This window comes from Mycobacterium sp. 2YAF39 (genome assembly GCF_052114565.1).
Taxonomy (GTDB): domain Bacteria; phylum Actinomycetota; class Actinomycetes; order Mycobacteriales; family Mycobacteriaceae; genus Mycobacterium.
The window spans coordinates 56,864-111,990 of the sequence record NZ_JBFREZ010000010.1; the positions used below are offsets into that span (position 1 = coordinate 56,864).

Consider the following 55,127-nt stretch of genomic DNA (forward strand, 5'->3'; position numbering starts at 1 on the left):
CCGAATCGCCGACGCTGAGAGTGGCTGCGCCGCTGTCCCTGACCGGATATACGGTTGGCGTCATGGAACAGCCAGGGGAGTTGGTGGGCCGCGCACTGGTCGTCGTCGTCGACGACCGCACCGCACATGGTGACGAGGAGGACCACAGTGGTCCGCTGGTCACCGAACTGCTCGGTGAGACGGGTTTTGTCGTGGACGGCGTAGTCGTCGTGTCCGCCGACGAGGTCGAGATCCGCAATGCGCTGAACACCGCCGTGATCGGCGGCGTCGACCTGGTCGTATCGGTCGGCGGGACGGGTGTCACCCCACGTGACGTCACCCCCGAAGCGACCGTTGATCTGCTTGATCGCGAACTGCTCGGCATCTCAGAAGCCCTGCGGGCATCGGGATTGAACGCCGGCATCGTCGACGCAGGCGTTTCGCGCGGCCTGGCCGGAATCTCCGGCAGCACGCTGGTCGTGAACCTCGCTGGCTCCCGCGCCGCGGTGCGCGACGGTATGGCGACGCTAAGTCCGCTCGCTATTCAGGTCATCGGGCAGCTTTCGAGCCTCGACATTTAAGACGAAGCTGTGAGGCCTCAAACCGAGAATGTGATCTTCGTCACGTTTAGGGGGAGAGATGGTCGAACGGCCGAACCATTCGCGCGAAACAGTTAACGAGATTTTCGGCGACGCACTGTTGCCGAGGTCTCCGGACGACCGCGACGATTCGCTTCCAGATGACTCCGAGCGCGACCGCTGGCTACAGGAGAACACCCCACCGCACCATCAGTGAGCTGCGGTTTTGTCCCTGGTACGGGTAGCCTTGTGTCCTGCGTTGTAACCGGCCCCAAGCGCTGGCGCGGCTGCGTGAAACCTACGACCGGATGTGCTGTGCGGTGGTGTCTGAGCACTCATCAGCCGCGTGACGGGAGTGAGCAAAGTTGCAGGTCTGGTAACGCTTCAGTGACCAATTGCGATTCTCGCGTTGCCGGGGTGATGCCCGACCGTTATGTTCCTCGTGTCAACGATGAGTGAGACGTAAGAGCCGCATGTGAGGTCTCTCATTTGCATCACATGAGACTCCTCCGTCGTGTTGCAGTAGCGCTGTAGTGCCAGGCACGAACAACAGAACACAGTGAGCCCCCCTCGGCTCGCTGTCGACATAGCTAGGGAGAACATGAAGGTATTCAGTCGGGTGCTGATTGCGATGGTCGCCGCCATCGCGTCACTGTTCGTGAGCACTGGCACCTCTCACGCAGGGCTGGATAACGAGCTGAGCCTCGTTGACGGCCAAGACCGGACGCTGACCATCCAGCAGTGGGACACCTTCCTGAACGGTGTGTTCCCCTTGGACCGCAACCGGCTGACTCGCGAATGGTTCCACAGCGGCCGCGCCAAGTTCATCGTGGCCGGACCGGGTGCCGATGAGTTCGAGGGCACCTTGGAGCTGGGCTACCAGATCGGCTTCCCGTGGTCGCTGGGTGTTGGCATCAACTTCAGTTACACCACCCCCAACATCCTGCTCGACGACGCGTCGATCTTCCCGGACCTGAGTGTGGGCACAGCGACGGCCGGTTTGGTCGGTTCCGGCTTCGCTCCGCTGGGCTCGATCATTACCCCGAACCTGTTCCCCGGTGTGTCGATTTCGGCGGACCTCGGTAATGGTCCCGGTATCCAGGAAGTCGCCACCTTCTCGGTGGACGTCGCCGGCGCTGCCGGTGGTGTGGCGGTGTCGAACGCTCACGGCACGGTGACCGGCGCTGCCGGTGGCGTGTTGCTGCGCCCGTTCGCTCGGCTCATCTCGTCGGCTGGTGACAGCGTCACCACCTACGGCGAGCCCTGGAACATGAACTAACGCCTCTCCCAGGCAAAAAGCGGGTCCCCCGGAAATATCCGGGGGACCCCTTTTTGCGTGTGCTCAGGTCTTGTCGTTGCTTGTGGTCTCCGCGGTGTCGGTGTCGCGCCCCGGTGTATCGGCCAGGAGGTTGCGGATCTCGGTGAGTAACGTCAGCTCGGTGTCCTGGGCCTGCTCGACTTCACCCTTCTTGCGCAATCTGTTGTAGGGCACCACGACCAGGAAGTAGACGACTGCGGCGACGAGGGCGAAATTGATGGCCGCCGAGAGCAGTACGTTCAGATCGATGGTCTGGTCACCGCCGATCCCGATCCGCAGGATGCCGTAGTCGGAGCCGCTGCCCGCGCCCACCCGATTGATGAGCGGCTGGATGATGGTGTCGGTGAACTTGGTGACCAGAGCCGTGAACGCGGTGCCGATGACCACCGCGATCGAGAGGTCGACGATATTGCCCCGGGCGAGAAACTCCTTGAAACCCTTCAACATGCGCGCACATTCCTTCCTGCGGGTCCGCAATCTGACAGACATCCGACGTTAGTCGCGGCGGCGCTGCAGCACGCGAAGGTCGGTGCTAGCTTGCGTGGAGATGCCAGTTCGCTGTGCACCAAGCAACTTTGGGAGGGATCGCTATGCGGTGGCTGTTCGCGGTGGCAGTCGGAGTGCTCATCGGCATTTCGGCGGTCTCGACGAGTTCGGCCCACGCTCAACCGGTTCCGCCGCCTCCACCGGGACCCGCCCAGCCCGGGTCGACCACAGAGGAGTTGGCCGACATGGTCCTGGACGCGATCGAGCACGATTCACCGCTGGCCCCGGCCACAACGCCGTCGCCCGCACCCCACCCCTGATCCGTTCAGTGAAAGGTGAGGGTGACGCTCTGCACCAGCGCCGCGCCTGCCACCTCGTTGGCCTCGTAAGCGGGCAGGGCAACGAGCACCACCCGGTCGCCTCCGCTGCCCGCTCCGGTCGGCTTCTGCGACACCAGAACCACCACCGCATCGGTCGCCACGACTCGAGGCTCCGCGTCGGAACCCACGCCCGCGCCGGCGCCGGAGCCGAGCACGTCGACCACATCGCCCGGTCGGATCAGATCCAGTAGCGCCGTGTCGTCGAGGTGTAGCGGAACGATGCGCGCATTGGGCCCCGCCGCCGAACCGGCAAGTCTGGGGCTGAGTAGCCGGACATCGGTCAGGGTCTCGCCGCGACGGGCCGGACCAGCCAGCGTCGCGCCGACCACTTTTGTGAGATCTGTCTGTGCGCCGTCGGGAACCGTTGTTGCCGTGTGGGTTTCGACGCGGACATCGTCGGATCCGAGCTCGATGCCCGGCGCCAGATCCCGTGCGGCGACGATGACGTCGGTCCGTTCGTATGCGGGGTCGGGACGTAGCGCCGCGACCGCGGCCAGAACGACGAGGGCACCGGCGGCGACCCGTCGCGCGGCCACCGTGCGCGACCAGTCGGGGCGCAGACGGTCAACGATCCGGTTCAACGCCGACGGATTGAGCGATTCCCCCATACCGCCAAACTAGGCAGCACACGAGTGCGATGGCGTGGGCCGAGCCCGCGCCTGTGGATAACTACTTCGAGGCGGCGGCGGTGGATGTCGAACTGGACGAGCTGGAGCTCGAGTCGCTCGACGAACTCGAGGATGGCTTCTCTGATGTGGAGGCGGACTTGTCGGACTTGTCCGATGACGAGCTCGAGGACTCCGAGCCGCCGGAGGAACCGTTCGACGACGCCGACGACGATGCCGACGATGAACTCTTGGCCGCCTCTCGGCTGTCGTTGCGATAGAAGCCGCTGCCCTTGAAGACCACTCCCACGTTGCCGAACAGCTTGCGCAGCCGACCGCTGCACTTGGGGCAGGTCGTCAGCGCATCGTCGCTGAACGACTGCACCTCATCGAACCGATTGCCGCATTCGGTGCACGCATAGGAATACGTGGGCACGAAAACCTCCGAGATCGTCAAACTTCCTTAGCACTCTACCGGCTCAAGTGCTAGAACCGCTACGTGGGCCGCGTCATTCCCGGTCATTTCTCCAGTGCATTCGAGGGCTGAGCCGATGCGGTCCTTGAGTTATTGTTTGTTGGATTTTCCGCCCCGGGATGACAGGTTGGGTAGTGACTGATCGTGACGGTCGTGACGACGAGAAGCGCAGTCTCCGTCTGCGTGGTGGACAGTTTTCAACACTGCAGCAGCGATTCGAGGAGTCCCGACTCGGCGAGGTTGTGATCAGTGCGCTGGTCATTCTGATGATGGTTGTCGGGGTCGCCTGGAACCTGCCTGATTCGCCGATCAAGCGCACCCTCACACCGATCGTGGGCCCGGTTGGGTCGGCGGCGCATATCAACCAGATTTGGGCGCTGTTCGCGCCGGCTGTCTCCAAGAGAACCGAAACCGTCGAGGTGCACGTCACGATGGCCGACGGCGCCGTACGCGTGTGGAGCGTGGAGCCGAATGACCGCGCCATCGGCGGATTCGCCTCGACTCACTGGATGAGGCTGCTGAACCTTGCGGTGAAGAAGCCCGAGATAAGGCCGGGGATCGCGCGTTGGGCCGCACGTGAGGCCACCGGGCCGTCCGAACGTGCCGTTGCCGTCGCGATGGTGCTGCGCGTGCAGAATCTGCCGCCGCCCGGCGAGGAAGGTGGGGAAGCCACCGCCACCAAAATCCTTTACCAGGAAGATCTGACAGGACAGCAATGACGGAGTCCGACCACCCGCAACGATCGCGATTCGCTGCGTACATCGACGGTTGGCGTGGGTTCTGGTTCACCCCTCAACCCGCCTACACGCTGGGTCTTGTCAGGATGGTGTCCGGTGCGCTGGCGGTGGCGTGGACCCTGTCGTTGCAGCCCGACCTGTACGACTTCTTCGGCGAGGACGGTGTGGCTCCGCAGCCCACCCACTGGGCCTATGAATGGGGCTTCTTCGAATTCTGGACAAGCGATAATGCACTGCTGATCGGGTGGGTCGTGTTGCTGCTGGCGGCGATCGCGCTGACCGTCGGATGGCACAGCAGGCTGGCCGCGGTCGTGGTCTTCGTGCTGATTCAGTCGTTCATGCAGCGCAGCCGCTGGGTCTTCAACGGCGGGGATGCGTTGGTCAGCATCGAGGTCATGGTCTTGGCGCTGTGCTCCTGCGGCGCAGCGCTGTCCCTCGATCAGCGGCGACGGACCGGATCGTTTTGGTCGGCGCAGACCCGCGCGACGTGGCCGATCCGGCTGATGCAGGTTCAGCTGTCCCTGATTTATCTGGTGAATGTTCAAGCGAAGCTGTCCGGTGAAACATGGGTGGACGGCTCTGCGGCCTCCTATGCGTGGCGAACATGGGCGCTTTTCTCTGTGCCGGAGTGGCTGACGGGCAACGCGATACTGGTCAACGTGGCGACGTGGGGCACGATATTGATCGAGCTCGCGATTGCGATTCTCGTATGGAACCGGCGGTGGCGGCCCTGGGTGCTGAGCATCGGCGTCCTACTGCACCTGTCGATCATGGTCACGCTCAGCGTGGGCTTCCACAGCCTTGCGATACTCGTGCTGTATCTCGCGTTCGTCCCATGGGAAACGGTGCGGCGCCTGCCGGACACCGTCGGTCGCCGTCTCAGACGATCGCCCCGTCAGCCGCCCGTCAGCCAGTCGGCCGCCGAGCCAGTCGAGGTCCCTGACTCCTAGCCGAGCGCCACGAGGCCGTCGCGCGGGGTCAGGGCGTGGGTCATTCGCACATCGTGCGGTTCTGCGGGCAGATGGTCGACGAGTTCGTCGTCGCGCACGACGGCGACCAGGCGCGCCGTCGCATCGGCCAGTGCAAGTGAGCGGTCGTAGAAGCCCGCTCCCCGGCCCAGCCGGACGCCGGTGCGATCGACCGCGAGTGCGGGCACCAGGATCAGCGACGCATCGGCGATGGCGTCTGTCTCCAGCCACGGTGGAGCTGGCTCGCGCAGACCGTAGGGCGCCTCGACGAGTTCACCCGGGCGGTATTCGCCCCACTGCAACGGCTGCGGGACGCCCGCCGTGTCACTTCGAGCGATCGGCAGCAGCACCCGAACCCCGCGGCGATGGAGTGCGTCGACCAACTCGAGAGAGCCGGGCTCCGACCCGACCGGCACGTGCGCGCAGACGGTTTGGGCATCGGTGACCAGCGCCAAGAGGTGGTCGACGAGCGCCTGCGCGTCACGATCGTGTGCTTCCTGCGTCAGCCCTCGGCGGGCAGAGAGCATCTCAGCGCGAAGTTGAGCTTTCGATCGCGGCACCACACCCCCTCCAAACTCCGGACCTTGGCAGGTTTAACCGACTCAAGGACATTAATGTGTGAACGATGACACGGCTCCAGGTACCGATTCCGCGCACCGCCGTCGTCCCCGCCGCAGGTTTGGGAACGCGATTCCTGCCCGCCACCAAGACCGTGCCGAAGGAACTGTTGCCCGTCGTGGACACACCGGGCATCGAACTGGTGGCCGCGGAGGCCGCGGAGGCCGGTGCCGAACGGCTCGTCATCATCACCTCCGAGGGCAAGGACGGTGTGGTCGCCCACTTCGTCGAGGATCTCGTCCTCGAGGGCACGCTGGAAGCACGTGGCAAGCACGTGATGCTGGAGAAAGTGCGCCGCGCGACGGCGCTCATCAAGGTCGAATCGGTGGTCCAGGCGCAACCGCTGGGTCTCGGCCACGCCGTCGGTTGTGTGGAACCCGTGCTGACGGACGAGGACGACGCCATCGCGGTGCTGTTGCCCGACGACCTCGTGCTCCCCACCGGTGTGCTGGAGACGATGTCGAAAGTCCGTGCCAAGCGCGGTGGTTCGGTGCTGTGCGCGTTCGAGGTACCCCCCGACGAGATCAGCGCGTACGGCGTTTTCGACGTCGAACCCGTCACTGACAGCAACAACCCGAACGTGATGCGCGTCAAGGGCATGTTCGAGAAGCCCAAGCCCGAGGACGCTCCGTCGCCTTATGCCGCCGCCGGCCGCTACGTGCTGGACCGCGCGATCTTCGGCGCGCTCAAACGGGTTCCCCGGGGCGCGGGCGGTGAGATCCAGTTGACCGACGCGATCGCTCTGCTCATCAACGAGGGGCATCCCGTCCACGTCGTCGTGCATCGCGGTTCTCGACACGACCTCGGAAATCCCGGAGGCTACCTCAAGGCTGCGGTTGACTTTGCGTTGGAGCGCGACGACTACGGGCCGGAATTGCGGCGGTGGTTGGTGGAGCGCTTGGGGCTGATCGATTGCTGACTCGCAGCGATCACCCTGACACCTAGAAAGGCGTGTAGTGCGGTCGGTTGAGGAGCAGCAGGCTCGGGTCGCCGCCGCCGCGGTGGCCCCAAGACCGGTCCGGGTGGCGATCGCCGAGGCGCAGGGCCTGATGTGCGCCGAGGAGGTGGTCACCGAACGCCCGCTGCCGGGATTCGACCAGGCCGCCATCGACGGATACGCGGTCCGCAGCGTCGACGTGCTCGGCGTGGGTACCGGTGACGAGGACGGGTCCGACGAAGGCGGTTCAGGCTCCGACGGCGAGGTGAGCCTGCCGGTGATCGGCTCGATCGAGGCGGGCGCGCGCACTCCGAGCAGGCTGCAACCGCGCCAGGCCGCGCGGGTCCAGACGGGCGCGCCGATGCCGACGCTCGCGGACGCGGTGCTTCCCCTGCGATGGACAGATGGCGGCGATGCTCGGGTGACCGTGCTGCGCGGTGTGCGCTCCGGCGCCTATGTGCGCCGAACGGGTGACGATGTTCAACCCGGTGATGTGGCGGTGCGCGCGGGCGCGATCATCGGTCCCGCACAGGTGGGGCTGCTGGCCGCGGTCGGACGAGACCGTGTGCTCGTGCATCCGAAGCCGCGGCTGTCGGTGCTGTGCGTGGGCGGCGAACTCGTCGACATCTCGCGTTCCCCGGGCAATGGGCAGGTCTACGACGTCAACTCCTATGCGCTGGCCGCTGCGGGTCGCGACGCCGGCGCGGAGGTGAACCGTGTCGGCATCGTCGACACGGACCCCAAGACGCTGCGCGACGTCGTCGAAGGTCAGCTCAATCGTGCCGAGGCGGTGGTGATCGCAGGCGCGGTCGGCGGGGCGGCTGCCGAGGCGGTCCGCGGTGTGCTTGCGGAGCTCGGCGAGATGGAAGTGGCGCGCATCGCGATGCATCCCGGGTCCGTCCAGGGCTTCGGGCAGCTGGGCCGCGACGGGGTGCCGGTGTTTTTGCTGCCGGCGAATCCGGTCAGCGCGCTGGTTGTTTTCGAGGTGATGGTGCGTCCGCTGATCCGGCTGTCGCTGGGTAAGCGGCAGGCGCACCGACGAATCGTGCAAGCGCGCACCCTCTCGCCGATCACCTCGGTGGCCGGCCGCAAGGGTTTCCTGCGCGGACAGTTGATGCGCGATCAGGACACCGGTGAGTACCTCGTTCAGGCCCTCGGGGGTGTCCCCGGCGCGCCGTCGCATCTGCTCGCGACACTGGCCGAGGCAAACTGTTTGGTGGTCGTTCCCAGCGAGGCCGAACAGATCCGCACGGGCGAGATCGTCGACGTCGCATTCCTTGCCCAGCGCGGCTGAGCGACGCCGGGCATGCCGTCGTGAACCTGTTCCGTGACAGTTCCCTACATCCGGGATGGCCACTGGCTGCCGGAGCGTTGCGGGTGCCCGCCGGCGTCGTGAAGCTGCGCCCGGTGCGGCTGCGCGACGGGGCGCAGTGGAGTCGCATCAGGCTGGCCGATCAGGCTCACCTGGAGCCGTGGGAACCGTCCAACGGGGTGGATTGGGAAGCGCGGCATGCCATTACGTCGTGGCCAGCGGTGTGCTCCGGGCTGCGATCGGAGGCGCGCAAGGGACGGATGCTGCCGTACGTGATTGACCTTGATGGCCAGTTCGCAGGGCAGTTGACGATCGGGAACGTGACGCACGGCGCGCTGCGATCCGCGTGGATCGGGTACTGGGTGGCCAGTGATGTGATCGGGCGCGGTGTCGCGACGGCGGCGTTGGCGTTGGGGCTGGATCACTGTTTCGGTCCCGTGCGGCTGCATCGAGTCGAGGCGACGGTTCGTCCGGAGAACGCCGCGAGCCGAGCGGTGCTGGCAAAGGCCGGCTTCCGCGAGGAGGGGTTGCTGCGGCGCTACCTCGAGGTGGACGGCGCCTGGCGCGACCATCTGCTGGTGGCCATCACCATCGAGGAGCTCAACGGCTCGGTGTCGTCCTCTTTGGTGCGTCGGGGGCACGCGACCTGGTCGTGACCCGCAAGGTCAAATAAAGGCCGAACTGTTACAAAAGTGACACATGTGACTGTTGGTGCTTGTAAGAAGCGAATTACAGGTGTGTAATTGTCTCGGCGCGCCGTCCGGGGATGCGCAGGTCACAGACCTAGCCTTAACGGGGAAAGGAGCCGGCGACATGCCAAGCATCCCCCAATCCCTCCTGTGGATCTCTCTCGTCGTTCTCTGGCTGTTCGTGCTCGTCCCAATGCTGATCAGCAAACGAGACGCAGTGCGCCGCACCAGTGACGTCGCATTGGCGACCCGGGTTCTCAACGACGGCAGAGCACGACTGCTGCGGCGCAAGGCGCCCGCGGCCGGTCATGCCAGCGATCCCGACTGGCGGCCGTCCGCCGAAGACCTCGAGGACGACCTCGACGACGATGTCGAGGAGCAACCGGCACGGCGATCGATGGTGCGGGTCGCCGCGGTCGCGGTCGAGCAGGACGACGATCCCGGGTACCTCGATGTGGACGTGATCGAGGAGCCCTCCGGAGCGCTGCCTGTCGGCAAGTCCGCGCGCATCGACAGTCAAACCGACGAGCTGGCACTGGATTTCGGTGAAGGCGAAGCCGCCGAGCAGGAGGCCGTCGCTGAAGGGGCCGATGAACCGCCGGTGGAGGACGAAGCCGAACTCGATGAGGCCGACGACGACGAGTACGAGTACGTGGCCGATTCGTCCGGCCTTGAGGCGCCGTCGGATTCCGAACTCGAGCTCGCCGACTCCCTGAGTGCCGCGCGCAAGCGCCGCTACGAGTCGAAGACCGCCGCGGCGGTCGGCGTCCGCAAGTACAAGTTCCGCAAGCGGATGTTGATGGTCATGTCCGTGCTGGTGATCGCCTCGCTCGCCGCGGCGTACACGCTGAGCCCGATCATGTGGTGGGTCAGCGCCGCGGTCAGCGCGATGACGCTGCTCTACCTGGGCTATCTACGGCGTCAGACCCGTATCGAGGAGCGCCTGCGGCGCCGGCGGGCACAGCGCATCGCCCGGTCCCGGCTCGGGGTCGAGAACACCGACGACAGGGAGTTCGACGTGGTGCCCTCGCGGCTGCGGCGTCCCGGGGCAGCGGTGCTGGAGATCGACGACGAGGATCCGATCTTCGAGCACCTGGACTACGCCCCGTTCGCGCGTCAGTTCGACCTTCCGCACGCCGCGGGTCAGTAGCCTCGCCGGTTTTCGACCGGCAGGCCGCGGCTGGTAGCGTGTGCTACCGGTATCCGGGGCTATGGCGCAGTTGGTAGCGCGTCTCGTTCGCATCGAGAAGGTCAGGGGTTCGAATCCCCTTAGCTCCACAATCTATTGAGAGTCTCTAGATTCGTTCGGCCAGCACAGGCTGACCCGCTCCCGTGAGTTCGTCGATCGCATCTCGTCGGCCACTCATCGCCATCAAGAGCGCTTCGCCGGTCCCATGCACCTCGGGTCCGTCTCCGTGTTGCCATGAGACGTCGGTCGCTTGGAGTCGTAACCCCTTGATGCGCCGTCCTGCGCCCAATCGTGGGTTCCCGGGCACGAGCGGCAGAATTTGCTCCAGGCGATCTGTCGGCACGGCGCGAGAAGGGCCGAGCGAGCGGCGAATGTCTTGGTGATGGATCGTTCCGTCGACCAGCGCGATCATTCCTCCGAAGCCGGAGGTGAGTCCTTGCGGCCACAGATGCCGGTCGAGGAAGTCCATCAACTCATCGGGGGTCACGATGCGAACTCTTGGACGCCAACCTCGTTGGCGCGCACGACAAGGCCCTTCGCGAACCGCTTCATCAAGCCAAGAGCGCCCAGTTCTTCGTAGCTGACGACGTGTGCGACCACGTCCTTCACCGACCAGCCCTCACAGAGGCTCGCTGCGTTCCACTGCTGCGGTGTCAACGTTCGGAGGAATGCGGCGAGATCACAACGTTCGTCGTACGCCATCTTCATCAACGGCTTCGGCTCGGTGGTCATCACGACGCAACCGCCAGATCGACGTAGCGGCGTAGGTACAGCGGCCAGCCGGCTTCGCCATCGACTCCATCGGCCACAGAGCGCCAGCCCTCGCCGTGGCGGCCGAGACCTCGATGCTCCAACTCGACGCGGGTCCTGTCGCTGGACTCGGCGATGAAGAGCACTTCGACCTCGCTTGTCTTCGCGGGATCGGCTTCCACTTGCCAGGTCGGACCGATGTCCCAGGAGAAGACCACACGCGATGGCGGCTCGTATACAAGGACGCGGGCCCATTCGCATCGGCTGCCATCGGTGCCAACGTCGTAAATGTGTCCACCCACATGCGGCTCGAAAACACTCTCGGCGATGGGCACTGAGAGCAGGTTGTGCTCACGCGGCTTGATGGCGTTGAACTTCTGGACGAAAAGCGCAAACGCTTGCTCGAGGCCAACATTCACGACGACGGTCTTGCGTATCGGTTCAACGTCAGATGTCACTGTTCTGTCCTCCTTCATCGGCGAGCTGTTTGTACGCGTTGAACGCCTTGTCCCAGAAGTCGTCCAGTTCCGCCCTGAGTGCCGCTACACCCTTCGGGTCCAACTGATAGAGGCGTCGCGTTCCCGCTGCACGGTCGTGGACCAGTCCGGCGCGTTTCAAGACCTTGAGATGTTGTGACACAGCGGGCCGGCTGACCGGGAGCTCATGCGCGAGCTCTCCCACCGCCATCGGGCCGCCGGCGAGGCGTTTGAAGATCGCCCGTCGCGTGCCATCCGCGAGAGCTGCCCACGGATCCGTATCTACGTAAGTGGCCACTAACGGTAAGCATAGACTTACGCTTAACGCCGCGCCAGCGCGACTTTCTCAGATCGATCCGTGCGCTAGCCGGCCGGCGCGAGCATTTCCTTCCAACTCTCGTCCGCGGACACGGTCGAATTATGGACGGTGTAGTGCATTCCGTCAGGCCCGAGCACCGTCCCGCGTTGCGAACTGTCCACAGGCAGGGGCAGCGCACTCGGGGTGTAGGTGCACGGATTGGGCTGTTGCCCATTGCATTGCACGGTGCCTGACCCCGGTGGCGAGAGCGGATCACTCACGGGTGGCACTGGGCCGGGCAGCCGGTCGGCAGGCAGGGGATTGATCCCGTTGTTGACCGACGGTGCGGGTATCACCCGGCCGGGCTGTACCGATTGGTCACAACGTGCGGCCGGGGCGGGACAACTGACGATTTGGTTCGGGTCGCCGTACCACGGGTTGGTGCCGAGCGGCACGTACGGTTCGGTGCTGCGGCACTCCTGCGGGGTGGCCGCTCGCTTACCGGGTACGTCGACACACGGGTAGTTGCGTGCGCCGCGAACGACGTTGGCCGGGGTATCCATGGGAATCTTGCAGTAGGTGTTCTCGGGCAGGGGCGCGGTGCTGGTATCGGCGGGGGATCGCCATTCGGAGGCGGGCAGGAAGCCGGTCATACATGGCGGAGGCTGGTTGATGGACAGGCTGAAGTCGAGCGCCCCAGCACCGGGGAAGGGTGCGGCGACGGTTTGCGCGATAGCCGAACCTTGTTGCAGTGCAACCAATCCCTGTTCGACGCCTTTGTGGTAGCGCTTGAGCATGTCGAGCACGATCTCTACATTGGCGAGCGTTTGGGGCAATGGCTCGCGAACCTGGTTCAGCTGAGAGTCGACCTGGTCGACGGTGGGCCCTGCCTGGTTCAGGATGCTGCGCAACGCGCCGTCGCGTTCGGCGCTCTGCGCGGCGAGGGTCCGCACGTCCGCGGCCCAGAGGGCGATGTTGTCGCCGGAGTTGACCTGGCTGTCGATGATGGGGGCGGACCGGTCGATGATGGCGTTGAGGTCGTCGATGTTGGCGTTGAAGTCGCCGACGACCGACTGGGTGGAGTCGACCAGTCGCTGCAGCGACGGCCCGAGCCCGCCGACCGCTTGTGATGTCTCGGTCAACAGCGAGTCGATCTTCTCCTTCGGCAGCGCCGAGAGCATGGCCTGGGTCGCGTCGAGTGCGGGACCGATTTCGGCGGGAACCGTTGTGTCGGTGATGGTTTGGCCATCGGCGAGATATTTCGCGCTACCGGTGGCCGACACGAGGTCGAGATACTGCTCGCCGACCGCCGAAACGGAATGCACGTTCGCACTGGCATCGGCGGGAATCTTGTAACTGTCATCGATTTCCATCGTCGCCCGCACGCCGGTTCTGGTGGTCTGGATGGCGGTGACCCTGCCGATGGTGGCGCCTCGGTAGGTGACGTTGGCGGTCGGGTACAACCCACCCGACGCGGGAAGTTCGGCGTGCAACGTGTATTGCCCGAAACCGAGCAGCGTCGGGATCCGCAGGTAGTACCAACCCAAAGCGATCAGAGAGATGACCGTCAGGATGGTGAACAGCACCAACTGAATGCGTATGAAACGGGTCAGCATCGGTCATTCGCCCCGCTCGGGCGGGACATCGGCGGGGTTCGGCGTGAACCTGACGTCAGGGAGCATGGTCGACGGATCGCGGCCCCACGACTGTTCCAGGGCGCGCAACGCACCGGAGAACGGAGTACCCGTCAGCAATGCGTTGTCGAGCGAACTGAGGGTCAGGTCCAGGACCGCTGAGATGTTCGCGTAGTCACCGCGGACCAACTTCGGGACCTCGTCGATGGTGAAAGGCAGTGACACTATCAATCGGAGCGCACCGGCCAAATACGGTGCGGCACGGCCGAGTTGTCTGAGCGGGCGCTGCAGCGCAGCGAGATTGTGGTCGATGTTCTGACGCGACTGTGTCAGCGCCTCATCGACCAGAGCGCCGAACTCGCCCAGCGCCTGCACCGCGTCGCCACCGAGGTCGCGGGTGTCATTGAAATGCTCCACCAGCGGCGGGATGTCAGTGAGCACGGCATCCAGGGTGTCGGTGCGGTCGGCGACGATCGACACCAGCTCATTGATGGAGTCGACCGCGCGTTTGATGTCGCCGCGTTGCGCATTGGCTTCGGCGGTGAACGTGTCGAGTTTGTCGAGGAATTGCCGGATCTGGTCGCCCCGGCCATCGAGCAGTGCGTCGACTTCATTGCTGATCACCTCGAGGCTGGAGATGCCTCCGCCGCGAAGTACGGTGGCCACGCTGGCCAGAGTCCGTTCTGTGGTGGGGAACGCCGACGTGTTCGCCAGCGTGATGGTGTCGCCGTCGCGCAGCCTCTGCGGTGCGGGGTCAGGCGGCGACTCCAGCTCCACGTGCTGGCTTCCCAACAGGCTGGTCTGCCCGATCTTGGCGGTGGCGTTCGCGGGGAGTTCGACACTCTTGTCGAGGTCGATGGTCAGAGTGCCGATCCAGTTCTTCAACCCGATGGCCCGCACCCTGCCGACGAAGACGTCGGCCACTCGTACTCTGCTGTTGACGTTGAGCGCCAACGTGTCTGGCACCTGAACGTAGATCCGGTAGGACCGCCCGTCGCTGCCGGGTCCGCCCGGCATCGGAACATTGCTGATGCCTCGCCAGGATCCACACGCCGTCAGTAGTACCGCCGCGGCCAGCAATGCGGCGGTGGCCCGGACGGCTCGCCGTACCGCGGTCATCGGCCTGCCCCTGCTTCGGCGGGTAGTGGCGATCCAGCAGGCACCGGCGCGCTGGGCGTGGGCAGTGGTTGCGGATACCAGGGTGGCGGTAGCGGATTGTTCTGGTCGTAGGCGTTCGGCGGGGCTCCGCCGCGAGGGCCAGCAGGCGGCGGAGGTCCTGGGTCGGGCCCGCCCAGCAACGCGGCCAGCGAATCAGGTGTCAGCATGTTGGCGGTCATCGGTTGCACCTGTATTCCCTGCATTCCGGGCGCGGCGATCCAGCCCGGTTCGTGGTTTCCGTGTGAGAACAACGTGTCTCGCGACCAGATGCCCGGCACGGTGGTGTCCTTGTAGCCCGGCGGCGGTCGCAGCCGTTCCTCGGAATAGGCGACATGTTTGGGTAGCAGGTCCGCAGTGGCCAACGGGACGGTTCCGAACGGGGGGAAGTTGAATTTGATGGCATCGAGAATCGGAGCGAGGTACTGCGCGCAGAGTTCGGCGGATTCCTGGTAGCCCAGCCGGCTGCCCGCTTGGATTGAGCTGCAGATCAACTGCATTGGGTTTGAGAAGTTGCTGACGACCGGTATCGCGGTCAGCGCCCCGTGGGCGGGGTCGTAGATGTTGGTGAAGTTGGTGCCCATGGTGGGCAGCACGTGCAGGGCGGTCTCCAATCCGTTGCGCGGCTGTGGCTGAAGAATCGTGTTGGTGACGTCGGCGAGGTTTTGAATGTCCTTGGTCAGTGCGGGACCGTTGTCCTCCACGAACTTTCGGGTTGTCGCCAGCAGCTGGTCGACCTGATCGATCGCATTGGCCAGTTCGCGATCGTCGTTGGTGAGCGATCCGGTGAAGGTGGCCAGATCGCTGTTGAGCGCGACGAATTGCTGGTCGCTGTCGTGCAGAGCGTTGACAAACACCGCCAGACTCTTGAGGACCGCGAAGAAATCACCACGGCCCTCGTTCACCGCGGTGAGCGCCTCGGACAGGTTGGTCAGTGTGGTGTTGATCTGCTGTCCCCTGCCGGCCAGACCGTCGGCGAAGGATTCGATGGCTTCGCCGAAGGGGCCCTTGGGCGCTCCTGCGGTAGGTGCGAGTTGAGTGACGACGTTGGTGAGCTGCCCGCGTAGTTCATCCCACTCGACAGGCACCTGGGTGCGGTCCAGCGGGATGACTGCGTTGTTCTCCAGTTGCGGTCCGCCGGTATAGCGCGGTGAGAGATCGATGGCGCGGGAGGCGACCAGGCTGGGGTTGAGAATTGAGGCGGTGGCGTCGGCCGGAACCTTGTATTCGCGGTCGTAGTGGAACCTGACCTTCATCTTGTCGCCCGCGGGTTCTATTGCGTCGATCGTGCCGACGCGCACTCCCTGGATCTGCACTTCGTCTCCGGCGTACAGCGAGAGCGTGTCGGTGAAGTAGGCCACGGCGCTGATCGTGGTGAGTTTGTCGTAGAGCTGATAGCCGCCGATCGCCGCGGCGATGCCCAACACCGCTACAGCGGCCGCGGCGATGAGCGTGCGCCGCCGAATTTTCGGGGCCTTCAACCCGCGGATATTGAAGATCGTGGACACGGGTCAGCCCCCCGTTCCGGGCGCATCGGGCGGCGCCAGTGGGTCCAGCGGTACGGTGCGTGCGCCTGGCGGCCCGGGCGCGATGGGCACCGGCTGACCCGGAGCAGTCGGCGGGAGTTGGCCCGGGATGGCGGCGCTCGGTATCCCCGGGGCCGCCGCGGGTGCCTGCGGGTCGGGCATCGAGTGCGGTACGAGTGGCGGCGCGAAGCCGCCGGGGACCGCGCCGAACGGCCCCTGATCGAGCGCGGCGCATGGCAGGGGATTGCCGGGCGACGGGATCCCGTCTGCGGGCGGCGTATACGAGCACGGCGAGCCGGCTGGCACGGCGGGTCCGGGATGTTCTGGCGTGCCTTCCAGCGGTGTGGGCGCCGGTGGCGGCGCGCCGTTGGGGAATCGTTGGCCGTTGGGATCGGGAAAACGAAATGCGGGCAGTCCGGCGTTGCGCCAGAACTCTTCCGGGTCGATGCCTCGCTTCTTGAACGCCGAATCGACGAAGGGCTGCAGGATTTGGTAGGGCAGCAGGTTGGCGATCATGACCTTGAAGTACGGCCCGGAACCGACCGCTTCGGCCAGCGAGGCGGTGAACTTGCTCAGTGTTGTGAGCACGTCGGCCAGGTCGTCCTTGTGCGCGACGAGCAGACCACTGATGGTGCGCAGTTGATCAAGTGCCGGCTTGAGGTTGGGGGTGTCGGCGATGAAGCCCTGCACTTGCGTCGACAGCTCGGAAACCCGTTGCAGCAGAGCGTCAATCGCTTGCCCGCGGCCGTTGATCGCGGCCAGGAGTGTTTGGGCGCCGACCAGCAATTCGTTGACCTGCCCGCTGCGATCACGCAGGACACCGGCGACCCTGTTGGCGTCTGCGAGCAGAGACTTGATGTCTTCGTCACGCTTGCCGATGGTGTCGGAGAAGCGGGCCACGCCGTCCAGCGCGGCCGATAGGTGCGGGGCGGTCTGATCCAGCGTCTCCGACAGGACCCTCAGCGACTGTTTGACCGTGTCGAAGTCCCAGCCCGCCGCGGTCTTGGTGACGTCGGAGAAGGCGTCATAGATCTGGTACGGGGTGGTGCTCTGCCCGATCGGCAGCACCCCGTTGGGTCGTAGGGGTTCGGTGCCGTGCGGTTCGATCTCGAGCGTCTTCTTGCCGAGGATGGTGTCGGTGCGGATGGCCAGCCGGCTGCCGGTGCCGATCGTGGTGGAGTCCACGGAGAAGCCGATCGTGACATATTCGGGGTCCAGTGCGATCGAGCGGACCGTACCGATCCTCATGCCGAAGATGCGGACTTCGTCGCCGGTGTGCAGCCCGGCCGAGTTACTGAACTGGCCGTAGTAGACCGGCTGCGCGAACAGCATGGGGATGCTGGCGAAGCTTTGTCCGACTCCGATCACGAGCGCGACGATGATGACGCCCAGCAGGCCGGTGCGGCCGCGATTGCCCTCCTCGAGAATCCTCATTTGGGCGTGCACCTACCCGTGGGTTGCGACAGGACCTTGACGGTGCGCACCGGCCCACCGGGCTGCAGGCCATTGATTTTGAGCGCCACGTCGCACAGGTAGAAGTTGAAGAAGTCGCCGTAGATACCGCCGATGCGACCGATGATCCGTAGCGCATTGGGCAGTTTGGTGAGTAGGTCGTCGAGCTGGTCCTGCTTCTCGATGAGCGGACCCTGGATGTTCTGCAGGTGCGTCACGGTGTCCGCGAGCACGGGGCGATTGTCGGCGAGCAGATCTGCGACCGAGCCTGCTGCGTCGCTGATGTGGGCCAGGCCGTCGGCAATCGGGTCGGCACGATCCCTGAGGCCACTGATCAGCTGCTGGAGATTGTCGATGGTCTGGTCGAACTGGCGTTGGTGGGTGACGGTGGTCCGAAGCACGGTGTTCAGGTTGTCGATGACCTCGCCGACGGCTTGGTCGCTGTCGGCCAGAGCCGATGTCAATTGCGCCGTCTGATCGAGGATGTCGTTGATGGTTCCGCCCTTGCCCTGGAAGACCGTGATCAGTGAGGTCGCGATGTTGTTGACCTTCTGCGGGTCCAGAGCACGGAACAGCGGCTTGAATCCCCCGATGAGCGCATCGAGGTCCAGCGCAGGCTGGGTTTGGGTGATCGGAATGCTGCCGCCGGGCGGCAGAATTCGGGCAGCGTCTTGGCCGCGCTGCAATTCGAGATAGCGGTTGCCGACCAGGTCGGCGTAGCGGATGTACGCGGTGGTCGACTCGAACAGCGGCAACGAGCGGTCGACGTCGAAGTCCACGATGATGTGTCCACCGTCCGGGGCCAGCCGCACCTTCGATACCTTGCCCACCTCGACGCCCGAAGCGCGCACGAACTGGCCGGCCTTCAGGCCGCTGACACTGCTGAATGCCGCTGAGTATGTGGCGGTGCGATCGAATCGCAGCTGACCGAAGACCACGATGATGAATCCAGTCAGGGCCAACAGCACCGCGGAGAAAGCGCCGAGTTTGATTGCCGTGCCGGAGATTCTCATGGGTTGATCGTGTTCTCTCCGACCTGACGGCCCCAGACGTATTCGTTCAGGATGGGTTGGCCGAGTTCCATGTGGTTGTACGGGGCGATGGAGGCGCCGGTGTCGGTGACAAGGTAGGGAGCAGGCCACAGATCCCGGGTGATGGGCTGCCAGCATCCTGGCTTTCCGCCCGGGCCGCCGCTGGCATTGGTGCGAGGCAGGTTGTCGGGGTAGACATATGGGTTTTCAGCCCCGAGAACGGCGGAGTTGGTCACCGCCGAATACCCGTTGCCCCCCGAAGCCGCCGCGACCTTTGGTGCCACATCGTGGTAATTGCGGAACATGCACAGCAGTTGTGGGCTGTATTCATCGAGAAGATCAGCGGTCGGGACGAGATCGGCCATGCCGCGGACGAGAAATGGGTTGCCGCGGCGAAGGATATCTGCGCCGGTATTGCCGAATCCGACCGATGCCATCAACGCGGCGTCGAGTTCGTCGCGCTGGCCGTTGAGAGTTTTGACGGTGGTCACTGCGTCGCGCAGTGCGTCCCACAGGTCCGGTGAGGCGTCGGCGTAGATGTCGGCCAGGTCGGCGAGACGCTGAATGTCATAGCGCACCTGCGGCATTCGTGGATTGACCTGATCGAGGATCGCGTTGCCGTCGACCAGTGAACGACCGAACTTATCTCCGAGCCCGGTGAGTGCCTCCGCGGTGGCGCTCAGGGTGGCGTTGAGCTTGATCGGGTCCACCTTCTCCGCGATGGACATGATGGTCTCGAACAGTGTGTCGAACTCCGTGGTCACGGACGACACGTCGATCGGCTGGCTCGGCGAAAGAGACTCAGGTGACGGGTTTTTCGGTGAGGAGAAGGCCACATATTTGTTGCCGAACACGGTGCTGGCCTTGATGGTGGCGGTGGCGTTCGCCGGGATCGAGGCCAGCGAGTCGGGGGTGACCTCGAGGGTGATCTTCGCCCTGGTGGTTTTGTCCAACGAGTCCGGTTCCACCGCGGTGACACGGCCGATCACGACACCGTTGTACGTGACCTTCGACCCATGGTCCATGGACAGGCCCGAGCGACTCGCCAGCAGTGTGAGCTTTGTGGTCGGGGCCAGTCCGCCGCGGAATTGCACCCACACGAAAGCCAGCACGCCGACCATGGCCAGCACCGTGATCACACCGGCGACCTTGATGACCGCATTTCGGGGTGATGCCCACGAAGCGCTCACGTCAGCGAGCCGACGTCGCATCCACGAGTGCCACGCGGCGGACGCTACCATACCTTTTTGTATGTGAATAGGTCGTGACGACTTCAGCGCCAGCTCAGCGTTTGACCATGAAGTCCACGAATTGCTCCCACTCGCGCACCGTCGCGCGGTCGGGCCGCGGATCAGATAGGTGCAGTAGGCCGACACCGGTGGCAAAGAACACCTTCGCGCGTGTATCGGCTTCCTCCGGTGGAAACCCCAGATCGCGGAACGTGTCGCGTGCGGCGTTCAACACCCGCTTGTCGGCGGCCCGCACGCTCGAAGCCACCGCTCGATCGGTGCGGCCCCATTCGCGCATCACCCGTTCCAGCGTCCAGTGACGTGGAGTGATGAATGACTCCACCATCGCCGACAATCGCTCCCGCGGGGGCATCTCACGTAGGCGGGCGAACACCTGACGGTCGGTGTCGCGCAATTCGCCCCACGAGGACACCAACGCTGCGCGATAGCTCGCCATGTCGTCGAAGTGCCAATAGAAGCTTCCCCTGGTCACGCCGAGGTACGCGCAAACCCGTTCAAGCTTGAGAGCCCGGATTCCCTCCTCGGCGACGATGGCGAAGCCGGCCTGTATCCAGTCGTCGACCGAAAGGCGGCCACCACCCGATGTCGCGCGCCTCGCCATATCGGCAGCCTAGTGAGGAATTGCGCCAACGCAGGTGCTGGATTCCTGCGTCGACGCCAATCTTGGGATCGGTAGGCGACACGTCCATGTGTACTTGGCGCAACGACCCGTCCATTGAGGCTGGGCATGAAGACAAGGACCCTGGTATGCGCAGAGCCCTCATCGGAGCGTTGGCGACCGCCACATTCGCGTCCGTAGGTTTCAACATCGCGCTCGTGGTGGCGCCCTCCGGCACGGCCAACGCCGCGCCGTTCTGCTCACCATCGAATGCGAATACACCGCCGTGCGCTCCGCCCGAGGGACCTCCGGGTACCTGCGATGCGAATGGTGTCTGCGGTCAGATCTGGTGCCCGGGTTCGGGGATGTCTCCGATTCCGGAGTGGGATATGAACGTCTGCCACACCTTCTACTTCGATCCCGCCGCGCCGCTGACCAAGCCGGTGATGATCCCGGGCCAGCCTCCCGGCCCGCCGCCGCCTCCGCCCCCGCCGTGCATTCCATTCATAAACTGTCTGCCCGGTCTCTGATCGTCCTGTTTGGCTCCACAATTCTTGAGCGGACCGCATCGCGATAGATTGCGATGCGTGAGCGAAGACAGAGTTCGTGTGCAGGTCGGCGACAACGGTGTGGCGACGGCGACGATGGTGCGGGCCGATAAGCACAACGCACTCGACCAGGCCATGTTCCAAGGCCTGGTGGATGCCGCAGAACAGCTGGCAGCCGATACGGCCGTTCGCGCGGTCGTGCTCCACGGCGAGGGTAAGAGCTTCTGCTCGGGTCTGGATGTCGCCAGTTTCATGAGCGGTGAACGCGGCACGGGCATTCTGCTGGACCGCGATGAGAAGCGGATTGCGAATTTCGCTCAGCGGGTTACCTACGACTGGTCACTGGTGCCCGCGCCCGTCATCGCCGCGATTCACGGCAACTGCTTCGGCGGCGGCCTGCAAATCGCACTCGGCGCCGACATCCGGATCGCCACGCCGGACGCGAAGCTGAGCATCATGGAGATCAAGTGGGGCCTCGTACCCGATATGGGGATCACGCAGACGCTGCCGAGACTCCTGCCGATCGACGTCGCCAAAGAGATGACCTTCACCGGTCGCATCGTCTCGGGCAGCGAGGGCCGCGAGCTGGGGCTGGTTACCCGGACTGAAGAGGATCCGCTGTCTGCGGCGCTGGCGCTCGCCGAGGAGATCGCGCAGAAATCCCCGGACGCGGTCCGCGCCGCAAAGCGCCTTTACGACGAGACGTGGGCGGGCAACGATCCCGCGGCCGCCCTCGCGCGCGAATCAGAGCTTCAAGAAGGCCTGATCGGTAAGCCCAATCAGATCGCCGCCGTGATGGCCGGAATGTCGGGGGAGAAGCCGGTTTTCGCCGACCCCGATTAGCAGACACTGCGCTTAGGAGGCGGGCAATGGGCGGAATGAACCTGTTGGGGATGTCGCTGTTTCTGGCCGCGGTCCTTGCAGTATCAATTTTGTTGGCTGTCGGCAGCGTATGGCTCGCCAACAAGACGGTCTACCATCCGGACACCAAACAGGAAACCGGGTCTCTGGCGTCGTTCGTCACCACAGTCGCCCTCGTGTATGGCGCACTGTTGGGATTCACCGTCGTCGTCGCATGGGAGCAGTTCTCCTCTGCCGAGGCGAACGTCACCAATGAGTCATCGACCTTGGCCACGATGTACCGGCAGACCATCAGCTTGGCTCCGCCGGAGCAGGAGACCATGCGCAAGCTGCTGCGCAACTACACCGTTTCCGTCGAAGCCGAATGGGACGATCAAGGCAACGCTACCGCGAGCCGTGGAGCCCGAGCGGCGATTACCGACATGTACCGCGTGCTCGGCAGTCAACAGTCAGGCGCGTCCAATCCGATCAATGCAGAGATCCGCGACCAGCTCAATGTCTTGATGTCGCAACGCAGCACCCGAATATTGGATACAACGCCGCGGATACCGGGATTGTTGTGGGCAGGTCTGCTTTTCGGGGCTGTCCTGCTCATCGGACTGATCGGCTTCACCCATCTGGATTACCGCCGCAATCACATGATTCTGTCGAGCGCGATCGCCATCTTGCTCGGCCTGCTGCTCTTCCTCATCTTCTGGCTCGACCATCCATTCGGCCGCCAAATGGGCGTCACACCAAAGTCGTTCGATTACGCTATCCAGGTCTTCGATGGAGTCGACGAGGCGACCTAGACAAAATGCGCCGATCCCGATTAGGCCAGTCGGGCGCGTAGCAGACTCAGTGAATCAAAATCGCGAAGCGCCTGCACCGCCCGGTCGAGACCCGCGCGCGTCGGGGCTTCGCCCTGCAAGCGACGACCGAAAGCCGCTGTGACGCCTGCGGCGATGAAACCGGTGAAGGCCAGGAGGCGATACGAGTCCCACGCGTCGTCGAAAGTCAATCGGGTGGTGCCGTCGGCGTTGAGGGCATCGACGTAGGTGCGTACCAGATCGGTGTCGATGGCACGGCGGGTGTCGGTGTCGATGGACGTGGCGGCGAAGTAGGCGAGATCTTTGACGGCAGGTCCGCAAGACGTGACCTGCCAGTCGAACAGGATCGGCCGACCGCCGACGAAACACATGTTCCCAAGGTGGGTGTCGCCGTGGATGAGCGAGTGCGGGTAGGTCCGCAACAGTGCCGCGATCGCCCATCGGTGCTTGATGAGCATCTTGGCCTCATCGCGGATATCCAGCGGCACAATGTCATTGAAGTCTTTGGGGATGGTGCGGATCAGATGCCAGGAATGCGGGCCCAGCCGAGTATTGCGGGAACGGGTCGGGCTGAGGTACGCGAGGTCATCGTCGAAACGTGCTGACTTCCAGAACTTCTGGTGCACGGTCGCGAGCGCGCCTGCGACGGCCAGTGCCTGTTCGGCGGTCGCGCCGGTCGCCAACGGCGGGAACACCGCGTCGCGTCCGGCGAGATCCTCCAGGATGACCACGGCGTGGCCGCGGCCATCCGACGCCGCGCCGTACAGTCCAGGCGTCACCTCTGACAGCTCTGTATGCAGGCGAAGATAGGCCTCGGCTTCGTTGTGCGCCAAGGCCATGAAGCGGTTGAAAAAGCGTTCGGCAGGCCGGGTTGGTGCGAGTTTGACGAACGCCGTACCGGGCAGGTCGTCAGCTCCGGTGATGTCGAGTCGCGCACGAGTCGCCGTGCCGTGGTCGACATCGCGCACCTGCACGGCGGTTACATCGTCACGCGACGTGAGACTGCGGAACATTGCCACGTCGATATCGTGCGGTCGGCGCGGAATGCCGCTCTGGGTCAACGGAAGTGCCCTTCGATGAGTGAGCCGGCCCAGTGGTCAAGCCGCTGATTTCTCCAGAATGTGAACACCGCACGCGGAGCCGAGTCCGATGACGTGGGCAAGACCCACTCTCGCATTCTCGATCTGGCGGTCGCCGGCCTCGCCGCGCAGGTGGTGGCAGACCTCCCAGATGTTGGCGATACCGGTAGCCGCGATGGGGTGGCCCTTCGACTCCAGCCCACCCGACACGTTCACCGGAGTCGAGCCGTCCCGCCATGTCGCACCGGAGTTGAAGAACTCCGCGGCTCCGCCCTCTTCGCACAGCATCAGGTTGTCGTAGTGCACCAGTTCGGCCGTCGCGAAGCAGTCGTGCAGCTCCACCAGATCGAGGTCGTTCGGACCGATGCCGGCCTGCTCGTAGGCGATCTTCGCGGCCTTGCGTGTCAACGTGTTGACGTTGGGCAGGACCTGGCAACCCTCTTCGTAGGGGTCGGTGGTCAGCACCGACGCCGACACCTTCACCGCGCGGCGCCGCTGTTCGAGCGAAAGGGAGTTCAGCGTCTCACCGTTGCAGACCACCGCGGCGGCCGCGCCGTCACAGTTGGCCGAACACATCGGACGGGTGTTGGGGTAGGCGATCATGACATCGTTCATGATCTGATCCAGCGTGAACCTCTTCTGGTAGGACGCAAGCGGATTCAAAGTCGAGTGGGCGTGGTTCTTCTCGCTGATCCTGGCGAACAGCTCGAAGCTCGTCCCGCCGTACTTGTGCCCGTATTCCATCCCGATCTGGGCGAAGACACCGGGCATGGTCTCGGTGCCGATCCGCCCGTCGATCGGGGCGACCGCGCCGTACCGACCAGCCGGTGTCCAGGTGTCGGCGTCCTTTTTCTTTGTGCCCCCTCCACCGAGCAGGCCTGCGCCCGAGAGCTTCTCGACCCCGACGGCGAGACCGTAGTCGACTTCGCCGGCCTTCACCGCCATGATGGCGGTCCGCAGCGCGGTGGCCCCGGTCGCGCAGGCGTTGGCGACGTTGTACACGGGGATGCCGGTCTGGCCGATCTGCTTCTGAAGTTGTTGTCCGATACCGGCACTGGCGTTCATCAGGTTGCCCGCCGCGAGCACGCCGATGTCCGCCATCGTGACACCGGCATCCGAGAGTGCCCCGGTCGCCGCCTCCGCCGCCAAGTCGACCGTGTCGAGATCCGGGTGCTTGCCGAACTTGGTCATCTGAATACCGAGGATCCAGACCTCGTCGCTTGCGCTCATCGTTGAGGCTCCTTCTTGGAAGTGGGTGGGGCGTGCGTCAGCTGACGGGCTCGAAGCCGAACCCGATCGCCTCGGTACCGCCGGAGTCGGTGCCGATCGAATGGGTGGCGAGCCGGACCTTCATGCCGTCGTGGACGTGCTCTGGATCGGGTTCGACGTTGATGAGGTTCGCGCGGACCTGGGTGCCCTCGCAATCGACCACCGCTGCGACGAACGGGGTGGGAATTCCTGGAGCGGCGAAGGCGACGATCGTGAACGCGCGGACCGTGCCTTCGGTGGCGATCGGCACCGCCGTGAAGTCGGTGGCGAAGCAGTTGGCGCACGCGTTACGCCGGTCGAAGAAACGTGCACCGCATTTCGCGCACTCCTGCGCGACCAAATGCGGCTCGTCGCCGTCCAGCACTAGATAGTCGACCAAAGGGATCGGCCCAGCCATGTGCACCTCCATCGTCGGTGCCATCGACGTTAGTACTCGGCGCTCATCAAATTGAGGGCGACCTACGACGATTCTCCGCTAGAGAACGACGAACCAGACGGCGATGTAGTGACTTATCGCCGCCGCTGCGGTGAACGCGTGAAAGAACTCGTGATAGCCGAACGTATGCGGCCACGGGTTCGGCCACCGAAGGGCGTAGAGGATGGCGCCGACGTTGTAGAGCAACCCGCCCAGGACGAGCAGCCCCACGACGAGCGGACCGCCGCCGTCGAGCAGGCTGCCTGCGAACCAGATCGCCACCCAGCCGAGTAATAGGTAGAGCGGCACACCCACCCACCGCGGAGCCGACGGCCACCACATCTTCAGTGCCACTCCGACCGCGGCACCGCTCCACACGATGGTCAGCACCAGGTTCCCGGTGTTCGGCGGCATCGCCAGTAGCGCGAACGGCGTATAGCTACCGGCGATGAAGACGAAGATCGCCGAATGGTCGAGCCGCTTCATCCACTTCAGGACCACCGGGTTGTGCCAGTGCTTGCGGTGATAGACCGCGCTGACACTGAACATCGCGACGATGGTGACGGTGTAGATCAGGGTCGCAAGGATCGCCCTCGGTGACGACTCGATGACGGCCACAGATACCAGAGCCAGTCCGCCCACCGTGGCCGCGACCGCGGAGCACAGATGGATCCAGCCCCTGGCACGTGGTCGCCCGATGAGGTCGGCGACGGTATCGGCCAACCCCTGGGGCAGGTCGTCGACAACGGGGGCCGGCGGAATCTCAGGTGCCGGCCTCACGTCAGTGCGACGGGATGCCACGTGGTAGTCGTCGCTGATCAGCGCGATAAAGCGTCTCCTGGTGCGTGCGGCGGGCCGATGGCGGGCCATCGCGGACCGCGACGACGCGAGGCTGAGTCTACCGTCGGGGCGCTCCTAGGACGATTCACGCCGGGCGCGGGCCCGTCGCTTGCCCTCGTGCATCGCCGCCACCCGGGCGACGGGAATGGTGCGGCCCTGTTCGATCAAGTCGGCCGGCAGCCGCTGGGCCTGCGGCATTGACTCGGTCCACGTCGGTCGGCCGTAGAGCGCATCGATCGCCGTGTGGACTGTGAAGTCGGCAGGTGTGATCGAGTCGAGCTCGTCCCAGTCCACCGGAAACGACACCGGAGTGCCGGGACGCAGTCGCGGGGTGTACGCCGCGGCGACCGTCGCCCCGCCCGCGCGGGTGGCGTCGACGAACACCTTGCCGCCCCGGTCTTCCACGATGAACGCCGTCGTCGCGATGTCCGGATCGAGGGCTTCGGCGCGGGCGGCCAGGGCCCGGGTCGCCGCGGCGACATCGTCGACCGGCGCCGATTGATCAATCGGTACGAACACGTGCAGCCCCTTGGCGCCGCTGGTCTTCACCGCACCGGCCAGCCCGCTGTCGGTCAGCGCCTGACGCACCAGATGAGCGACGGCCACGACCTGCCCGAAGTCGTCGGCGGGCGGGTCGAGGTCGAGCACCAGATGTGTGGGGCGATAGACATCGCCTGCCAGCCCCAGCGTGGGGTGGTACTCGACGGCGCGCTGGTTGGCCAGCCAGAACAGCGTGCGGCGGTCATTGCACAGGGCATAGCGCACCTCGCGGTGGGAGGCCTCGGCCCACATGGTCGAGGTCGCGATCCAGTCCGGCGTGTACTTCGGCACGTTCTTCTGCATGAACGGTTCGCGCCCGCGCAGCACCCGCAGTACGGTCAGCGGCCGGTCGGCGAGGCCGGGCAGTATGCGATCGGCGACCGCGTCGAGGTAGTCGACGAGGTCACGCTTGGTGGCCCCGGCGTCGGGCGTCAGTGGTTCGTCGAGATTGGTGAGGTCGACCCCGTCGCGCTGTTCCTTGGGACCCACGTCATCCGCTCGCGGTCGTGGCGAGCCCCCCGTCGACGGGGATGACCGCACCGGTGAGATACGCCCCCGCCCGGCTGGCCAGGAACACCGCGATGCCGGCCATGTCGTCGTCTCGTCCGATGCGACGCAGTGGCGCCGACGCCGCAATCGAATCCCCGAACGTCTCGAGCGTCGCCGCCATCATCTTCGACGGGAAAGGCCCTGGCGCAACGGCGTTGACGGTGATGTGTTCCGGCCCGAGATCGTGGGCGAGTTTCCGCGTCAGCTGATGCAACGCCGCCTTGCTGCTGACGTAGGAGTACACCGGTAGCCGGCTGGGGCGAAGGCCGTCGATACTTCCCACGTTGATGATCCGCGACGGATCGTCCGCGGTCCCCGTTTCGCGGAGTGCGGCAAGCAGGGCCTGAACCATCCAGAACGGTGACTTGACGTTGAGGTCGAGCACCTTGTCCCACGCCGAGTCGGGGAAGGTCTCCAGTGGCTCACCCCATGTCGCGCCCGCGTTGTTGACCAGGATGTGCAGCTCGCCGCCGCCGGTGACTTCCCCGGCGAGCCGCACGCATTCCTCGTGCTGGGACAGGTCTGCGGGAATGGCCTGCACGTCGCCGAAACTCGACAGCTGCGCGCGCGCTTCCTCGCAGGCGTCCGGCTTTCGGGAACTGATCACCACGCGGGCCCCGGCCTGCACCAGCCCGCGGGCCATCATCAGCCCGATACCCCGCGAGCCGCCCGTGACCAGGGCGCGCTTACCGGTCAGATCGAACAACTGGGCATGACTGCTGAACTGGGCGTCGGTCATTCTTCGAATAGTGCCTTATCGCCCTGGCGCTCGTTCCTTCCTCGTCGCCTCGGCCACGCCGGTAGCCTCGTGGCGTGGCCGGCCAGACTGTCGTCCGAGCCGACGAACTCGCCGAATTGGGGGTCTTCGCCGGCTGCTCGACCGAGGCCCTGGCACCGCTGGCCGCGCAGTTGCAGCCCTTGAGCGCGGCGCCAGGACAGGTGCTCATGCAGCAGGGTGAGCTTGCCGTTTCGTTTTTGCTGATCGGCTCCGGCTGCGCCGAGGTGAGCCATTCCGGAATTGACGGACACGACACCGTCGCGCAGCTGGCGCCCGGTCTGATCGTCGGCGAGATCGCTTTGCTGCGCGATATGCCGCGGACCGCGACTGTGGTGGCAACCGAGCGGCTGACGGGATGGGTCGGCGGCCGCGAGGCCTTCGCGACCATGCTCGAAATCCCGGGCATGGTGGAGAAGCTGGTACGCACGGCGCGGCAGCGGCTCGCCGCGTTCATCACACCGATCCCGGTAAAACTGCGCGACGGGTCCACGTACTACCTGCGTCCGGTGCTGCCGGGGGACAGCGAGCGCACGACGAACGAGCCCGTCGAGTTCTCCAGCGAGACGCTGTACCGCCGCTTCCAGTCGATGCGCACGCCGACGAAATCGTTGATGACCTATCTGTTCGAGGTCGACTACATTCACCATTTCGTATGGGTGATGACCGAAGGACCCGACGGTCCGGTGGTCGCCGATGCGCGCTACGTGCGCGACGAAGCCGACCCTTCCGATGCTGAAATAGCGTTCATCGTCGGCGACGACTATCAGGGCCGCGGTATCGGCACATTTCTGATGGGAGCACTCGCTGTGACAGCGGATTACGTTGGTGTTCAACGCTTCACCGCGCGGGTGCTCTCCGAGAATCACCCGATGCGGGCGATCCTGGACCGCTTCGGCGCCGAGTGGCACCGCGACGATCTCGGGGTCGTCATCACCGTCGTCGATGTTCCTGAACCACGCTCGCTGAAGCTGCCGTCCACGCTGGTCGAAAAGATCCGCGCGGTGACGTACCAGGTCATCAAGGCGGTGGGCTGATGCGGCCGCCCTTGAACAAGGACACCCGGCTCTGCATCTCGTTGGCGGCCCGGCCGAGCAACATCGGAACCCGGTTCCACAACTACCTGTACGACCTGCTGGGCCTGGACTTCATCTACAAGGCATTCACGACGACAGACATCGCCGCCGCGATCGGCGGGGTTCGCGCGCTGGGCATCCGGGGCTGTTCGGTGTCGATGCCGTTCAAACGGGACGTCATCGCGCTCGTCGACCATGTCGAGCAGTCGGCGAAGTCCATCGATGCCGTCAATACGATCGTCAACGACGACGGCCACCTCACCGCATCCAACACCGACTACATCGCCGTCCAGCGGCTCATCGTCGAGCACGGGCTGCGACCGGCGCAGTCGCTGCTGCTGCGAGGGAGTGGGGGCATGGCCAGCGCCGTCGCTGCGGCATTCCGCGACTACGGTTTTGGGCAGGGCACCGTCATCGCGCGCAATGCCGATACGGGACGGGCCCTCGCCGAGCGGCTCGGTTACGAGTATGCCTCCGACGTCGGGACACGGACCGCCGACGTGATCGTCAACGTCACCCCTGTCGGCATGGCGGGGGGCGCCGAGGAGAACGATCTCGCCTTCGGCGCGGAGACGATCGCCAAGGCGCACACAGTGTTCGACGTGGTGGCGTTGCCGTCTGAGACACCCCTCATCACGGCGGCACGATCGGCGGGTGTCGACGTCATCACTGGGGCCGAGGTGATCGCGCTGCAGGCCGCCGAGCAGTTCGAGCGGTACACCGGTATCCGGCCCAGCCCCGAACAGATCGCGGCCGCGTCGGCGGTGTCGCGCGCCTAAGCGACGCTGACCACGGCGATCTGCCGGCGTACCTTCTCGATTCCTTGCGTCCACTTCGCATACATCAGCGTGGCTTCGAGGAACCAGACCAGCGACGAGTGCACCGCCTCACCCGCAGGCGGCGCATCCGCGGGCAGGTCGAGCGCGAACGGCACCGTCACCGGCGACCCTTTGCGCAACGGAATACCCTTGCCCAGCTTGACCGTCTGACCCGTCGAGCCCCCGCCGCCGGCGGCCGGTGTACGGGCCAATGGATGGGAGAGTCGCTTGTAGCCCCAGTAGATTCCGAGTTCAGCGTCGGACATGTCGACGTTCGGCGTCAGGGTGATGCCGCCGTTGATCGTCGCGCCGGCGACGAAGACCGTTGACGGCAACACGATGGCCAGATCCGTTTCGCCGTCACCGGCGATGCGTCGCTGCGTTTCGTCGGTGGGTTGGGCGTCGTTGCGGCCGACGAGGACGGTGAAGTCGCCGTGGGCCTCGACGTCGCGACCGCCGCGGTCGACCGTGAGCCGCGCCGACCATCGCGCGAGATCATCCGAGGATCCCGGTGCCCACGACGGGACGGTGAACGACGAAGAGAACTCGGTGAATTGGCCGTCAGTGACCGGAATCTCGACCGTCGTCACGCCGACCCAGTCGCTGGTGTCCTTCTCGCTGCCCGCGTCGGTGCCGACCTCGCCCATCAGCCACCACACGTCGTTCATCTCGGTGGCCATCGAATCCGCGCGCCCGGCCCATCGGTAGCGGTAGAAGTTGGTGTAGCCCCACTCCAGGGTCGCCGCGGACACCTTGTCGATCGGCCTGTCGGTGGTGACGGTGGCCGTCACCTTGTGACGCCGTCGCACCACTTCCGGCGTCACGACCACGCGCGCCGCCGGCGTCCGGCTGAAGAGGCCCATGGCGCGCGGCTACTTCTTCCGTTGTGACTCGGCGTATTCCTCGGGGTGGTTCTTCTTCTGGGATGCGCGTACCGGCCAGAAGAGCAGCCACAGCACCGGATACACGGTGACGTAGAAGAGCAGATGCATCGCGGCACCGAACAGCACCGTGACCACCCACGCGGGATAGATGATGATCAGGCAGAACTGGATGAACTGCTTGAGCACCACGGGATAACCCTCTGCCATCGACCACATCGTTCGTGGACTCATGGTCTTCAGGTACTTCTGCACCGTCGACGTCTCGGCCTCTACCTCGGCCTGCGCCTGGCTGATGTCTCGTCCGCGTTCCTCACGAGTGAGTCCGCGCGCCGGTTGCGGCGGTTCGTCGGGGTGCGGTGGTTGCGGTGTGGTCATCGGATCATCGCTGGTTTCGGTCCTCAGGGTGTGATCGTGGTCTGCTCGTCGATAGCCGACGTCGCGTCCATCAGCGCGCCGATCTGATCTTCGAGGCCGTCGGCATTGAGCTGCAGGACATAGAGCCCGTCCTTGCCCGGGATCACGACGGTCTTCTGTGCGATGGCGCGTGTGGCGCCGTCCTTCTTGTAGGTGCCGCCGAGTTGGACGGCGTCGAAACCGCTGAGCTCGTCGGCTTGCCCCTCCGCGCCGCCCTCGAAGCCGGGCAGGTTCTTGATCTCGCCGGGCGCGAACTCGAGGATCTTGTCCGGATCGACGTTGCCGGTCAGCTTGGAGACGAGCGCCACCACGGTGGGCGGATCGGCCTTGAACTCCGGGTCGGTGGAAACGATTGCGCCGTAAGCCCATTGGGGGGTGCGTGCACCCGCATCCTCCCATCCGGGCGGGGTGGGCAGGTTGATGGTGGGCGAGCCGGGGTCGCCACGTTTCACCGGTGTCTCCACGATGCCGTTGTCACGGATGTAGTCGACGATCGTGTAGTTCTTACCCGCCGGCTGTGCCGACGTGGAGGGCGCGGCTTCACTGGTCTTGGTGGACGTGCTGGTCGATGCCTCGCTGGAGGTTGTTTTCGACGCGGACGGTTCGGACTTGGTGTCCGATCCGCAAGCGGCCAGGCCAAGGCCCAATGCGACGGCCGAGATGGCGATGACGCCGGCCCTCAATGACGTGGTCATTCAGTCTCCTCGTTTCGTAAATCTCGCCGTAGCCTACGGTCGGCCCCCCGATGGCGCTACGCCTGAATTTTGCTATAGAGTGGCCAAAGGTTTGCTGGCTCGCAGAGAATTTCTGGGCCAAGATGCATATGTGCTGCGAACCGGGGGCGCTGTTCAGCCGAGAAGGGGATCGAAAATGCGGGGGATGATTCGTTCGCTGGGAGTGGTGGGCCTGGCGTTGCTGAGCGTCGTCGGGCTCGTCGTGTCGTGGACCGGCGCGACGATCGTTTCGCTGGCGGCGACCGCGCTCATCATGGGCGGTACCGGTCACCCGCTGACGGCAAGCGGCGACGACCAGGACTACATCGAGTCCTACCTGGACAACGCCGTCACCCTCTTCATCGACCCGGCAGCGGGCACGGCCACCGGCACCGGCGGTGATCCGATCGACGGCGTCGGGCCGAACGATCGGGTGTACGCCGTCACCTATCCCGCGCAGTTCTTCCCCGTGTCCGGCTTCCAGACGTTCGACTCGTCCGTCGGGGCGGGACGCGGGAACCTCAACGGTTGTGTGCGCGGAACGGCGTGCTCGTTCAACGACGAGGTCGACGACCCCGCCAATCCGAACCCGGCCATTCCGCCGGGCCCCGACTTCACGGTCTTCGGGTATTCACAGAGCGCCGTCGTGGCCTCTCTGGTGAAGGAGGATCTGATCGCGAACCGCCCCGCGGACGGCACCGACGTGTCGTTCTTCCTGCTCGCCAATCCGATGCGGCCCAACGGTGGCGTCCTGGCGCGGGGACCCGAGGGCCTCACGATCCCGATCATCGGTATCACCTTCTACGGCGCCACCCCGACGAACAGTTGCGACGGCGGTGCAGAATGCTACGAAACCGTCGACGTCGCAGCGCAATACGACGGGCTCGGCGGTGATGCGCCTGCCAGCCTCACCAACCCGCTGGCCATCGCGAACGCCGTCCTTGGCTACTACTACCTGCACGGTGATCTTCAGAACGCAAGCTTCGACGACGCTCAGTATCAGGGCTCGCACGGTGACACCGACTACTACATCGTTCCCGCGCGGCGCCTGCCGCTCCTGATGCCGTTCGAGTCGTTCGTGCCGTCGCCGATCCTCACCCTGCTCGAGGCGCCGCTTAAGGCCGCGATCGAGGCCGGCTATGCGCGCGACGTCAATCCGGGTGTCGCCACCAAGGTGGGGCTGCTCCCGTTCAGGAACCCGGTGCAGGCCATCGTCAACATCATCAAGGCCATCCCGGTCGGTATCGACGACGCGATCGCCGAGTCCTCCGGAGACGTGGACAATCGGCCCCTCGGAACTGATGAGGTGACGAGTCCGTTCGGCGTAGGCGGTCCCGAGCTACCGGCACCGCCATCTGCCGCCCAGAACGCGAATCTCATGTTCTCTTCACGGTTGGCCGAAGACCCGGTAGCCCAGCAGGACGTTCCTGAACAGGTCGTCCCCGAGGAAGGCGCCATTGAGGAAGACCTTGGAGACAACACCGAGCAGCAGGTCGCCACGGGCGATGTCGGGCAAGAGGTCATCGAGGACCAGGGCGCCCAGGGACAGGGCACCGAGAAGCTCGGAACGACCACACCCCGTGTCACCCCGAAGCCGGTGGCCCGGTTCGGCGAGCAGATCCGCAGCGCGCTGGACAAGATCCGCCTGCCGAAGATCAGGGGTCCGATCGGGTTCGACTCGCAGAAGGACGCCAAGCCGCCGTCAGCCGCGCAGCCCGGCAACGACGCCCACGACACCACCACTACGGGTCAGCAGGGGTCCGCGCCGGCCGGTACGGGCGAAGCGGCGGCCTGACGGCCGGATCAGACGTCGCAGTTCAGCGATACGGTGATCGACTGGCTGACGACGACGGTGATGTACTCGCGGTACTTTCCCTCGCCGACAGGGATTGTCTGGGTCACCTGTTGCGGGTTCCGCACATTGGTGACGACGCACTCGCTGATCGGGGCGCTTCCGACCCGATCGACGACGACGTTGTAGCCGGCGGATTCCAATTCGCCGATCGTCTGATAAGCGTTGCCGCCCGGTTTGGCGGGCTTCGCCGTCGCCGCGCCCGCGGATACGAATGCGACGCCGATCAATGCGATTGTTGTGATTAGACCCCATCCATTGCGCATGGAGGCCTCCGATCTTTAATTTGCCTGGTACTTCTCCATCGCACGGCAGAGGCGTTTCGTTGCATGGATAGCCATAAGGGTTCTCTGTGGTATCAAGGCCGCGTGCGCGCGATGTGTGCAGCGATGGCTCTTTTCGCTGCGGCCTGCGGCACGCCCGAGCGCCCGCCGCCGGAAGTGACCATGTCCCCTGGAGCGTTGGCGCAGATCAACCCCGCCAGGATCGATCGGGCGCGCGACAACCTGCCGGAGGGGTACGAGTTCTCCGACATCGCGGGACCTGTGCGGCCCACAGGGTTGTGGGGGTACGGCGACGAGTGGTCGGCCGACCCGCAACAGTGCGGCGTGCTGGCGGATCCGCCCGTCGACCCCGCCTCGGTCAAAGGCTGGTCGGGATCGGGGACCGGCGGCATCGTCTATGCGGTCGTGGCGGAGTCGACGGCGGACCTCGATCCGGCAGTGACCGCCGAATGCACGCAATGGACGTTGTCGGGCGGACGGGCAAGCGGCACCGTCACCCGCACCGCCGCGCCGGCGATCGAGGGTACGGAGACCGTCGCGATGGCCACCGCAACGACGACCGTCGTCGAGGGGGGTACCGAAACCCATTCACACGCCGACACCGTCACCGCCTATCTGGATGACCACGTCGCGTTCGTCACCGTGGTGACCGACCCCGGATCGCCCAATCCACAACTGGGCGCCGATTTCGCGAGTGCATTGATGGTGAAAACAGTGGCGGCATTACGGGGTTGACGCCGTCTGCGCGGTAGCGTGTGCGGCGATGTCCAAGAGCGCAACGCTCGGCAGCCAGTTCGCCCTGGTGTGCGCCGCAACGCTGACCGCATGCTCGACCGGACAGTCAGCCGACCTCTCGAACGCCGACATCGCCCGCGCCAAGGACGTCAAGTCGAGTTTCGGCCCACAGTTCAAGGTGACCGAGGTCGGGCCGACGGGGATCGACCCCCGGCTGCTCGGACCCCAGGCGATGCCCGAAGGTCTGCAATTCGATCCGGCCGACTGTAAATCGTTCGCGACCGCGCAGGTGCTGCCTACCGGTGTGAAGGGCAACATGGCTGCCACCACCGCAGAGGGCGACGGCAACCGGTTCATCGCGATCGCCGTGGAAACGTCGCAGACCGTTCCGGTCAACCGGCCCGCCGACAACTGCAAGAAGGTGGGTTTCGCCGGCGGCGGCGTGCGCGGCCTCATCGAGGTTGTGGAGGCGCCACAGATCGACGGCGCCGAGACGATGGGCACCCACCGCGTGCTGCAGACCATGGTCAACGGCAAGCCGGGCTCGGGGGAGATCTACAACTACACCGCGAGTTTCGGCACGTTTCTGGTGATCGTCACCGCGAATCCGCTGGTACTGCCCGACCAACCCGTCGCGCTCGTCGACACCCAGCGCGCCCGCGACCTGCTCACCGCGACCGTCGCCGCGGTACGGGGTTAGCGCACGTCCTGCGGCCGGAACTGGATGCTGATCCGCGGCCCCGTTGGCCGCGCCGTTTTCGGTATCGCGTGCTCCCAGGTGCGTTGGCACGAACCGCCCATCACGAGCAGGTCGCCGTGCCGGTGCGCCATCCGCAGTGACTTGCCGCCGCCGCGCGGCCGCAGTGCGAAAACCCTTGTGGCGCCGAGCCCTACGATGGCCACCATCGTGTCCTCTGTGCGGCTGCGGCCGATGTTGTCGCCGTGCCAGGCCACGCTGTCGTCACCGTCGCGGTAGAGGCACAGGCCAGCGGTGGTGAACGGTTCGCCGAGTTCGCCCGCATAGGTGTCGTTGAGCCGTCGGCGCATCTGCTTCAGCCGCGGATGCGGGGGCGGCTCGTCGACCAGATCGTGAAAACTGACCAGCCGCGGCACGTCCAGCACGCGGTCGTACATCTGCCGCCGTTCGGCACGCCACGGGATGTCGTGTCGCAGTTCCTCGAACAGCGGGTCGGCGTCGTCCAGCCACCCGGACCGGTATTCGATCCAGGCACCGTTGGCGAGATGGCGCCGTTCGGCGTGCTCGAACAGCGAGCTCTGCAGAGCCAGCTCCATGCCCGCGATCTTATCGCACAGGCGTTCGAAGGGTCAGAGGCGCACGGCGCCGGGTCCTTCCGTGGCGAGAACGTCGCCAGGGTTGGAAAGCGCGCAGGTCTTCAGGCTCAGGCAACCGCAGCCGATGCAGCCGGTGAGATTGTCGCGTAGTCGTTGGAGATGCAGGATGCGGTCGTCGAGGTCCTGGCGCCAGCCGGCGGACAGCCTGGCCCAGTCCTTGCTCGTCGGGACACGGTCGGTGGGCAGGGTGGTCAGTGCCTCGCGGATACGTGCGAGCGGAATGCCGAGCCGCTGGCTCATCCGGATGAACGCGACGCGGCGCAGCGTTTCGCGGGCGTACCGCCGCTGGTTGCCGCCGGTGCGCTTGCTGGCGATCAGCCCTTCGCGTTCGTAGAAGTGCAGCGCCGATACGGCCACGCCGCTTCGAACGGCCATGTCCCCCGGTGTGAGTTCGTGGATCAACTCCATGACCTCAACGATAGTTGAGGTCGCCGATGACGCGGGGCCGGTTACGGTGCTAGGTGTGACGGCGAGCTGCAATTCCGAGGTTGGCAGGCTGCGCGCCGCCATCCTGCACCGGCCCGGCGCCGAACTCCAGAGACTGACCCCGCGCAATAACGACGCGCTGTTGTTCGACGGCCTGCCCTGGGTGGCGAAGGCGCAGCGCGAGCACGACGCATTCGCCACGGTGCTGGCGTCGCGCGGCGTCGAGGTGCTGCTGCTTGGCGATCTGCTGACCGAGAGTTTGGCGAACAGCGGGGCGGCGCGCATGCACGGCATTGCAGCTGCCGTCGACCCGCGCCGGCTGGGACTGCCGTTGGCGCAAGAGCTTTCGGCCTACCTGCGCACGCTGGACGCAGGCGAGCTGGCGTCGGTGCTGATGGCGGGGATGACGTTCAACGAGCTGCCGTTCACCGGCGGCGAACTGTCGCTGGTGCGACGGATGCACCACGGCGGCGACTTCGTCATCGATCCACTGCCGAATCTGCTGTTCACCCGCGACTCCTCGTTCTGGATCGGTCCCCGGGTGGCGATCACGTCGCTGGCCCTGCCCGCGCGTGCCCGCGAGACGTCACTGACCGACGTGATCTATGCGCACCACCCGCGTTTCCTGGGTGTGCGCAGGGCCTACGAGTCGCGGTCCGCGCCCGTCGAGGGCGGCGACGTGTTGCTGCTGGCGCCGGGTGTCGTCGCGGTGGGGGTGGGGGAGCGGACCACGCCTGCGGGTGCCGAGGCGTTGGCGCGCAGCCTGTTCGACGACGATCTCGCGCACACCGTGCTGGCGGTGCCGATCGCACAGGAGCGGGCGCAGATGCACCTCGACACCGTGTGCACGATGGTCGACGTCGATGCGGTCGTGATGTATCCGGGCATCGTCGATTCGCTATCGGCGTTCACGATTCATCGCGACGGCGCCGGCGGCGTGCGGATCGACGAAGCGCGACCGTTCCTGATCGCCGCCGCGGAAGCGATGGGTATCGAGAAGCTGCGGGTGATCGCGACAGGCCTCGACCCCGTCACCGCCGAGCGGGAGCAATGGGACGACGGCAACAACACCCTCGCGGTGGCGCCGGGCGTGGTGATCGCATACGAGCGCAACTCCGAAACCAATGCCCGGCTGGCGGATTCGGGTATCGAGGTGCTGCCGATCGAAGCGTCGGAGCTGGGTACCGGACGCGGCGGCCCGCGGTGTATGTCGTGCCCGGCAGACCGCGACCCGCTCTAGCTCCTGTCACGCCGAAATCCGAGTTTTGCAGAGAAAGTGCGAGTGGCGGCCTACAAAAGTCGGATTTCGGCGTGAACGGGCTCTAGCTCCAGGACGGCAGCCAGATCTGCATGTTCCAGGTCGACTGCGAAATCGGTATGCCGGTGAGTATCGGATACATCCACGCGAAGTTCGTGAGCACAAGCGCGACATAACAACTCACCACGATCAGGCCGAGCGTTCTTCGTTCCGAATTCTGGTCGGGTTTGTACAGGATGTCGCCGAGGATCATCGCGATGGTCATCACCAGGAACGGGGCCATCGTCGCCGCGTAGAAGAAGTACATCTGCCGGTCGATGTCGGCGAACCACGGCAGAAATCCTGCGCTGTAACCCACCAGGATCGCGGCGTAGCGCCAATCGCGCTTGACGAACGTCCGCCACAGCGCCCACGCCAGCACCGGCACCGCGATGAACCACATCGCGGGGGTGCCGACGAGCATCACCGCCTTGACGCACGACTGCGCGCCGCAGCCGGGAACGTTCTCGTTGTCGATCGCATAGAGCACCGGCCGCAGCGACATCGGCCACGTCCACGGCTTGGATTCCCATGGGTGGTGGTTGCCTTCGGCGTTGGTCAGGCCGGAATGGAACGTGTACGCCGAATACGTGTAATGCCACAACGAGCGCAGTGCGTCGGGTATCGGCAAAATGCTGTCCGCACCGATCGACCTGCTGACCTCATAGCGATTCACCCCGGTCTCCGACGCGAACCACGGAGCATAGGACGCCAGGTAGACGCCGAACGGAATCAGCACGAGCGCATACAGCGACGGGCCCAGGTCACGACGGAAGGCGCCGAGCCACGGCCGCGGGACGCGATACTGCCGGCGCGCGGCGATATCGAAGGCCAGCGTCATCACCCCGAAGAACGCGATGAAATACAGCCCCGACCATTTTGTCGCGCAGGCGAATCCGAGCAGCACCCCGGCGCCGAACCGCCACCACCGCACGCCGAGTCGCGGCCCCCACGGCGTCTCGCCGATGCGGCCCTCGAGCAGCGCGACGTGCATCCGCTCGCGCATCTGGTCGCGGTCGACGATCAGACAACCGAACGCCGCCACCACGAAGATCACCAGGAAGCCGTCGAGCAGCGCGGTGCGTGCCGCGACGAAGCTGACGCCGTCGGCGACGAGAAGCAGGCCCGCGATTCCGCCGACGACGGTGGACCGGCTGATCCGCCGCGCAATTCGTACGACCAGCAGCACGGTGATGATGCCGCAGACGGCGCCCGCGAAGCGCCAGCCCAGTCCGTTGTAGCCGAACACCGCCTCGCCGACCGCGATCAACTGCTTGCCCACCGGCGGATGGACCACCAGCCCGTAGCCGGGGTTGTCCTCGACGCCGTGGTTGTGCAGCATCTGCCAGGCCTGCGGGGCGTAGTGCTTCTCGTCGAAGATCGGCGTGCCCGCATCCGTCGGCGATCCGAGGTTCAGGAAACGCGTCACCGCGGCCAGCGCGGTGACCACGGCGGTCATCGCCCAGCCCTGCAAGCGGTCGACCGGACCGAAGTCGGCGACCGGCACCAGAGGCGCGGGACTGATGACGGGGACCGCGCGCGAGGCTTCGGTAGCGGGGGCGGTCACGCAAGCGATCGTAGGCTGTCCTGATGACGATTCCCCGGTCGTCCCCTGCACTCCGTGCGGGGGCCCATCGCTCGTGCCCGCCGGAATGAGTGTCGGCCGACTGCTTATCGGCGCTACGCCCCTGGGCCAGCCCGGGGATGCATCCGCGCGGCTGACCAGCGCCCTGGCCAATGCCGACGTCGTCGCCGCCGAGGACACCCGGCGGGTCCGGAGCCTGGCGCAGGCCCTCGACGTCAAGCCCGCGGGCAAGGTGGTCAGCCTCTTCGACCAGAACGAAGCGGCGCGCGTCCCGGCCCTGGTCGCGGAGATCGCAGGCGGGGCCACGGTGCTGCTCGTCAGCGACGCCGGTATGCCCCTGATCAACGACCCCGGATACCGGCTGGTGGCGGCGTGTGTCGACAGCGGGCTGACGATCAGTTGCCTGCCCGGTCCGTCGGCCGTGACGACGGCGCTGGCGGTGTCGGGCCTGCCGTGCGACAGGTTCTGTTTCGAGGGCTTCGCGCCGCGCAAGCATTCGGCGCGGTCGGCCTGGCTGGCGACGCTGGCCGCCGAGCCACGTACGTGCGTGTTCTTCGAGTCGCCGCGACGGCTCGCGGCCTGTCTGCGCGACGCCGTCGACGTTCTGGGCTCCGACCGCGAGGCCGTCATCTGCCGGGAGCTGACCAAGACGCACGAGGAGATCGTGCGCGGCCCGCTGGGCGAGCTGGCTCAGTGGGCGGACGAGGGCGTGTTGGGTGAGATCACCGTCGTCCTGGCGGGCTCGGCCCCGCGGGCCGATATCGAGACGCTGATCGCTGAGGTCAATGCGCTCGTCGAGGCCGGTGCACGAGTGAAAGACGCCTGCGCCGAGGTCATCGCCCTGCATCCGGGCGCCCCATCTCGGCGTTTGCTGTATGAAGCCGTGTTATCGGCACGCTCCGAAGGCTAGGATGCGCTGCCCGAACGGTTTGACCTGGTATTACACGGTTGTAGCGGGCTACGCTGAAGCCGTCGGGCGCATTCTCGCGAAATATTTGCGAGAGTGACGGTCATCACATAGACTCGGATGCCTAGGACCTTTTCCCCGACGCCGCGCGCTGCATAGCGCGCGGCGTCGCATTTATGTTGACGAACGGTGCGGCCTTGTGCAGGCACTCCTCCCATTCGCGGTCGAGATCGGAGTCCGAGGTGATGCCGCCACCAACCCCGAGCACCGCGTCACCCGAGGTGTCGAACTCCACCGTGCGGATCGCCACATTCAACTCGCAGCCCGCCACGGGTGACGCCAATCCGACTGTGCCGCAATACACTCCGCGGCGATACGGCTCCCAGCCCCGCAACAGCTGGCGGGCCCGCAGCTTGGGTGTGCCGGTCACCGATGCCGGAGGGAACGTCGCATCGAGCACGGCGGCCATTGCGACGTCGACGCCCACCCGCGCCGACACGGTCGAAACCAGGTGCCACACACCGGGCGCGGGCCGCACCACCAACAGTTCCGGCACCGTCACCGTGCCGGTGTCCCCGACGCGACCCAGGTCGTTGCGCACCAGGTCGACGATCATGATGTTCTCGGCGACGTCTTTGACCGAGGCGCGCAACTCCGAGGGATCCTCATAGAGCGGCAGCGTGCCCTTGATCGGACTCGACGTCACCGCGTCGCCGCGCCGCTGCAAAAACAGCTCCGGCGACAGCGATGCCACGGCACCCCACTGGCCGGCGAGATATGCCGCCCGCGCCGGGGACGTGCGCTCCACCGCGTCGGCGAAGAAGTCGATCGGGGCTCCGGCGGCGACCCTGCCGACGAATTGCGTGCACACGCATGCCTGGTAGACCTCGCCCGCCGCGATGGCATCCAGACATGCGAGCACACCGCGGCGGTGTGCGTCCCGATCGGCGTCCGCCCACATGATCTCGCTATGGCGTGCCGGTACCGGGCACCGCACCGCATCGCCGAGCCACTGCGGAAGTGGTGCGCCGGAGAGGCTTTCGTACCACCAGTGTCCGTCACGGTCCTGGCGCAGCACACAGTCCGACCAGCCGCCAGCGGCTTCGGGAAGGCGTGGGCCGCGGCCGTCGGCGCCCGCGTCGGGATAGGAGAGGTAGCCGAACCATCCGCCCCCCACGGCGTCGCCCGCCCCGCCCGGCGGCACGTTGAACACCTCGCTGACGTCGACGGGTGCGACCGTCACCGTCGGCGCGATGACGGCGCCCGAGCCGAACCACTCGCCGATCAGTGCGGCCGGCGGCGCGAGACCGAGGCGACGGCCGCCCTCGTCGACCGCGCGCAGTACCGCGGGGGCGCTGCCAAGGTCGCCGAGCCATTCGGTCCGCACCGGATAAGCGTGGCAGAGAGCTAGCGGCTGATCTCCCGCGGGATGTCGACGCCTGCCAGTTTGTCGGGATTGCGCATCGCGTAGAAGTGGCTGATCCGGCCGCCGGTGATCTCGACGGTGATGACTCCTTCGAAGCTGTCGCCGAGGTACAGCTTCAGCGCCGGGGCGTTGTTGTACATCGCGGGTTCCACTCGGCCCGACTCGCCGGCCACGCGCACGAGTCCGATCACCAGCTTGGCCACCCGTTCGGCACCCGACACCGGACGCCGTGCCGCGCTGACCTTGCCGTCGCTGTCGGCGGTCCACACGACGTCGGTCGACAGCATCTCGATCAGCCCGTCGACGTCACCGGTCGACGCCGCGGCGAAGAACCGCGCCGTGATCTCCATGGACAGCTTCGGGTCGACGGGCTCGAACCGCTTGCGCCGTGACTGGACGTGCTCGCGGGCGCGGTGGGCCATCTGGCGAACCGCAGCCGTGGACTTGCCGATCGTCGAGGCGATCTCGTCGTGGCTGAAGCCAAACACCTCGCGCAGGACGAATACCGCGCGTTCATCCGGGCTCAGCGTCTCGAGGACGACGAGCATCGCCATCGAAACCGATTCGGCCAAGATCACGTCGGACGACGCGTCTGTGTTGTTGCCGGCCTCCACCAACAGCGGCTCCGGCAGCCATGGGCCGATGTAGTCCTCACGCCTGCGGGACTGGGCCCGCAGCGCGTTGAGGGACTGCCTGGTGACGAGCTGGGCGAGGTAGGACTTGGTGTCCAGCACCGTCGACAGGTCGACCGCGGCCCAGCGCAGGTAGCTCTCCTGCAATACGTCGTCGGATTCGGTTGCGCTGCCGAGGATTTCGTAAGCGATCGTGAACAGCAGCGGACGCAGGGCCGTGAATCGTTCGGCGTGGTCGTCAATCACGGTCGCACCGGTTGCTCCGCAGCAGCCACCTTCTGCTGGCGCTTACCGCCCTTGAGCCAGAAGTAGCTTCCCGGTTTGCGCGCCTCGCGGGTCAGGAAGCTGACGGTGCCCTTGCACACCGCCTCCTTGATCGTGGCTGCGGTGCGGCCGCCGATGTGCAGCGGCATCACGGTGTCGTCGAGATGCGCGAGCTGAACGATGCCGCCGTTGCGGCCGAGGCTGATGCACTGGCCGGTGAACGCCTGATTCAGTTGTCTGGGCTCGGTGCCCGCGATGCGGCTGAGCACGGTGTTGGCTGCCTGGGCGCCCAGCGGGATGGCAGCCTGGCAGCTCATGCGCAGAGGCAGGTTCGACGGTGCGGCCGCGTCACCCGCGGCCACGATCCGGGGATCGTCGACGCTGGTGAGGGTTTCATCGGTGAGCAGGCGGCCGGCCGCGTCGGTGCGCAGGCCGCTGCGGGTGGCCAGGTCGGGCACGCCGAAGCCGGCGGTCCAGACGGTGACCGCGCTCGCGATCGTGCGCCCGTCGGCCAGGATCACCGAGTCGGGGCGAACCTCGGTCGCGGTGGTGCCGGGTCCGTCGACGATGGTGACGCCGAGCCGGGTCAGCCGCTTGGCGGCCGCGCGGCGACCGCGGGCGTGGAGGTACGGCCCGAGGACTCTGCCGCAGACCAGAGTGACGCGACGGCCCTCCTCGGCGAATTCCGCGGCCACTTCGAGCCCGGTCGGGCCCGCGCCGATCACGGTGATCGGTGCAGTCTCGCCCGCAGCGTGGAATGCCTTCTTCAGCTGCTGGGCATGTTCGAGTTCTGAAATGGGATAGGCGAATTCGGCGGCGCCGGGCACCACGGGCTCGGCGCCGTGGCTGCCGATGGCGTAGATGAGGTAGTCGTAGGCCAACTCGTCGCCGCTGGCGAGCTCGATACGGCGCCGCGGCGCGTCGATGCGTGCCACCGAGTCGACGGTCAGTCCGATGCCGTCACCCAGGATCTCCGGGTAGTCGACCACCGCATCGTCGGAGCCGGTCACCAGCTGGTGAAGACGGATCCGCTCCACGAACTTGTCGCGGGGGTTGACGAGTGTGATGTCGACGTTTTCGTTGAGCCGCAGGTGGTTGGCCGCCAGCACGCCGGCATATCCGCCGCCGATCACGATCACGCGGGTCTTCCGTTCGGTCATGTCGATCTCCTCGGGTCATCCTGCTCTTCCCGGCTGCCGGAGGCGGCCGTTCGGCTCAGAGCTGGTCTGTCCTCGAGACACCGCGCACATCGTGAGTGTGACAGCTTCGCGCGCAATGTGTCACACGTCACTAACGGGTAATCACGCGCGGGGTCGTGATGCCGATCAGTTTGTCCGGGTTGCGCATCGCGTAGAGGTTCGTGATCTTCTCGTCGATCACTTCGAACACGAAGACGCCCTCGAGGTGATCGCCCGTGTAGACGACCACCGCCGGAGCACTGTTGTAGACGGCTGACTCGAATCGGATGTCCGGCATCTCACCGGCCACCTGGAACAGGCGGGCCATGATCGCGGCGACCCGTCGGGCGCCCACGACCGGCCTGCGGATCGCCGTGGCCTTTCCGCCGTGGTCGGCCGTCCAGGTCGCTCCCGGCGCCAACAGCGCCATCAAGCCGTCCATGTCGCCGGTGGACGCGGCGGCGAGAAACTGCTCGGTGATCTGCTGGGTGCGCTCGGCGTCGACGGGCCCGAACCGGTTGCGTCGGGCGTGCACGTGCTCGCGGGCGCGGTGCGCCATCTGTCGCACCGTCGCGGCGGATTTGCCGACCGCCCCGGCGATTTCGTCGTAGTCGAATCCGAACACCTCGCGCAGGACGAATACCGCCCGTTCATCCGGTGTCAGTGTTTCCAGCAGCACCAGCATCGCCATCGACACCGACTCCGCGAGTACGACATCGGCGGAGGCATCACGGTCGTCGAGCAGCAGCGGCTCGGGAAGCCACGGTCCGATGTAGTCCTCGCGACGGCGCGCACCCTCCCGCAGCGTATTGAGCGCCTGGCGGGTCACCAGTTGTGCCAGATACGACCTGGTGTCGCGCACCGTCGCGAGGTCCACGTTTGCCCACCTCAGATAGCTGTCCTGCAGCACATCGTCGGATTCGGTTGCCGAACCGAGGATCTCGTAGGCGATCGTGAACAGCAGCGGCCGCAGATGGGTGAACCGCTCGGCGTGGTCTCTGCCTGCCGAGCCGGCATCGGGGCCCGCGCCGGTCACGGTTCCGTGACCACCTTCGGCGCGAACACCGGCTGCTCTGGACGCGGTCCGCCCTTGAGCCAGAACGTGGTTCCCGGCTTGGCCGCCTCCCGGCGCAGCGCCCACAGCGTGCCCTTGCAGATCCCCTCCTTGATCTTGGCGACGAGCCGACCGCTGAAGTAGACGTCGACTGAGGTGTCGTTCTTGCGGGCGACCTGCAGGATGCCGGACTTGCGGCCCAGGCTGATGCAGGCTCCGGCGAATCCGTATTCGAACCGGGCCGGTGGGGTGCCCGCGATCCGGCTGAGCACGGTGTTGGCGGCCTGAGGTGCGAGCTGGGTCGCCGACGCGCAGCACATGCGCAACGGCTGGCCGGATGGGTTCGCGCAGTCGCCTGCGGCGATGACACGCGGGTCGTCCACACAGGTGAGCGTTTCGTCGGTGAGCAGGCGGCCGATCTCGTCGGTGCGTAATCCGCTGGCGGTGGCCAGGTCCGGCACGCCGAACCCGGCGGCCCAGACGGTTACGGCGCTGGGACGTATTGCGCCGTCTTCGAACACGACGGCATCCGGGCGGACCTCGGTCACCACGTCGGCCTCGAGCACCGTGACGCCGAGCTTGCGCAACACCTTGGCGACCGACCGGCGCCCGGGCCCTGATAGGTACGGCCCGAGTTGACCACCGCAGACGAGCGTCACCTTGCGACCCTGCTCGGCGAATTCGGTGGCGGCTTCGATCCCGGTCAGGCCGGCGCCGACGACGGTGACCGGCGCCTCCGGATGCAGGTCGTCGAGGGCTGCGCGCAGACGCTGCGCCTGCTCGAGTTCGGCGAGGGGATAGGCGAATTCGGCCGCGCCGGGTACCGACGCGGGGACGACGCCGGTGCTGCCGACCGCGTAGATGACGTAGTCGTAGCCCAGCGTCTGACCCGACGCCAGCTCAACGGTGCGGTTGGCGGTGTCGATGCGGGTCGCGGTGTCGACGACGAGCGTGATGCCGTGACCGAGCAGATTGCCGTAGTCCACGGTCGCGTCATAGTTGCCCGCCACATGCTGATGCAGCCGGATTCGTTCGACGAACTTCGGCCGCGAGTTGACCAGCGTGATGTCGGGGATGTTCCCGTCGCCGCGCATCCTCAGATGGTTGGCCGCGAGTGTTCCGGAGTAGCCGCCGCCGATGACGACGACCTTGGTTGCGTGGTTTTCAGTCATGCCCCCAAGACACCGCCCGTCCACCGATCGTGACAGAAAGTGACGTGGGTCACTCCACCTGGTGGCGAGGGAACACGCCGACCGGGGCGGGCAACTCGGTGCCCGGCACGAGCCGGTCATTGATCGCGGCGAACGTCCGCTGGTCGTCGTTCTGGCCGAGCAGATCGAGCAGCTTGCCCGTCGACTCGGGCATCACCGGCTGGCTGAGCAGCGTCGCGATCCGCACGGTCTCCAGCGTCGTGTACAGCACGGTGCGAAACCGTGTCTCGTCGGACTTGCGCAGTACCCACGGCTCTTGCGCGGAGAAATACCTGTTGGCCGCACCGAGCACCGACCAGATGGTTTCCAGCGCCAGATGCATGGCGGTTGCGTCGAAATGCTTGCGCACCCGCTCGAGCAAGCCATCGGCCAAATCCAACAGCTCAGTGTCCTCCGGCGTGAATTCCCCTGGCTCGGGGACGATTCCGTCGAGATTCTTGGCGACCATCGACAGCGACCGCTGTGCGAGATTGCCCAACTCGTTGGCGAGGTCGGCGTTGACGCGGCCGATGATCGCGTCCTCGCTGTAGCTGCCGTCCTGACCGAACGGCACCTCGCGCAGGAAGAAGTAGCGCACCTGGTCGACACCGAAGGCGTCCACCAGTGCGATCGGATCGACCACGTTGCCGACCGACTTGCTCATCTTCTCGCCGCGGTTGAGAACGAAGCCGTGCACGAAGACCTTGCGCGGCAACTCGATTCCCGCCGACATCAGGAACGCAGGCCAGTAGACGGCGTGGAACCGGATGATGTCCTTGCCGATCATGTGAAGGTCCGCAGGCCAGAACCGCTGGAACAACTCCGATGAGGTGTCGGGGAAGCCGACGCCGGTCAGGTAGTTCGTCAGCGCGTCGACCCACACGTACATCACGTGGTCGGGGTGGTCGGGCACCGGCACACCCCAGTCGAAGGTCGTGCGTGAGATGGAGAAGTCGCGCAACCCGCCGGAGACGAAGCTGACCACTTCGTTACGCCGCACCCCCGGCTCGATGAACTCCGGATGCGCCTCGTAGTGCGCCATCAACCTGTCGGCGTACTTCGACAGCCGGAAGAAGTAGGTCTGCTCCTCGGTCCACGTCACGGGGGCGCCGGTGTCGGTGGCCACCCGGACACCGTCGGCGTTGATGGATGTTTCGGCCTCGGTGACGAAGCCTTCGTCGCGCACCGAATACCAGCCGGCGTACGTGTCGAGGTAGATGTCGCCGGATTCGTTCATCCGTTTCCAGAGCTCGATCGACGCGTCGAAGTGGTCGGCGTCGGACGTCCGGATGAACCGGTCGAACGAGATGTTGAGCTTCTCCTGCAACCCCTGGAACACATCCGAGTTGCGCCGTGCCAGCTCCGCGGTCGAAATGCCAAGGGCGGCGGCCGTCTCGGCCATCTTCTGGCCGTGGACGTCGGTGCCGGTCAGGTAGCGCACGTCGAAACCGTCGAGGCGCTTGAACCGCGCGATCGAGTCGGTGGCGATGTATTCGTAGGCATGCCCGATGTGCGGGTCGCCGTTGGGATAGGCGATGGCGGTAGTGATGTAGAAAGGCTCACTCATTTGGGACTCAGCTTATGGTGTGGCGGTGAGTGAGAAGCGCCCAGCCAGACGGGAGAAGCCCCCGGCCCCGGAACCGCTCGTACCGCTCGTCGATGCGCACACCCACCTCGATGCGTGTGGCGCCACAGACGCCGAGAGCATCCGCGCGATCGTCGACCGGGCCGAGGCGGTCGGAGTGCAGGCCGTCGTGACGATCGCCGACGACCTCGCGTCCGCACGCTGGGTCACCGAGGCCACCGATGCCGACGCGCGGGTGTACGGAGCCGTCGCATTGCATCCAACCCGCGCCGACGCGCTCACCGACGAGGCCAAGGCGGTTATCGAGCGGCTTGCCGAGCACCCACGCGTGGTGGCCATCGGGGAGACCGGGATGGACATGTACTGGCCGGGCAAGCTTGACGGGTGTGCCGATCCGGCGACCCAGCGGGACGCGTTCGCCTGGCATATCGACCTCGCCAAGCGCACCGGCAAGCCGCTGATGATCCACAACCGCGACGCCGACCCCGAGGTCCTCGACGTCCTGCGCGCCGAGGGCGCGCCCGAGGTCGTGATCTTTCACTGTTTCTCGTCCGGCGCCGATATGGCGAGGACCTGTGTGGCCAACGGCTGGGTCCTCAGCCTGTCCGGAACGGTCAGCTTCCGCAATGCCACCGCGCTACGGGAAGCGGCGTCGCTGATACCCGCTCAGCAACTTCTCGTCGAGACCGATGCGCCCTTCCTGACGCCCCATCCGTACCGCGGGGCGGCAAATGAGCCCTACTGTCTGCCCTACACTGTCCGTGCGCTGGCAGAACTCCTCAACAGGCCTGCTGAGGAGCTTGCGCAAGAAACAAGCTCGACGGCCGCCCGTGTCTACGGGCTGACGAGTTGCTGCGCTTGACGCGATTCGTTACCGTCTTGTGATCAAACGCGGAGCGCTACCAGGCATGGCACTCCGTCCGATAGTCGGGATAGACGACGTTTTGAACATCTTGAATAGGATTCACGAAGAGCGGTCACCAATACTGCGACTCGTGGTCGGCGTGATGTTGCTTGCGCTGACCTTTGCAGGTGGATACGCGGTTGCTGCGCATAAGACAGTGACCCTCGCAGTGGACGGTTCGAACATCACCGTGGCAACCATGAAGTCGCGTGTCATCGATGTCGTCAAGGAGAACGGATTCGAGGTCGGCGAACGCGACGATCTTTACCCGGCGGCCAACGAACCGGTGCACCAATCCGAGACGATCGTGCTCCGTCGCAGCAGGCCCCTGCAGATCTCCACGGACGGCCGAGACAGCCGCGAGGTGTGGACCACCGCGTCCACCGTCTCCGAGGCGCTGAGCCAGCTGCGGATGACCGACAAAGCGCCCGCGGCGGCGTCCCGCGGGAGCCGGGTGCCGCTGGCAGGGATGTCGCTTCCCGTCGTCAGCGCAAAGACCGTGCAGTTGGCTGACGCCGGCGTGATGCGCACTGTCCGCCTGGCCGCACCAAACGTCGCCGGCCTCTTGGAGGCCGCGGGAGTGCCCCTCGAGCAGAGTGATCAGGTCGTGCCCGCCGCATCGTCGCCGATCGTCGACGGGATGCAGATCCAGGTGACGCGGATCCGGCTGGAGAAGGCCACCGAACGTGCGCCGCTGCCTCCCGCGAGCCTGCGTATCGAAGATCCGGAGCTCAATATGAGCCGCCAGATCGTCGAAGATCCCGGTGCCCCCGGCACCCAGGACGTCACGTTTGCCATCGCGAAGGTCAACGGTGTAGAGACGGGCAGAATGCCAGTAGCCAATGTCGTAGTCGTCCCAGCTCGAGACGGTGTGTTGAGGGTCGGCGCCAAGCCTGGTACGGAAGTTCCGGAAGTCTCCAACGGAGGTACTTGGGACGCCCTGTCTCGGTGCGAAGCTGGAGGTAATTGGGCCATCAATACGGGTAACGGTTTCTACGGTGGCGTTCAATTTGATCAAAACACTTGGGAACGCAACGGTGGTCTGAGGTATGCTGGGCGAGCAGATTTGGCAACGAGAGAAGAGCAAATCGCGATTGCTGAGGTCACTCGAGCGCGGCAAGGTTGGGGCGCGTGGCCGACGTGCAGCGGGAGGATTGGTGCGCGCTGACCATTCGACTACTCGGGCGGACCGAGATACGACACTTGGCGAGAGAAATGGATTTCCGGCCACGCAAGTCTTTTGGCCAGAATTTCGTTCATGACGCCAACACTGTGCGCCGGATCGTTTCGGCGTCCAGTATCAACCGGCAAGACCACGTTCTCGAGGTCGGGCCAGGCCTGGGTTCCCTGACCCTGGCCCTGCTTGATCGGGGTGCGCGGGTCACCGCGGTGGAGATCGACCCGGTGCTGGCCCGACAGCTTCCTGTCACGGTCGCCGAGCATTCCCACAGTGAGATCAACCGGCTGAGCGTGCTCAACCGCGACATCCTTCACTTGACTCGCGGTGAGATCCCTGACGAGCCGACGGCGCTGGTCGCCAACCTGCCTTACAACGTCGCGGTACCCGCGCTGTTGCACCTGCTCGCCGAATTCCCCTCGATCCGCACCGTGATGGTGATGGTGCAGGCCGAGGTCGCCGAGCGCCTGGCCGCCGAACCGGGTGGCAAGGACTACGGGGTGCCCAGCGTGAAGGTCCGCTACTTCGGCAACGTCCGGCGGTACGGCATGGTCTCGCCGACGGTTTTCTGGCCGATCCCGCGTGTCTACTCGGGGCTGGTGCGGATCGACCGTTACGAGACGTCACCGTGGCCTGCTGAGGAAGGCTTCCGCGAGCGGGTGTTCAACCTGATCGACATCGCCTTCGCTCAACGGCGCAAGACGTCGCGCAATGCCTTCGCCGAATGGGCGGGTTCGGGCAACGAGTCGGCCAGCAGGCTGCTCGCCGCGAGCATCGATCCGTCCCGTCGCGGTGAGACGCTTTCGGTCGCCGACTTCGTCCGGCTGCTGCAACGGTCGGACGAAAGCGAGGAACCAGAGCCGGAAGCGCCCAAGGCCGTCGTGCACCACCGGGACAGGACTGAAGGCTCAGTCACGGTGTGATGTCACGCCGGCCGGGCTAATGCAGCGCTCGGGCTATCAGCGAGACGAACTCACGGCAGGACCGATAGCGGTCTTGTGGTGCCTTGGCCAGAGCTTTGGCCGTGATCGAGTCGAATACGCGTGGCAGCCACGAGATTTCATCTGACCGACGCGGCGGCGGCTTGTGCAGGTGCGCGTCGATGAGACCCAGGCCGCTCAGTGCCGTGAATGGCGGCGATCCGGTGACCAATTCGACGACGGTGCATGCCAGCGCGTACTCGTCGGTGGCGCCACTGGGGGCATGGCCGGTGATCAGTTCCGGCGCCGCGTACGGCAGCGAGGCCTCGATCTGCCCGGGCCGGCGGCCGATATCGTCGGCGATCGCGTGGGCGACTCCGAAGTCGATGAGCACCGGGCTCGAAAGATCCTGGTGGACAAGGATATTTGCGGGTTTCACGTCGCAGTGCACTATTGCCCGGTTGTGCGCGTAATCCAACGCGTCGGCGATCTTTTCCAACGCGGCAACCCGTGTGGCGACGGTGTCGACATTGGTGATCCCACCGCCGGAGACCAGTTCCATCGACAGCCATCCGTGGCCGCGCGCGTACACCTTCACGATGTGGGGATGCGTGAGGCGACTGGCGAATTCGAACTCGCGTCGCAGCCGCGCGGCGTATTCCTGGTCGTGGTGGTCGAGGACCTTGAGCGCCACCTCCCGATCCGAATCCGCGTCGTACGCGCGGTACACCGTCGCGTATCCGCCGCGGCCGAGTACGTCGTCGACCACGTGACCTTCGAACTTCTCGCCGGGCGAGAACACGTCCTCAGACTAGGGGTTTGATCAGCGACATCGACCTGCTGAGACGGCCCCTTGCGCACGGCTCACTCCGATAGTGTCGTCTGGTGTCCAACGGCAGCACGGCATCCGAATGGGTTCCGACCGGTTCGGTCACGGTGCGGGTGCCCGGCAAGGTGAATCTCTACCTCGAGGTCGGGGATGTCCGCGACGACGGCTATCACGAGCTGACCACTGTGTTTCATGCGGTTTCGCTGCTCGACGAGATCACCGTCCGCAACGCCGATGTGCTGTCGCTGGAGTTGGCGGGTGAAGGCGGGGACACGCTGCCCGCCGATGAGCGCAACCTCGCGTGGCGCGCCGCCGAATTGCTGGCCGAACACGTCGGCCGGGCACCGGATGTGGCGATCATCGTCGAGAAGTCGATTCCCGTTGCGGGCGGAATGGCCGGCGGCAGCGCCGACGGCGCCGCGGTGTTGGTCGCGATGAACACGTTGTGGGAGCTCGGCGTACCGCGGCGTGATCTCCACGTGCTGGCAGCTCAACTGGGCAGCGACGTTCCTTTCGCGCTGCACGGCGGCACCGCGCTGGGCACCGGACGTGGCGAGGAACTGGCAACGGTGCTCGCCCGCAACACGTTTCACTGGGTGCTGGCGTTCGCCGACGGCGGGCTGTCGACGCCCGCCGTGTTCGCCGAGCTCGATCGGATGCGCTCGGCGGAGGAACGCGACGCTCCGCCGCGCCTCGACGATGCCGAACCGGTGCTGGCGGCACTCGCGTCCGGCGACCCGGCGCAGCTGGCGCCGCTGCTCGGCAACGACTTGCAGCCGGCGGCGCTGAGCCTCGAGCCGAAGCTGCGCCGCACCCTGCGCGCCGGCACCGAGGCCGGGGCGCTGACGGGCATCGTCTCGGGTTCCGGACCGACGTGTGCATTCCTGTGCTCGTCGGCCGCCAATGCCGTCGACGTCGCCACGGAAATGGCCGGCGCCGGTGTCTGCAGGACGGTCCGCGTGGCGAGTGGGCCCGTACAGGGCGCGAGGGTCGTTCCGACCCCGTCGGCCTCTGTTTGACGCTGCGCTGAGCGGCGGCGGCAAATGTGACACGGACCTCAGTTATCGCAAGATTTTGGCAACTACTTAAGGGTTGTTTAAGATGATCGATGGTGAAAACTAGCGGTCAAGGAATGGACGCGACTTTGCCCACCGGCAGCCCCGGTGGGCGTTTCGTCTTCGCCCGTCGCGCGCCAAGATCACCATTTCGAGACTTAACCGCTCCCCATTTGTGTGCGCGTCTGCTGGAAAGCGGCCCTGATCAGGCGGAGTATGACACCCGGACATTTGCTGCCGGGGAAACGAGGAGGTCGTCGTGAGCCGATTCACCGAGAAGATGTACCGCAATGCCCGCAACGCCAAGACGGGCATGGTCACCGGTGAACCCCACGAGCCCGTGCGACACACCTGGGGTGAGGTGCACGAGCGCGCCCGTCGCGTCGCAGGCGGCCTCGAGGCGGCCGGCATCGGACGCGGGGACTCGGTCGGCGTGCTTGCCGGCTTCCCCGTGGAGATCGCGCCGACCGCGCAGGGCCTGTGGATGCGCGGCGCCAGCCTGACCATGCTGCACCAGCCCACGCCGCGGACCGACCTCGTGATCTGGGCCGAGGACACCATGAACGTCATCGGCATGATCGAAGCCAAGGCCGTCATCGTGTCCGAGCCCTTCCTGGTGGCGATCCCGGTGCTGGAGGAAAAGGGCATCAAGGTCCTGACCGTCGCCGACCTGTTGGCGTCGGAGCCGACCGACCCGATCGAGGTCGGCGAAGACGATCTCGCGCTGATGCAGCTGACGAGCGGATCCACCGGATCGCCGAAGGCCGTGCAGATCACGCACCGCAACATCTACTCGAATGCCGAGGCGATGTTCATCGGCGCTGAGTACGACGTCGAGAAGGACGTCATGGTCAGCTGGCTGCCCTGCTTTCACGACATGGGCATGGTCGGCTTCCTGACCATCCCGATGTACTTCGGTGCGGAACTGGTCAAGGTCACGCCGATGGACTTCCTGCGCGACACGCTGCTGTGGGCCAAGCTCATCGACAAGTACAAGGGCACGATGACCGCGGCGCCCAACTTCGCCTACGCGCTCTTCGCCAAGCGGCTGCGCAAGCAGGCCAAGCCGGGTGAGTACGACCTGTCCACGCTGCGGTTCGCGCTGTCGGGCGCTGAGCCCGTCGAGCCCGCCGACGTCGAGGATCTGCTGGACGCCGGCAAGCCGTTCGGCCTGCGGCCCGACGCGATACTGCCCGCCTATGGCATGGCCGAGACCACCCTGGCGGTGTCCTTCTCACCGTGCGGCGCCGGCCTGGTGGTCGACGAGGTCGACGCCGACCTGCTCGCCGCACTGCGCCGAGCGGTACCCGCGACCAAGGGCAACACCCGTCGCCTCGCCTCGCTGGGCCCGCTGCTGACCGACCTCGAGGCCCGCGTCATCGACGAGCAGGGCAACGTGATGCCTGCGCGCGGTGTCGGCGTCATCGAACTCCGTGGTGAGTGCCTGACACCGGGCTACATCACGATGGGCGGCTTCATCCCCGCTCAGGACGAGCACGGCTGGTACGACACCGGCGACCTCGGCTACGTGACCGAGGATGGCAACGTCATCGTGTGCGGGCGCGTCAAGGACGTCATCATCATGGCGGGCCGCAACATCTACCCGACAGACATCGAGCGTGCCGCCGGCCGCGTCGGGGGCGTCCGGCCCGGCTGCGCCGTCGCTGTGCGACTGGACGCCGGCCATTCGCGGGAAACCTTCGCCGTCGCCGTGGAGTCCAACGCCTGGCAGGACCCGGTCGAGGTGCGTCGCATCGAGCAGAACGTCGCCCATGAGGTGGTGGCCGAGGTCGACGTGCGTCCGCGCAATGTCGTCGTGCTCGGACCGGGAAGCATCCCGAAGACCCCGTCGGGCAAGTTGCGCCGCTCCACCTCGGTCTCGCTCGTCACCTAGGTCCCCGCGCGTAATCGAGTCGCGCTGTGTCGGGGGCTGTCGATACGGTCGACGCCATGACCTCCCCGGCCATCGAGGCGATCGACCTCGTCAAGAAGTTCGGTGACAACACCGCTGTCGACGGCGTCAGCTTCGTGGTGCCGCCCGGGACGGTGCTCGGGCTGCTCGGGCCCAACGGAGCGGGCAAGACCACCACGGTGCGGATGATGACGACATTGACGGTGCCCACCAGCGGAACGGCCACAGTGGCCGGCTACGACGTTCGCCGCGAGCCGGACATGGTGCGCCGCAACATGGGGCTCACCGGTCAGGTCGCCACCATCGACGAACTGCTGACCGGACGCGAGAACATCCGGATGATCGGCGGCCTGTACGGCATCGGACGCCGTGACCTCGACCGTCTGGGAAATCAACTGCTCGAACAGTTTTCGATCGCCGATGCCGCCGACCGCCCGGTACGCGGGTACTCCGGCGGCATGCGGCGTCGGCTCGACCTCGCGGTCAGCCTCATCGCCGCACCGCCGGTGCTGTTCCTCGACGAGCCGACGA

General features: G+C 65.8%; 58 protein-coding genes, 1 tRNA gene and 1 pseudogene (1 of these 60 cut by a window edge). 26 read left to right on the forward strand and 34 right to left on the reverse strand.

Annotation, left to right across the window (positions count from 1 at the left end):
* The first annotated feature begins 14 nt into the window (after window positions 1-14).
* Window positions 15-560: a MogA/MoaB family molybdenum cofactor biosynthesis protein gene (locus AB4Z42_RS24180; protein WP_442011874.1), complete on the forward strand. Its 546-nt coding sequence runs from the start codon at window positions 15-17 to the stop codon at window positions 558-560.
* Between the two features lie 598 nt (window positions 561-1,158).
* Complete coding sequence (locus AB4Z42_RS24185) at window positions 1,159-1,836, forward strand: MspA family porin (RefSeq protein ID WP_442011768.1); 678 nt, start codon at window positions 1,159-1,161, stop codon at window positions 1,834-1,836.
* A 63-nt stretch (window positions 1,837-1,899) separates the two neighbouring features.
* Here the strand turns inward: AB4Z42_RS24185 and mscL are convergent, their stop codons facing one another.
* Window positions 1,900-2,322, reverse strand: a complete 423-nt coding sequence (mscL, locus tag AB4Z42_RS24190) for a large-conductance mechanosensitive channel protein MscL (RefSeq protein ID WP_442011769.1) — start codon at window positions 2,320-2,322, stop codon at window positions 1,900-1,902.
* Between the two features lie 143 nt (window positions 2,323-2,465).
* Between mscL and AB4Z42_RS24195 the strand changes: the two genes are divergently transcribed.
* Entirely contained in the window at window positions 2,466-2,681 is a 216-nt protein-coding gene (locus tag AB4Z42_RS24195; protein ID WP_442011770.1) for a hypothetical protein, read from the forward strand.
* A gap of 5 nt (window positions 2,682-2,686) precedes the next feature.
* On the opposite strand, the gene AB4Z42_RS24200 is transcribed toward AB4Z42_RS24195, so the two are convergent.
* Together AB4Z42_RS24200 and AB4Z42_RS24205 are read right to left on the reverse strand one after the other, a co-directional pair.
* Window positions 2,687-3,349, reverse strand: a complete 663-nt coding sequence (locus tag AB4Z42_RS24200) for an SAF domain-containing protein (protein WP_442011771.1) — start codon at window positions 3,347-3,349, stop codon at window positions 2,687-2,689.
* 61 nt (window positions 3,350-3,410) lie between these two features.
* Window positions 3,411-3,782 (reverse strand): FmdB family zinc ribbon protein, encoded by a 372-nt coding sequence (locus AB4Z42_RS24205; protein WP_442011875.1) that lies wholly within the window; start codon window positions 3,780-3,782, stop codon window positions 3,411-3,413.
* 173 nt (window positions 3,783-3,955) lie between these two features.
* Here AB4Z42_RS24205 and AB4Z42_RS24210 point away from each other — a divergent pair, with 173 nt between their 5' ends.
* The gene (locus AB4Z42_RS24210) at window positions 3,956-4,540 is read left to right on the forward strand and encodes a hypothetical protein (protein ID WP_442011772.1); all 585 of its coding nucleotides are present in this window, start codon (window positions 3,956-3,958) and stop codon (window positions 4,538-4,540) included.
* On the forward strand, window positions 4,537-5,508 hold the full coding sequence (locus AB4Z42_RS24215) for an HTTM domain-containing protein (protein ID WP_442011773.1): 972 nt from the start codon (window positions 4,537-4,539) through the stop codon (window positions 5,506-5,508). Before AB4Z42_RS24210 ends, AB4Z42_RS24215 begins: the two co-directional genes overlap by 4 nt.
* On the opposite strand, the gene AB4Z42_RS24220 is transcribed toward AB4Z42_RS24215, so the two are convergent.
* Window positions 5,505-6,089: a 5-formyltetrahydrofolate cyclo-ligase gene (locus AB4Z42_RS24220; RefSeq protein ID WP_442011774.1), complete on the reverse strand. Its 585-nt coding sequence runs from the start codon at window positions 6,087-6,089 to the stop codon at window positions 5,505-5,507. The genes AB4Z42_RS24215 and AB4Z42_RS24220 overlap by 4 nt on opposite strands.
* A 62-nt stretch (window positions 6,090-6,151) precedes the next feature.
* Between AB4Z42_RS24220 and AB4Z42_RS24225 the strand changes: the two genes are divergently transcribed.
* The 5 genes from AB4Z42_RS24225 (at window position 6,152) to AB4Z42_RS24245 (ending at window position 10,360) form a co-directional block, all read left to right on the forward strand.
* Window positions 6,152-7,063 carry a UTP--glucose-1-phosphate uridylyltransferase gene (locus AB4Z42_RS24225; protein WP_442011775.1) on the forward strand — a complete coding sequence of 304 codons (912 nt, stop codon included), beginning with the start codon at window positions 6,152-6,154 and terminating at the stop codon, window positions 7,061-7,063.
* Between the two features lie 37 nt (window positions 7,064-7,100).
* Window positions 7,101-8,375 (forward strand): molybdotransferase-like divisome protein Glp, encoded by a 1,275-nt coding sequence (glp, locus tag AB4Z42_RS24230; protein ID WP_442011776.1) that lies wholly within the window; start codon window positions 7,101-7,103, stop codon window positions 8,373-8,375.
* 20 nt (window positions 8,376-8,395) lie between these two features.
* Window positions 8,396-9,049 carry a GNAT family N-acetyltransferase gene (locus AB4Z42_RS24235; protein ID WP_442011777.1) on the forward strand — a complete coding sequence of 218 codons (654 nt, stop codon included), beginning with the start codon at window positions 8,396-8,398 and terminating at the stop codon, window positions 9,047-9,049.
* 157 nt (window positions 9,050-9,206) lie between these two features.
* Window positions 9,207-10,232 carry a divisome protein SepX/GlpR gene (gene sepX, locus AB4Z42_RS24240; RefSeq protein WP_442011778.1) on the forward strand — a complete coding sequence of 342 codons (1,026 nt, stop codon included), beginning with the start codon at window positions 9,207-9,209 and terminating at the stop codon, window positions 10,230-10,232.
* A gap of 55 nt (window positions 10,233-10,287) precedes the next feature.
* A tRNA-Ala gene (locus AB4Z42_RS24245) sits at window positions 10,288-10,360 on the forward strand.
* 17 nt (window positions 10,361-10,377) lie between these two features.
* Here the strand turns inward: AB4Z42_RS24245 and AB4Z42_RS24250 are convergent.
* The 10 genes and pseudogenes from AB4Z42_RS24250 to AB4Z42_RS24295 all read right to left on the reverse strand — a co-directional run bounded on the left by AB4Z42_RS24250 (window position 10,378) and on the right by AB4Z42_RS24295 (window position 20,444).
* Window positions 10,378-11,003, reverse strand: a pseudogene (locus AB4Z42_RS24250) (maleylpyruvate isomerase family mycothiol-dependent enzyme).
* Window positions 11,003-11,479: an SRPBCC family protein gene (locus AB4Z42_RS24255; RefSeq protein WP_442011779.1), complete on the reverse strand. Its 477-nt coding sequence runs from the start codon at window positions 11,477-11,479 to the stop codon at window positions 11,003-11,005. The pseudogene AB4Z42_RS24250 and the gene AB4Z42_RS24255 overlap by 1 nt, the downstream one beginning before the upstream one ends.
* A complete protein-coding gene (locus AB4Z42_RS24260; RefSeq protein WP_442011780.1) occupies window positions 11,469-11,795 on the reverse strand; it encodes an ArsR/SmtB family transcription factor in 327 nt (108 codons plus the stop codon). Before AB4Z42_RS24260 ends, AB4Z42_RS24255 begins: the two co-directional genes overlap by 11 nt.
* A gap of 65 nt (window positions 11,796-11,860) precedes the next feature.
* Complete coding sequence (locus tag AB4Z42_RS24265; protein ID WP_442011781.1) at window positions 11,861-13,411, reverse strand: MCE family protein; 1,551 nt, start codon at window positions 13,409-13,411, stop codon at window positions 11,861-11,863.
* A 3-nt stretch (window positions 13,412-13,414) separates the two neighbouring features.
* Window positions 13,415-14,548, reverse strand: coding sequence for a virulence factor Mce family protein (locus tag AB4Z42_RS24270; RefSeq protein WP_442011782.1), 1,134 nt, complete (start codon window positions 14,546-14,548; stop codon window positions 13,415-13,417).
* Entirely contained in the window at window positions 14,545-16,092 is a 1,548-nt protein-coding gene (locus tag AB4Z42_RS24275) for a virulence factor Mce family protein (RefSeq protein WP_442011783.1), read from the reverse strand. Before AB4Z42_RS24275 ends, AB4Z42_RS24270 begins: the two co-directional genes overlap by 4 nt.
* Window positions 16,093-16,095: 3 nt before the next feature.
* Entirely contained in the window at window positions 16,096-17,544 is a 1,449-nt protein-coding gene (locus AB4Z42_RS24280) for an MCE family protein (protein ID WP_442011784.1), read from the reverse strand.
* Window positions 17,541-18,575 (reverse strand): virulence factor Mce family protein, encoded by a 1,035-nt coding sequence (locus tag AB4Z42_RS24285; protein WP_442011785.1) that lies wholly within the window; start codon window positions 18,573-18,575, stop codon window positions 17,541-17,543. The genes AB4Z42_RS24280 and AB4Z42_RS24285 overlap by 4 nt, the downstream gene beginning before the upstream one ends.
* On the reverse strand, window positions 18,572-19,804 hold the full coding sequence (locus tag AB4Z42_RS24290; RefSeq protein ID WP_442011876.1) for an MCE family protein: 1,233 nt from the start codon (window positions 19,802-19,804) through the stop codon (window positions 18,572-18,574). Before AB4Z42_RS24290 ends, AB4Z42_RS24285 begins: the two co-directional genes overlap by 4 nt.
* A 73-nt stretch (window positions 19,805-19,877) precedes the next feature.
* The gene (locus AB4Z42_RS24295; protein ID WP_442011786.1) at window positions 19,878-20,444 is read right to left on the reverse strand and encodes a TetR/AcrR family transcriptional regulator; all 567 of its coding nucleotides are present in this window, start codon (window positions 20,442-20,444) and stop codon (window positions 19,878-19,880) included.
* Between the two features lie 146 nt (window positions 20,445-20,590).
* Here AB4Z42_RS24295 and AB4Z42_RS24300 point away from each other — a divergent pair, with 146 nt between their 5' ends.
* From AB4Z42_RS24300 to AB4Z42_RS24310, 3 genes are read left to right on the forward strand one after another with little or no spacing between them, the layout of a single operon-like run.
* A complete protein-coding gene (locus AB4Z42_RS24300; RefSeq protein WP_442011787.1) occupies window positions 20,591-20,971 on the forward strand; it encodes a hypothetical protein in 381 nt (126 codons plus the stop codon).
* A gap of 57 nt (window positions 20,972-21,028) precedes the next feature.
* Entirely contained in the window at window positions 21,029-21,832 is an 804-nt protein-coding gene (locus AB4Z42_RS24305; protein ID WP_442011788.1) for a crotonase/enoyl-CoA hydratase family protein, read from the forward strand.
* Window positions 21,833-21,858: 26 nt separating this feature from the next.
* Window positions 21,859-22,641 carry a bestrophin-like domain gene (locus AB4Z42_RS24310; protein WP_442011789.1) on the forward strand — a complete coding sequence of 261 codons (783 nt, stop codon included), beginning with the start codon at window positions 21,859-21,861 and terminating at the stop codon, window positions 22,639-22,641.
* Between the two features lie 20 nt (window positions 22,642-22,661).
* Here AB4Z42_RS24310 and AB4Z42_RS24315 read toward each other — a convergent pair whose 3' ends face one another.
* The 6 genes from AB4Z42_RS24315 to AB4Z42_RS24340 form a co-directional block, all read right to left on the reverse strand.
* Window positions 22,662-23,672 carry a phosphotransferase gene (locus tag AB4Z42_RS24315; RefSeq protein ID WP_442011790.1) on the reverse strand — a complete coding sequence of 337 codons (1,011 nt, stop codon included), beginning with the start codon at window positions 23,670-23,672 and terminating at the stop codon, window positions 22,662-22,664.
* 84 nt (window positions 23,673-23,756) lie between these two features.
* Window positions 23,757-24,968, reverse strand: a complete 1,212-nt coding sequence (locus AB4Z42_RS24320) for a thiolase family protein (RefSeq protein WP_442011791.1) — start codon at window positions 24,966-24,968, stop codon at window positions 23,757-23,759.
* A 37-nt stretch (window positions 24,969-25,005) separates the two neighbouring features.
* Window positions 25,006-25,404: a Zn-ribbon domain-containing OB-fold protein gene (locus tag AB4Z42_RS24325; protein ID WP_442011792.1), complete on the reverse strand. Its 399-nt coding sequence runs from the start codon at window positions 25,402-25,404 to the stop codon at window positions 25,006-25,008.
* A gap of 78 nt (window positions 25,405-25,482) precedes the next feature.
* Window positions 25,483-26,292 (reverse strand): PAQR family membrane homeostasis protein TrhA, encoded by an 810-nt coding sequence (trhA, locus tag AB4Z42_RS24330; RefSeq protein WP_442011793.1) that lies wholly within the window; start codon window positions 26,290-26,292, stop codon window positions 25,483-25,485.
* 45 nt (window positions 26,293-26,337) lie between these two features.
* Entirely contained in the window at window positions 26,338-27,291 is a 954-nt protein-coding gene (locus tag AB4Z42_RS24335; RefSeq protein ID WP_442011794.1) for a DNA polymerase domain-containing protein, read from the reverse strand.
* A 1-nt stretch (window position 27,292) separates the two neighbouring features.
* Window positions 27,293-28,090 carry an SDR family oxidoreductase gene (locus AB4Z42_RS24340; protein ID WP_442011795.1) on the reverse strand — a complete coding sequence of 266 codons (798 nt, stop codon included), beginning with the start codon at window positions 28,088-28,090 and terminating at the stop codon, window positions 27,293-27,295.
* Window positions 28,091-28,164: 74 nt separating this feature from the next.
* Between AB4Z42_RS24340 and AB4Z42_RS24345 the strand changes: the two genes are divergently transcribed.
* Together AB4Z42_RS24345 and AB4Z42_RS24350 are read left to right on the forward strand one after the other, a co-directional pair.
* The gene (locus tag AB4Z42_RS24345) at window positions 28,165-29,163 is read left to right on the forward strand and encodes a GNAT family N-acetyltransferase (RefSeq protein ID WP_442011796.1); all 999 of its coding nucleotides are present in this window, start codon (window positions 28,165-28,167) and stop codon (window positions 29,161-29,163) included.
* The gene (locus AB4Z42_RS24350) at window positions 29,163-29,981 is read left to right on the forward strand and encodes a shikimate 5-dehydrogenase (protein ID WP_442011797.1); all 819 of its coding nucleotides are present in this window, start codon (window positions 29,163-29,165) and stop codon (window positions 29,979-29,981) included. Before AB4Z42_RS24345 ends, AB4Z42_RS24350 begins: the two co-directional genes overlap by 1 nt.
* On the opposite strand, the gene AB4Z42_RS24355 is transcribed toward AB4Z42_RS24350, so the two are convergent.
* The 3 genes from AB4Z42_RS24355 to AB4Z42_RS24365 are packed head-to-tail and all read right to left on the reverse strand — an operon-like array spanning window position 29,978 to window position 32,013.
* Entirely contained in the window at window positions 29,978-30,883 is a 906-nt protein-coding gene (locus AB4Z42_RS24355) for a hypothetical protein (RefSeq protein WP_442011798.1), read from the reverse strand. The genes AB4Z42_RS24350 and AB4Z42_RS24355 overlap by 4 nt on opposite strands.
* 9 nt (window positions 30,884-30,892) lie before the next feature.
* Window positions 30,893-31,279: a hypothetical protein gene (locus tag AB4Z42_RS24360; RefSeq protein ID WP_442011799.1), complete on the reverse strand. Its 387-nt coding sequence runs from the start codon at window positions 31,277-31,279 to the stop codon at window positions 30,893-30,895.
* Between the two features lie 23 nt (window positions 31,280-31,302).
* A complete protein-coding gene (locus AB4Z42_RS24365; RefSeq protein ID WP_442011800.1) occupies window positions 31,303-32,013 on the reverse strand; it encodes an LpqN/LpqT family lipoprotein in 711 nt (236 codons plus the stop codon).
* Window positions 32,014-32,197: 184 nt separating this feature from the next.
* Here AB4Z42_RS24365 and AB4Z42_RS24370 point away from each other — a divergent pair, with 184 nt between their 5' ends.
* On the forward strand, window positions 32,198-33,826 hold the full coding sequence (locus tag AB4Z42_RS24370; RefSeq protein ID WP_442011801.1) for a PE-PPE domain-containing protein: 1,629 nt from the start codon (window positions 32,198-32,200) through the stop codon (window positions 33,824-33,826).
* An 8-nt stretch (window positions 33,827-33,834) separates the two neighbouring features.
* Here the strand turns inward: AB4Z42_RS24370 and AB4Z42_RS24375 are convergent, their stop codons facing one another.
* The gene (locus AB4Z42_RS24375) at window positions 33,835-34,149 is read right to left on the reverse strand and encodes a hypothetical protein (RefSeq protein WP_442011802.1); all 315 of its coding nucleotides are present in this window, start codon (window positions 34,147-34,149) and stop codon (window positions 33,835-33,837) included.
* Between the two features lie 123 nt (window positions 34,150-34,272).
* Here AB4Z42_RS24375 and AB4Z42_RS24380 point away from each other — a divergent pair, with 123 nt between their 5' ends.
* Both AB4Z42_RS24380 and AB4Z42_RS24385 read left to right on the forward strand, forming a co-directional pair.
* Window positions 34,273-34,902, forward strand: coding sequence for a DUF5642 family protein (locus tag AB4Z42_RS24380; RefSeq protein ID WP_442011803.1), 630 nt, complete (start codon window positions 34,273-34,275; stop codon window positions 34,900-34,902).
* Between the two features lie 28 nt (window positions 34,903-34,930).
* Window positions 34,931-35,602 carry a DUF5642 family protein gene (locus tag AB4Z42_RS24385; RefSeq protein WP_442011804.1) on the forward strand — a complete coding sequence of 224 codons (672 nt, stop codon included), beginning with the start codon at window positions 34,931-34,933 and terminating at the stop codon, window positions 35,600-35,602.
* Here AB4Z42_RS24385 and AB4Z42_RS24390 read toward each other — a convergent pair.
* Together AB4Z42_RS24390 and soxR are read right to left on the reverse strand one after the other, a co-directional pair.
* Window positions 35,599-36,195, reverse strand: coding sequence for an alpha-ketoglutarate-dependent dioxygenase AlkB (locus AB4Z42_RS24390; RefSeq protein ID WP_442011805.1), 597 nt, complete (start codon window positions 36,193-36,195; stop codon window positions 35,599-35,601). The genes AB4Z42_RS24385 and AB4Z42_RS24390 overlap by 4 nt on opposite strands.
* Window positions 36,196-36,228: 33 nt before the next feature.
* Window positions 36,229-36,663 carry a redox-sensitive transcriptional activator SoxR gene (soxR, locus tag AB4Z42_RS24395; RefSeq protein ID WP_442011806.1) on the reverse strand — a complete coding sequence of 145 codons (435 nt, stop codon included), beginning with the start codon at window positions 36,661-36,663 and terminating at the stop codon, window positions 36,229-36,231.
* On the opposite strand from soxR, the gene arcA reads away from it, so the two are divergent.
* Window positions 36,662-37,921, forward strand: a complete 1,260-nt coding sequence (arcA, locus tag AB4Z42_RS24400; RefSeq protein WP_442011807.1) for an arginine deiminase — start codon at window positions 36,662-36,664, stop codon at window positions 37,919-37,921. The genes soxR and arcA overlap by 2 nt on opposite strands.
* Window positions 37,922-38,003: 82 nt before the next feature.
* Here the strand turns inward: arcA and AB4Z42_RS24405 are convergent, their stop codons facing one another.
* Window positions 38,004-39,545, reverse strand: a complete 1,542-nt coding sequence (locus AB4Z42_RS24405) for a dolichyl-phosphate-mannose--protein mannosyltransferase (RefSeq protein ID WP_442011808.1) — start codon at window positions 39,543-39,545, stop codon at window positions 38,004-38,006.
* A gap of 85 nt (window positions 39,546-39,630) precedes the next feature.
* On the opposite strand from AB4Z42_RS24405, the gene rsmI reads away from it, so the two are divergent.
* Entirely contained in the window at window positions 39,631-40,473 is an 843-nt protein-coding gene (gene rsmI / locus AB4Z42_RS24410) for a 16S rRNA (cytidine(1402)-2'-O)-methyltransferase (protein ID WP_442011809.1), read from the forward strand.
* Window positions 40,474-40,594: 121 nt separating this feature from the next.
* On the opposite strand, the gene AB4Z42_RS24415 is transcribed toward rsmI, so the two are convergent.
* The 6 genes from AB4Z42_RS24415 to metG form a co-directional block, all read right to left on the reverse strand.
* Window positions 40,595-41,857, reverse strand: a complete 1,263-nt coding sequence (locus AB4Z42_RS24415) for an aminodeoxychorismate synthase component I (RefSeq protein ID WP_442011810.1) — start codon at window positions 41,855-41,857, stop codon at window positions 40,595-40,597.
* 20 nt (window positions 41,858-41,877) lie between these two features.
* Window positions 41,878-42,774, reverse strand: a complete 897-nt coding sequence (locus AB4Z42_RS24420) for an RNA polymerase sigma-70 factor (RefSeq protein WP_442011811.1) — start codon at window positions 42,772-42,774, stop codon at window positions 41,878-41,880.
* Entirely contained in the window at window positions 42,771-43,952 is a 1,182-nt protein-coding gene (locus AB4Z42_RS24425; protein ID WP_442011812.1) for an NAD(P)/FAD-dependent oxidoreductase, read from the reverse strand. Before AB4Z42_RS24425 ends, AB4Z42_RS24420 begins: the two co-directional genes overlap by 4 nt.
* A 130-nt stretch (window positions 43,953-44,082) precedes the next feature.
* Window positions 44,083-45,006, reverse strand: coding sequence for an RNA polymerase sigma factor SigJ (gene sigJ / locus AB4Z42_RS24430; RefSeq protein ID WP_442011813.1), 924 nt, complete (start codon window positions 45,004-45,006; stop codon window positions 44,083-44,085).
* The gene (locus tag AB4Z42_RS24435; protein ID WP_442011814.1) at window positions 45,003-46,196 is read right to left on the reverse strand and encodes an NAD(P)/FAD-dependent oxidoreductase; all 1,194 of its coding nucleotides are present in this window, start codon (window positions 46,194-46,196) and stop codon (window positions 45,003-45,005) included. The genes sigJ and AB4Z42_RS24435 overlap by 4 nt, the downstream gene beginning before the upstream one ends.
* A 49-nt stretch (window positions 46,197-46,245) precedes the next feature.
* Complete coding sequence (metG, locus tag AB4Z42_RS24440) at window positions 46,246-47,781, reverse strand: methionine--tRNA ligase (RefSeq protein ID WP_442011815.1); 1,536 nt, start codon at window positions 47,779-47,781, stop codon at window positions 46,246-46,248.
* A 25-nt stretch (window positions 47,782-47,806) separates the two neighbouring features.
* Here metG and AB4Z42_RS24445 point away from each other — a divergent pair, with 25 nt between their 5' ends.
* From AB4Z42_RS24445 to rsmA, 3 genes are all read left to right on the forward strand, one after another.
* Window positions 47,807-48,661: a TatD family hydrolase gene (locus tag AB4Z42_RS24445; protein WP_442011816.1), complete on the forward strand. Its 855-nt coding sequence runs from the start codon at window positions 47,807-47,809 to the stop codon at window positions 48,659-48,661.
* Window positions 48,662-48,743: 82 nt separating this feature from the next.
* Window positions 48,744-49,871 carry a transglycosylase family protein gene (locus AB4Z42_RS24450; RefSeq protein WP_442011817.1) on the forward strand — a complete coding sequence of 376 codons (1,128 nt, stop codon included), beginning with the start codon at window positions 48,744-48,746 and terminating at the stop codon, window positions 49,869-49,871.
* Window positions 49,872-49,918: 47 nt separating this feature from the next.
* Window positions 49,919-50,803, forward strand: a complete 885-nt coding sequence (gene rsmA / locus AB4Z42_RS24455; RefSeq protein WP_442011818.1) for a 16S rRNA (adenine(1518)-N(6)/adenine(1519)-N(6))-dimethyltransferase RsmA — start codon at window positions 49,919-49,921, stop codon at window positions 50,801-50,803.
* Between the two features lie 16 nt (window positions 50,804-50,819).
* Here rsmA and AB4Z42_RS24460 read toward each other — a convergent pair whose 3' ends face one another.
* A complete protein-coding gene (locus tag AB4Z42_RS24460; protein WP_442011819.1) occupies window positions 50,820-51,602 on the reverse strand; it encodes a serine/threonine-protein kinase in 783 nt (260 codons plus the stop codon).
* A gap of 83 nt (window positions 51,603-51,685) precedes the next feature.
* Between AB4Z42_RS24460 and AB4Z42_RS24465 the strand changes: the two genes are divergently transcribed.
* The 3 genes from AB4Z42_RS24465 to AB4Z42_RS24475 all read left to right on the forward strand — a co-directional run.
* Window positions 51,686-52,648: a 4-(cytidine 5'-diphospho)-2-C-methyl-D-erythritol kinase gene (locus tag AB4Z42_RS24465; protein ID WP_442011820.1), complete on the forward strand. Its 963-nt coding sequence runs from the start codon at window positions 51,686-51,688 to the stop codon at window positions 52,646-52,648.
* Window positions 52,649-52,943: 295 nt separating this feature from the next.
* Window positions 52,944-54,578 (forward strand): fatty acyl-AMP ligase, encoded by a 1,635-nt coding sequence (locus AB4Z42_RS24470; protein WP_442011821.1) that lies wholly within the window; start codon window positions 52,944-52,946, stop codon window positions 54,576-54,578.
* A gap of 56 nt (window positions 54,579-54,634) precedes the next feature.
* On the forward strand, window positions 54,635-55,127 hold the 5' portion of the coding sequence (locus tag AB4Z42_RS24475; protein ID WP_442011822.1) for an ATP-binding cassette domain-containing protein. Its footprint extends 470 nt past the window's final position; the window shows 493 of its 963 coding nt (coding positions 1-493); the start codon lies at window positions 54,635-54,637; its stop codon lies beyond the right edge, outside the window.

Excerpts from the sequence above, each read along its gene's own strand:
- AB4Z42_RS24270 (WP_442011782.1), bottom strand. The coding sequence starts at position 14,548 with ATGACCGCGGTACGGCGAGCCGTCCGGGCCACCGCCGCATTGCTGGCC.
- arcA (WP_442011807.1), top strand. The coding sequence starts at position 36,662 with ATGACCTCAACGATAGTTGAGGTCGCCGATGACGCGGGGCCGGTTACG.
- AB4Z42_RS24385 (WP_442011804.1), top strand. The coding sequence starts at position 34,931 with ATGTCCAAGAGCGCAACGCTCGGCAGCCAGTTCGCCCTGGTGTGCGCC.
- AB4Z42_RS24380 (WP_442011803.1), top strand. The coding sequence starts at position 34,273 with ATGGCTCTTTTCGCTGCGGCCTGCGGCACGCCCGAGCGCCCGCCGCCG.
- AB4Z42_RS24325 (WP_442011792.1), bottom strand. The coding sequence starts at position 25,404 with ATGGCTGGGCCGATCCCTTTGGTCGACTATCTAGTGCTGGACGGCGAC.
- AB4Z42_RS24315 (WP_442011790.1), bottom strand. The coding sequence starts at position 23,672 with ATGTTCCGCAGTCTCACGTCGCGTGACGATGTAACCGCCGTGCAGGTG.
- AB4Z42_RS24295 (WP_442011786.1), bottom strand. The coding sequence starts at position 20,444 with ATGGCGAGGCGCGCGACATCGGGTGGTGGCCGCCTTTCGGTCGACGAC.
- AB4Z42_RS24340 (WP_442011795.1), bottom strand. The coding sequence starts at position 28,090 with ATGACCGACGCCCAGTTCAGCAGTCATGCCCAGTTGTTCGATCTGACC.
- AB4Z42_RS24435 (WP_442011814.1), bottom strand. The coding sequence starts at position 46,196 with ATGACTGAAAACCACGCAACCAAGGTCGTCGTCATCGGCGGCGGCTAC.
- AB4Z42_RS24280 (WP_442011784.1), bottom strand. The coding sequence starts at position 17,544 with ATGAGGATTCTCGAGGAGGGCAATCGCGGCCGCACCGGCCTGCTGGGC.
- AB4Z42_RS24355 (WP_442011798.1), bottom strand. The coding sequence starts at position 30,883 with ATGGGCCTCTTCAGCCGGACGCCGGCGGCGCGCGTGGTCGTGACGCCG.
- AB4Z42_RS24425 (WP_442011812.1), bottom strand. The coding sequence starts at position 43,952 with ATGACCGAACGGAAGACCCGCGTGATCGTGATCGGCGGCGGATATGCC.
- AB4Z42_RS24320 (WP_442011791.1), bottom strand. The coding sequence starts at position 24,968 with ATGAGCGCAAGCGACGAGGTCTGGATCCTCGGTATTCAGATGACCAAG.
- AB4Z42_RS24185 (WP_442011768.1), top strand. The coding sequence starts at position 1,159 with ATGAAGGTATTCAGTCGGGTGCTGATTGCGATGGTCGCCGCCATCGCG.
- AB4Z42_RS24285 (WP_442011785.1), bottom strand. The coding sequence starts at position 18,575 with ATGAGAATCTCCGGCACGGCAATCAAACTCGGCGCTTTCTCCGCGGTG.
- AB4Z42_RS24300 (WP_442011787.1), top strand. The coding sequence starts at position 20,591 with ATGCGCAGAGCCCTCATCGGAGCGTTGGCGACCGCCACATTCGCGTCC.
- AB4Z42_RS24265 (WP_442011781.1), bottom strand. The coding sequence starts at position 13,411 with ATGCTGACCCGTTTCATACGCATTCAGTTGGTGCTGTTCACCATCCTG.
- rsmA (WP_442011818.1), top strand. The coding sequence starts at position 49,919 with ATGGATTTCCGGCCACGCAAGTCTTTTGGCCAGAATTTCGTTCATGAC.
- rsmI (WP_442011809.1), top strand. The coding sequence starts at position 39,631 with ATGAGTGTCGGCCGACTGCTTATCGGCGCTACGCCCCTGGGCCAGCCC.
- AB4Z42_RS24370 (WP_442011801.1), top strand. The coding sequence starts at position 32,198 with ATGATTCGTTCGCTGGGAGTGGTGGGCCTGGCGTTGCTGAGCGTCGTC.
- trhA (WP_442011793.1), bottom strand. The coding sequence starts at position 26,292 with ATGGCCCGCCATCGGCCCGCCGCACGCACCAGGAGACGCTTTATCGCG.
- AB4Z42_RS24390 (WP_442011805.1), bottom strand. The coding sequence starts at position 36,195 with ATGGAGCTGGCTCTGCAGAGCTCGCTGTTCGAGCACGCCGAACGGCGC.
- AB4Z42_RS24200 (WP_442011771.1), bottom strand. The coding sequence starts at position 3,349 with ATGGGGGAATCGCTCAATCCGTCGGCGTTGAACCGGATCGTTGACCGT.
- AB4Z42_RS24310 (WP_442011789.1), top strand. The coding sequence starts at position 21,859 with ATGGGCGGAATGAACCTGTTGGGGATGTCGCTGTTTCTGGCCGCGGTC.
- AB4Z42_RS24360 (WP_442011799.1), bottom strand. The coding sequence starts at position 31,279 with ATGACCACACCGCAACCACCGCACCCCGACGAACCGCCGCAACCGGCG.
- metG (WP_442011815.1), bottom strand. The coding sequence starts at position 47,781 with ATGAGTGAGCCTTTCTACATCACTACCGCCATCGCCTATCCCAACGGC.
- AB4Z42_RS24290 (WP_442011876.1), bottom strand. The coding sequence starts at position 19,804 with ATGCGACGTCGGCTCGCTGACGTGAGCGCTTCGTGGGCATCACCCCGA.
- AB4Z42_RS24365 (WP_442011800.1), bottom strand. The coding sequence starts at position 32,013 with ATGACCACGTCATTGAGGGCCGGCGTCATCGCCATCTCGGCCGTCGCA.
- AB4Z42_RS24215 (WP_442011773.1), top strand. The coding sequence starts at position 4,537 with ATGACGGAGTCCGACCACCCGCAACGATCGCGATTCGCTGCGTACATC.
- sepX (WP_442011778.1), top strand. The coding sequence starts at position 9,207 with ATGCCAAGCATCCCCCAATCCCTCCTGTGGATCTCTCTCGTCGTTCTC.
- AB4Z42_RS24375 (WP_442011802.1), bottom strand. The coding sequence starts at position 34,149 with ATGCGCAATGGATGGGGTCTAATCACAACAATCGCATTGATCGGCGTC.
- soxR (WP_442011806.1), bottom strand. The coding sequence starts at position 36,663 with ATGGAGTTGATCCACGAACTCACACCGGGGGACATGGCCGTTCGAAGC.
- mscL (WP_442011769.1), bottom strand. The coding sequence starts at position 2,322 with ATGTTGAAGGGTTTCAAGGAGTTTCTCGCCCGGGGCAATATCGTCGAC.
- AB4Z42_RS24195 (WP_442011770.1), top strand. The coding sequence starts at position 2,466 with ATGCGGTGGCTGTTCGCGGTGGCAGTCGGAGTGCTCATCGGCATTTCG.
- AB4Z42_RS24350 (WP_442011797.1), top strand. The coding sequence starts at position 29,163 with ATGCGGCCGCCCTTGAACAAGGACACCCGGCTCTGCATCTCGTTGGCG.
- AB4Z42_RS24225 (WP_442011775.1), top strand. The coding sequence starts at position 6,152 with ATGACACGGCTCCAGGTACCGATTCCGCGCACCGCCGTCGTCCCCGCC.